Source organism: Pseudomonas sp. SDT291_1_S447, from assembly GCF_054070155.1.
The window spans coordinates 1-57,217 of sequence record NZ_JBSVXS010000029.1 but is presented as its reverse complement, the minus strand read 5'-3'; the positions used below and the strand labels follow the sequence as shown (position 1 = coordinate 57,217).

Below are 57,217 nucleotides of genomic sequence, written 5' to 3'. Positions count from 1 at the left end.
CTCGACGATTACAACCGCCATGCCCGATGTGGCGAAGACCCGTTGTTCGGGCGCGGCACGACCCCCTACAACCGTAAACAGGGTGATCCGGCGAACCTTCCCAACCCCTGCGTTGCCCCAATAGACACCGGCCCGTTCTACGCCGTGAAAGTCCAGCCGGGCTGCTTCGGTACGTTTGCCGGCCTCACGGTCACCCCACACGCGCAAGTGCTGGACGCCCACGAACAGCCCATCGCCGGCCTCTACGCAGCGGGGGGCGATATGGCCAGCATCATGGGCGGCCACTATCCGGCGGGCGGGATCAACCTCGGCCCGGCGCTGACTTTCGGTTACATCGCCGCCCGGCACATTGCCGGCATGACTGCTTTCGAACAGGAGATCGACCATGCAGCACATCGTTAATGCCCAAGGTTTGAACATGCCGAAACTCGGCCTCGGCACCTGGCCGATGCTCGGCGACGAATGCACTCGCGCCGTGGAGCAAGCACTGGAACTGGGTTATCGACACATCGACACGGCAGCGGCCTACAACAACGAAGACGCCGTCGGACAAGCGCTGGCGAACACGCCGACACCGCGCGAGCAGATTCACGTCACCACCAAGGTCTGGTGGGATCAGCTGCAACCCGACGCGATGCGCCACTCCATGGACCGCAGCCTTACTGCTTTGCGCAGCGACTACGTCGATCTGTTCATGATCCACTGGCCGACCACCGACTGGGATTTGCCAAGCACCCTCGCCACGCTGGCCTCGTTCAAGGAGCAGGGCCTGGCGCGCAACATCGGCGTGGCGAATTTTCCACTACCGTTGTTACGCAAAGTCATCGAGGAATATGGGATTGGTCTGTCAGCGATTCAGGTCGAGTACCACGTCCTGCTCGGCCAGAACGCCCTGCTCGACTACGCCCGTCAACACGACATGGCACTGACGGCCTACACCCCACTGGCGCGCAACAAGGTCTCGGACATCCCGCAGATTCAACAGATCGCCAACAAGCACGGTGTGTTGCCGACCCAGGTAGCGTTGAAATGGTTGCTCGATCAGCCGAATGTTGCGGCCATTCCCAAGGCCAGCAGCCGAGCCAATCAACTGGCCAACCTCGCATCTCTGCAGGTCGAACTCGACGATGAAGACCGCGCATTGATTGCCGCACTGCCGAAAAATCAACGCCAGGTCAGCCCGGATTTCGCACCGCAGTGGGATGCGTTTGATCGCTGATTGATAATCCAGCGATAGAAATCCTGCGCGCGATTGAATTTGCCGCGCGCCAGATCGTCAATAACAGGCCCGACCTCGTCAGCACGAGGCCGGGCCTGTTTGCGTGAGGCCAATAGACGGACGACCGGACTGGCGCCACACTCACACAACAGCAACACTCATCACCACCCGATACACACAGAGGATTCCCACATGCTATGGAAAAAAGGCCGACGCAGTGACAACGTCGTCGATGCCCGTGGTGATGATGCCGGCGGTGGCGGCGGCATGCGCTTCGGCGGCGGCAAAGGCCTGAGCCTCGGGGCCATCCTGCTGATCGTCGGTATCGGCTGGATCACCGGCCAGGACCCAATGCAGATCCTCGGTCAGCTCGCCGGGCAATCCACACAACAATCGGCGCCGACCTCGCAAACCCGTCAGGCCCCGCCGGCCAACGATGAACAGGCCGAATTCGTCCGCTCGATCCTCGGCGATACCGAAGACACTTGGGGCACGATTTTCCAGCAGGCCGGGCGGCAATATAAGGACCCGACCCTGGTGCTATTCAGCAATCGGGTCAATTCCGCCTGCGGTCTGGCGACCTCGGCCACTGGCCCGTTCTATTGCCCGGCGGACCAGAAGGTCTATCTGGACATGGCGTTCTTCCAGGAAATGTCGCAACGCTTCAAGGCTGCCGGCGACTTCGCCCAGGCCTACGTGATCGCTCACGAAGTCGGACACCATGTGCAGACGCTGCTTGGCGTCTCGGCGAAAATTCAGACAGCGCGCCAGCAAGGTCGGCAGATGGAAGGCGATGGCGGCTTGCTGGTGCGCCAGGAATTGCAGGCCGACTGCCTCGCTGGCGTCTGGGCCTACAGCGCACAGAAGCGCTTGAATTGGCTGGAACCGGGCGACATCGAAGAAGCCTTGAACGCGGCCAACGCCATCGGTGATGATCGCTTGCAACAACAGGGTCAGGGCCGTGTGGTGCCGGACTCGTTTACCCACGGTACGTCGGCGCAAAGGGTGCGCTGGTTCAAAACCGGATTCGCACAGGGCCAGGTCGGCCAGTGCGACACCTTCGCGGCGAAAAACCTGTAAATGCATAAATGGCTTTTGGCGTTACTGATTGTTGGCAGCACTGCGCAAGCCGCCGGTGTCGATGCGATCAGCCCCGGTCGCTTGCAACTCAAGGCCGGGGAAATGGCGGTGGGTATTGGCCCCGCGCCGGAGAAAATCGAGCGTGTGCTGATCGTCATTCATGGCCGCTTGCGCAACGCGGAAACCTATCGCAAAAGCGCCGAAAGTGCGGCCGAGCTGGCGGGACAAACCACGCACACCTTGGTGATCGCCCCGCAGTTTCTCAATGAAAGCGATGTCGCCCTGTATTCGTTGCCCGCCACCGTCCTGCGCTGGCAGGGCAACGAGTGGATGGGCGGCGGCTTATCCACAGGTCCGAATCTGTTGAGTTCCTATGCGGCGCTCGATGAAATCATCGGACGGATCAGCGACCGGAAACAGTTTCCCGACGTTAAACAGATCGTGATCTTCGGTCATTCCGGTGGTGGCCAGGTGGTGCAGCGTTATGCCCTGCTGGCCAAGGATCAACCGGCGCTGAAGGTCAACGGCATTCGCTTGCGCTATGTCGTGGCCAATCCGTCTTCTTATGCCTATTTCAATGAACAACGGCCGGTGGCGTTCGATCACGCCAAGTGCGCGGGTTTCAACCGCTGGAAGTACGGTCTGGCAGACATGCCGGTGTACGCCGGTGGTCAAACGCCGTTGCAGCTTGAGAGCAGTTACGTCAAACGCGAGGTGATTTATCTGCTCGGGCAGCAGGACATCGACCCGCAGCATCCGGTGCTGGACAAGCGTTGTGAAGCCGAGGCGCAAGGTGCGTATCGCCTGGAGCGTGGCAAGTTGTACTTCGGCTATTTGCTGCGCCGGCATCCGGAAGGGGTGAATCAGCGGTTGGTTGAAGTGCCCGGGGTCGGGCATAACGGCGATGGGATGCTGACCTCGCCGGAGGGGCAGAAGGCATTGTTTGAACAGTAAGTTGTGCGGTGGATGATCTGGCCTCTTCGCGAGCAGGCTCGCTCCTACAGGTGAACGCATTCCAATTGTAGGAGTGAGCCTGCTCGCGATGAGGCCCGCTAAAGCAGCCAAGATTTCAGGCCAGCAGCATCCGCCGCAACTCGACACAATCCTTCGCATGCCAATCGGTCAACTCGGGCCACGGGTTATCCGGCAGATTCACCAACACCGTGCGCGCCCCCGCCGCTCGCCCGCAATCCAGATCAAAGCGGTAATCACCGACCATGACCATCTCGCTGGCCGGCACTTCCCAAGCGTCTGCCAGTTTCAGCAAACCACCCGGATGCGGCTTCGGCGGAGCTTCATCGCGACCCAAAACATCCTCCACCGCAAAACAGTCAGCCAAACCAATCGCTTCCAGCGTCACATGCGCCAACTCCCGCGCATTGCGGGTCAGAATGCCGAGGCGATAACCGCGCGCATGCAGATCACGCACCAGCTCCACCGCGCCGGTGGCCGGGGTCGAACCCAGTGCCAGATCCCTTTCGTGTTCCAGCAACCAGGCGTGTTTTGCCGCTGCTTCATCCGCCGGCAACGCGGCGAGATGAGTGAGGATGTCGTCCTCCGGCGGAATCGCCAGCGCCACGCGAATCGCCGCAAAATCATGCACGGCGACGGTCAGCGTGCCGTCCATGTCGAACACCCAGTGCTTTACCTCTTTCAGGCTCATGCCCAATCCTTGCGATGGCGGATCAGGCCTTCCTGCGTCACCGACGCGACCAGTTGCCCGGCGCGGTTGTACACGCTGCCACGGGAGAAACCACGGGAATTACCGGCCCACGGACTGTCCATCGCGTAGAGCAACCAGTCATCGGCACGCAGATCGTTGTGGAACCACAGCGCGTGATCGAGGCTGGCGACCTGCATGTCTTTCTGCCACACCGACTTGCCGTGGGGCAGCATCGAGGTGGTCAGCAAACCGAAGTCCGAGGCGTATGCCAGCAGGTATTTGTGCAGCGCCGGGATGTCGGCCAATGCGCCGTCGGCACGGAACCACACGTACTTCACCGGATCGGCCGGCTGCGGGTTGTACGGGTCTTTTTCGGTGACCGGGCGCACTTCGATCGGTTTCGGGCACAGCAGTTTTTCGCGCATGTGCTCCGGGATCAGGTGCGCGCGTTGCTGGAACAGCTCCAGCTCCGACGGCAGGTTTTCCGGGCCGACCACCACCGGCATCTGGCTCTGGTGCTCGAAGCCTGCCTCGTCGTATTGAAACGAAGCGCTGCAGGTGAAAATCGGATGGCCCTTCTGGATCGCCGTCACCCGGCGGGTGCTGAAACTGCCGCCATCGCGCACGCGATCAACCGAGTAGACCACCGGCAACTTGGCATCGCCCGGACGCAGGAAATAACCGTGCATCGAATGCACATGACGCGCCTCTTCTACCGTCTGACTGGCCGCCGACAGCGACTGACCGAGCACCTGACCACCGAACAACTGACGGAAACCCAAGTCCTGGCTACGGCCACGGAACAGGTTTTCTTCGATCGGTTCCAGGGTCAGCAAGTCGACCAGATCTTCCAACACTTGGCTCATTCAGACTCTCCTCACACAAAGCACTATGCCGCGCAGTCTTGGCTGCGGCGGCCGATTCAGATTCTGGCGCGGGCCAATGATATGGCGGCCATTGTAAACGTCCGTGTCGGCTTATCCATGCAAGGTTTGCAGCCATTGTTCCCGAGTGATGCGGTACAGCACATGCCGACGCAACGGATGATCGACGGCCAGTTTCGGGTGATCGAAATCATCCTCGGGGGCGTGATGCATGCCGATCGCCTGCATGACCTTCTCCGAAGGCAGATTGGATTGCGCGGTGAAGGAGACGATTTCCTTCAGCGCCAACCGATCAAAGCCACAGCGCAGAGCGGTCCACGCTGCTTCGCTGGCATAGCCCAGGCCCCAATGTTCCTTGGCCAGGCGCCAGCCGATTTCCACCGCGGGGGTGAACGGCGCATCGAAACCGACCACGCCGAGTCCGGTGAAACCGATGAATTCACCGCTGTCCTTGCGCTCCAGCGCCCACAAGCCGAAACCGTGCTCGGCAAAATGCCCGCGCACACGGCCGATCATCGACGCGCTCTCCAGGCGGCTCAACGGTTCCGGAAAATAGCGCATCACCTGAGGATCGGCGCACATCGCGGCAAATGCCGGCAAATCCTCGTCCTGCCACTGACGCATCAGCAAGCGCGCGCTTTCGAGTTCCAGTATCGGCTCCATCGTGCCCCTCCGTTTCCATGCCGCAAGTCTACATCGCTGGTAGGATCCTTCACTCTTTCCTACGTTCCTACACGAAATCGCCATGCCCGTACCGCTGATCTACCACGAAGACTACAGCCCCGAGTTTCCGGCGGATCACCGCTTCCCGATGGACAAGTTTCGCCTGCTGCGCGATCACCTCGTCGACAGCGGTCTGACCCGCGATGCAGACCTGCTCCGCCCGGAGATCTGCCCCAACGACATCCTCGCCCTCGCCCATGACCGTGCGTATATCGAACGCTACATGAGCGGCGAGTTGTCCCGCGAAGACCAGCGGCGTCTTGGCCTGCCATGGAACGAAGCCTTGGCGCGGCGTACGGTGCGGGCGGTCGGCGGTTCGATTCTGGCGGCTGAAAAAGCTCTGGAACACGGTCTGGCCTGTCACTTGGCCGGCGGCACTCATCACGCGCATTACGATTACCCGGCCGGTTTTTGCATCTTCAATGACCTGGCGATCATCAGCCATTACTTGCTGCAGAGCGGCCGGGTCAATCGCGTGCTGATCTTCGATTGCGATGTGCATCAGGGCGATGGCACCGCACGGATCCTGCATGACACGCCGGAGGCGATTACCGTTTCCCTGCACTGCGAGAAGAATTTTCCTGCACGCAAAGCGGAAAGTGACTGGGACATTCCGCTGCCCAAAGGCATGGCCGATGTCGATTATTTGAAGGTGGTCGACGACACGCTCAATTACCTGCTGCCGCTGTATCAACCGGACCTGGTGCTGTATGACGCCGGTGTTGATGTGCACAAGGACGACGCCCTCGGTTATCTGCAACTGACCGACGAAGGCGTCGCCGCCCGCGATGAAAGCGTGATGCGCCATTGCCTGGGCCGCGACATTCCGGTGGTCGGTGTGATTGGCGGCGGTTACAGCAAGGATCGCCACGCCCTCGCTCGCCGCCACGGCATCCTTCATCACAGTGCGCAGCGGGTCTGGCAGTCACACGGTTGTCATTGAGCTGTGCTGCGTTACCCACAATGGCTGTGGAACTGCCTGTGGATAACCTGAGTGAAAGGGACTGCAGGCCATACCGATTATGGCCTGCAGCGCACTGATCATTTTTCAACCAACATTTCAAGCCAACCCGAATCCCTTGTAGGAGTGAGCCTGCTCGCGATAGCGTCAGCACCTTCAACATTAAGTTGGCTGATACACCGCTATCGCGAGCAGGCTCACTCCTACAAAAGATCTCGGCTGTTAGAATGCGCGCCTTATCCCGCCATACCGCAGCGCATGCCATGACCCAGAACTCCGCCTCCTCCCCCGCTCACGTCGCCATCATCGGCGGTGGCCCTGCCGGCCTGATGGCCGCTGAAGTGCTGAGCCAGGCCGGAATCCGCGTCGATCTCTACGACGGCATGCCCTCGGTCGGCCGCAAGTTCCTTCTGGCCGGTGTCGGCGGCATGAACATCACCCACTCCGAAGCCTACCCGGCGTTCCTCTCGCGTTACGCCGAACGCGCGCCGCAAATCGCCCCGCTGCTGCGCGGCTTCGACGCCGATGCGTTGTGTAAATGGATTCACGATCTGGGCATCGAAACCTTCATCGGCAGCTCCGGCCGCGTGTTCCCCACCGACATGAAAGCCGCCCCCCTGCTGCGCGCTTGGCTCAAACGCCTGCGCGACAGTGGCGTAGTTATCCACACCCGCCATCGCTGGCTCGGTTGGGATGAACACGGCGCGCTGCGCATCGACAGCCCGGAAGGTGAAATCACCGTCAAACCCGACGCCAGCCTGCTCGCCCTCGGCGGCGGCAGTTGGGCGCGTCTCGGTTCCGACGGTGCGTGGATGTTGCCACTGGAGCAACGCGGTGTAGGACTGGCGCCGTTGCAGCCGAGTAATTGCGGCTTCGAAGTGCAGGCCTGGAGCGATTTGATGGTCAGTAAATTCGCCGGCGCGCCGCTGAAAAATATCGCCATCGGTTTGAACGACGACATTCCGCGCTTGGGCGAATGCGTGATCACCGCGACCGGCATTGAAGGCAGTCTGATTTATGCGCTGTCGGCGCCGATTCGTGAGGCGATCAATCAGTATGGCGCGGCGGTTATTCACATTGATCTGTTGCCCGGCCGGCCTGTGGATAAATTGCAGACGGCGTTGAGCAAGCCACGCGGCTCGCGCTCGATGGCCAAGCATCTGCACAGTCAGGTCGGGATTGATGGGGTGAAAGCGGCGTTGTTGCGTGAACTGAGCGATGCGGCGACCTTCGCCGATTCGGCGTTATTGGCGCGGGCGATCAAGGCACTGCCGCTGACGTTGGTGAAAACGCGACCATTGGACGAGGCGATCAGCAGTGCCGGGGGCGTGACGTTCGAGGCGATGGATGAGCGCTTGATGCTCAAGGCGTTGCCGGGGGTGTTCTGCGCTGGGGAGATGCTGGATTGGGAAGCGCCGACGGGCGGGTATTTGCTGACGGGGTGCTTTGCCAGCGGGCGGGCGGCGGGGTTGGGAATTGTGCAGTGGCTGAAAAGCTAAACCCTCACCCCAGCCCTCTCCCAGAGGGAGAGGGGGCCGACCGAGGTGTCTGGCGTCCAACATCGACCTGAAACACCGAGTCGATTATAGATTCGGCCAGCCAACCGAAGTGTCTGGCGAAGGCCCTGTCGATTATGGATTCAAACAGAAGAATCAGGTCGGCGTACTTCGCAAGCATCCCCCAATCAGTCCCCTCTCCCTCCGGGAGAGGGGGCCGACCTAGATGTCAGGCGAAAGCTTTTTCGATTATGGATTCACAGCCATAGGATCAGGTCGGCGTACTTCGCGAGCATCCCCCAATCAGTCCCCTCTCCCCCCGTGAGAGGGCTAGGGTGAGGGGCTTTTGACCTTAAGGCTTACGCTTACGCGGCCCAGTGTTGAACACCGGCACCTTACGCACAGGCTTGATCGAAGGCTCCGGCGCCTGCGTCTCGCCGCTGTCGACCCACTTGCCCAGATTGCGCTTGCCACCACCGCCCGACGCTTTCGGCTTCTTCGGTTTTTTCGGCTTCTTGATCACCTGACCACTGGCATCGGTATCCGGCACACGGTGCTCTGGTTCGAAATCCGGCTCGTTCTGACGTTTCAACGTCTGGCGAGTCAGCATTTCAATCGCCGACAACATGTTCACTTCATCCGCGCACACTAGCGAGATTGCCTCACCGGTTGCACCCGCACGACCGGTACGACCAATGCGGTGGATGTAGTCTTCAGCCACGATTGGCAGATCGAAGTTGATCACCAGCGGCAGATCTTCGATGTCCAGACCTCGCGCAGCAACGTCGGTGGCCACGAGAATCTGCACTTCACTGAGCTTGAAACGATCCAGCGCGCGCTGACGGGTCGCCTGTGGCTTGTCGCCGTGGATACCGTCGGCATTCACACCGAGGCCCTGGAGTTTTTCCACCAGCGCATCCACACCGTTGCGGGTCTTGGCGAACACCAGCACCTGCTTCCACTTGTTCTTGCGCATCAGGTGCACGAACAGTTCAGCCTTGCGCTTCTTGTCCACCGTGACGATCCACTGCTTGACGGTGTTGGCGGCGACGTTGCGCGGGCTGACTTCGACGGTCAGCGGATCGTTAAGCATCTGCCCGGCCAGCAGGCGGATGTCATCGGAGAAGGTCGCGGAGAACAGCAGGGTCTGGCGCTTTTTCGGCAGCATGCGGTAAATGTTCGCCAGTTCTTCAGAGAAGCCCAGGTCGAGCATACGATCGGCTTCATCCAGCACCAGAGTCTGCAACTGATCGAGTTTCAGCGCGTTCTGGCGGAACAGGTCGATCAGGCGACCTGGCGTGGCGACCAGCACATCTACGCCGCCGCGCAGCTTCATCATTTGCGGGTTGATGCTGACGCCGCCGTAAACCGCATAAGTGCGCAGCGGCAGGTTTTCGGCGTACTGGCGCACAGACTCATGAACCTGCTCGGCCAGTTCGCGGGTCGGCACCAGAATCAGCGCACGCGCCGAGTTGGCAGCGACTTTCGGCCCTTCCATGGCCAACAACTGCAGCAGTGGCAAAGCGAAACCGGCGGTTTTGCCGGTGCCGGTCTGGGCCGCTGCCATCAGGTCACGACCGGCCAGCACGGCCGGAATGGCTTGCGCCTGAACCGGCGTCGGGGTCTGGTAGCCGAGCGTCTCGAGGGAGCGCAGCAAGGGTTCGATCAGGCCAAGGGTGGCGAAAGTCATGGGAGTACCGTAGGAAAAAATGACGCGGGCATGCAATGGCGCGCAGTTTACCCTAATTCGTACGCTGTTCTTCGCGAACGGCTGTCGGCGCTACGATCGGCGGCTGTGCCGGACGGCGCCACTGCGGCAGTCCGATCAACACCACGGCGCTGATGATCACCAGCATCGCCAGCGCTTCCTCGATCCCGATGGTCTCGCCAACAAACACAATCCCCAGCAACACCGCCACCGCCGGGTTGACGTAGGCATAACTGGTTGCCGCCGCTGGACGCACGTGCTTGAGCAAATACATATAAGAGTTGAAGGCGATGATCGATCCAAAGAAGATCAGATAGGCCAGCGCCAGCCAGCCTTCAACTGGCGGCATTGCTTGCAGACGCTCGCCACTGACGGCGCTGCCGATCAGCAACACCACACCGCCGACCAGCATTTCCACCGCACTGGCCATCGCGCCCTGCGGCAACGGCAAATGTCTGCTCCACACCGAACCGAACGCCCAGGTCGCCGCCGCGAAAATCAGCAGCGCCGCGCCCATCGGACTCGATTGCAGGTTGGAACCCATGTTGAGCATGGCGATGCCAATAATCCCCAACGCCACCCCGGCCCATTCCAGGCGGGTGTTACGCGCACCCCAGAAATAACCACAGAGCAAAGTAAACAGCGGCACCGTCGCCACCGCCAATGCCGCCACCCCCGAAGCCACGCCAGTATGCTCGGCCACACTCACCGCGCCGTTACCGAAACTGAGCAGCAAAATCCCGATGATCCCCGCCGCTTTCCACTGCGCCCAGGTCGGCGCCGGAGCCCCGCGCCAGCGCAGGAACGCGTACATCAACGTACCGGCGATCACGAAGCGCACACCGCCGAGCATCAGCGGCGGCCAGTACTCGACGCCAATGCGGATCACCAGATAGGTCGATCCCCAAATCACGTACAGCGCAAAAAACGCGGCGATCAGCGGCAAGGAAAAACGGCGCAAGGCAGGCATGGGCAACTCGAAAGTCTGGCTCAGGGGATGGATTATTCTAGAAAGGCTGACGAGCAAAAATAAGCTACAAAACCTGTTTATAGCGCCGGTACACTTTGGAAATCACGGAGATCGCTGGAATAAACCACGATTTCGAAAGTCTGGCATTTTCAGGAGTCCGGCCTTGGACAAATACGACCGCATGCTGGTCAGCGCCCTGCTCGAAAATGGCCGCGCGTCCTACGCCGATCTGGCGCGCAAGGTGAACCTCTCCGCCCCCGCCGTCGCCGAGCGCGTGGCCAAGCTTGAGGCATCCGGGGTAATTACCGGATATGAGGCGAAAATCGACCTGTCGAAAATCGGCCTGCCGATCCAGTGCATGATCGAATTGCGCCTGCACCAGAACGGCAGCCAGAAGGTCTACGACGAACTGGTGAAAATCCCGCAACTGACCGAATGCTTCCGAGTGACGGGCGATCCGTGCGTGATGATGAAGGCTGCGGTGGGGTCGATGACGGAACTTGAAGAGTTGATCAATCGGGTGGCGAAGTTTGGCTTCAGCAAGACCTCGATTGTGTTGTCGAGCGCGATCGAAAAGCGTGTGCCGCTTGGCCAGATCGAAGGCAACGGCAAATAGTCCGGATCACCACAAATCCAATGTAGGAGTGAGCCTGCTCGCGATAGTGGAGTATCAGTCGATACAAAGGCTGACTGACACACCGTCATCGCGAGCAGGCTCACTCCTACAGGGGTTGCGTGCTGGGTTGGGGATCAGCGATAGCGCTGCAAGTGTTCACTGACTTTCGCGGCAGGGACTTTCTGCAACTTGCACAGCAGGTCATGCGATAGCTCGCTGACGCCGTGCTTGTGCCGCAACTCATCCGCCAGATGCGCCATCAGGTTGGCCGCCATCTCGGCATCGGCCATTGCCCGGTGAGCCTGGCCCGTGTGCGGCAAACGCGCAAACGTGGTGAGCGTACCGAGCTTGTGATTGGGCGCCGCAGGCATCAAGCGCCGTGCCAGCAACAGCGAACAGGCAAAATTCTGCAACCGCGTACGCTTGATCCGCCCCAGTTCAAAGTCCCAGAACTTCTGGTCGAACGAGGCGTTGTGCGCCACCAGCGGCGTGCAGCCGACAAACTCATTGACCTCGTTCATCACCTGCTCCGCCGAGGGCGCGGTGCGCAGCATGGCGTTGCTGATGCCGGTCAGTTGCTCGATGAACGCGGGGACGCGGACGCCGGCGTTCATCAGGCTCTGGTAACGCTCGACGATGCGGCCGTTTTCCAGCATGACCACGGCGATTTCCGTGGCGCGACAGTTGCTGTTCGGCGACAGGCCGGTGGTTTCAAAGTCGATGACTGCAATGCGTTCCAAACCGGGTGGTACTCCGTCAAATCAATTCTTTAGAAGCAGCGCGCCTTCAATCGGCACGTAACGGCTGGCGGCGCGGATCAGCGAGTTGGCGGTCAGGCCCGGCACACCGTAGGCGACGGCTTGAACGCCGTGCTTGCTGATGATGCGTTCGAGCAGCATGTCGAAATCGCCATCACCGGAGGCCAGCACAATTTCGTCGACATGGTCGGCGGCATCCATGATGTCGAGGGTGATGCCCACGTCCCAGTCGCCCTTGGCCGAGCCGTCGCTGCGCTGGATGTAGGGTTTGAGTTTCACGGTGAAACCGAGGTTGCGCAGGATCTGCTGGAACTGCTGCTGTTTGCTGTCGCCACGGTCGATCGCGTAGGCGTAGGCCTCGACGATCTGCCCGTCCTTGCTGATGTCTGCCCACAGCGCGGCGTAGTTGAAGTGACAACCATAGGCCTGACGCACGGTGTAGTAGAGGTTCTGCACGTCGGCGAACACTGCGATTTTTTTCACCGGAGTTCCTGTGGGCGCGCAAGCGCACGAAGCGGGATCAGGCGCCAGGCCCGAAAAAGGCGCTCAGTATGCCAGTCCGAAGGAGGGTTCCGCGAATAATCGGCCCGGAGCCCTCAGGGGCTCCGGACGAATGGTGAATCAGACGAAGGAATCGTCGTCATCGAAGAACGAGGAGTTGTCGTTGCCGTAGTCGGTGTCGGTGAAGCCGCCCTGGTCGTTGCCAGAGAAGCCGTTATCGGCCACACGCTGGTCATCGCCCCAGCCGCTGCTGCTCTGGTCGGCGACCTGCGCCGGTTCTTCCTTGATCACTTCAACGATTTCTTCCGGCTGCTGGTTGTGATGGAACAGGCTGCTGATGCCCTGCGCCAGCATCACGCCACCGGCCACACCAGCAGCGGTTTTCAAGGCGCCGCCAAGGAAGCTGCTGCCCGCCGCCGGAGCCGCTTGCTGAGCGTAATTAGATGGTGGTGCACCGAAGTTCTGTTGTGGCGCGGGTGCGCCGAAACTCTGCTGCGGGGCCGGTTCACGCCAGCCTCCGGTCGACGCCGGGGCGGCACTCTGGGTCGGCGCCGGACGTGGGCTGCCACCAAAAATGCTCGACAGGAAACCACCGCCGCCGCTCGGCGCGGGTGCGGCACTCTGGGTCTTGGCCGATTGCAGTTCGGCCTGCAACTGCTGGACTTGCCGGGTCAGTTGTTTGTTCTGCTCATCGAGGCTCTTGAGCGCAGCCTCTTGCACCAGAATCGCCTGGGTCATGAAATAACCTGCCGCTGGCTGGCGGGTCAGGTGTTCCTTGATCCGCGCCTCAGCCTGGGCGTCGCGCGGGGCTGCCTCCGTTTCGGCCTGTTGCAGCCGGGAAAACAGTCCATCGATCAGGGTTTGCTCTTCGCTGTTCATGGCGACCTCGTAGATTGCCGGGGATAACATTGCCCTCGTCCACGTTGGCCGAGGTGCTCTCCTGTAATGGAGACGGTGACAAAACGTTTCAATGACCTTTACCGAATGTTTACGTTTGTGTCGCGCCAGCCATCATCGGTTAAAGTGAGCCACTGTTTTCGACCTGCGATACCGACTGATGAATGCCCTCGAAGTACTGCGTGACTCTCTGTATTTTTTCAAACGCCATTTGGGCAGCATCGTGCGGTTGTGCCTGCCGTTGGTGATTTTCGAAGCGTTCCTGCAACAAGTTGTCGATCACGCCAGCGGACCGGAAAACATCTCGGCGATCAGTATCGTCGTCGGTCTGCTGGTGTATCCGCTGTACACCGCGGCGCTGATCCTGTTCCTTGATGCGCGCAGCCGTGGCGAGGCGCCGCGCAACCGTGATCTGCTGGCGATGGCTGCCACTCTGTGGCCACGCTTCGCCCTGCTCACGGCGCTGAACACCTTGCTGATTCTGCTGGGCCTGTCGCTGTATTTCCTGCCGGGCCTGATGTTGATGGTGATGCTCGCATTCGGCGAATACCTGCTGGTGCTGCGCGGCATGGGCCCCTTGCAGGCGATGAAGGAAAGCTTGCGCCTGACCCGTGGGCATTTCTGGCGGATCCTGCTGTGCATTCTCTGTGTGATGACACCGCTGTGGTTGCTCAAAGGCGCGACACTGGCGGTGTACCCCGAGCCGCAGAATCCTGTGATCGCGATACTGATCGACAGCGCCCACAGCTTCCTGCAACTGTTCACCAGTGTGGTGTTGTTCCGCCTGTTCATGCTGATCAGCGAATTGCCTGACAAACGTGACAGAGTGGTCTGACAGCACTGCGCTTGGGCTTCGAGACGGCCGTCAGGTATGCTCGGGGCCACTTTCTGTAACGCTATAAGCCGAGCCATGACCCGTCTACTGCGCTACACCCTGTTACTTGCCGTGCTCGCCCTCGTCCTGATCGGCGCGCTGATGTTCAGCCTGACCTGGCGCCCCGATGCCCGCGAAACCCTGCCGGTCAGTTGCACGGGGACGCCACCGACGCTGGTGCCGGGGCAGGCGCTGAAAGTCATGACCTGGAACGTGCAGTACCTCGCTGGCAAGCGTTACGTGTTCTGGAATGATCTGGCCCAGGGCAACGATGAAGCGCCGACCCTGGAAGACATGGCCTTCAGCCTCGATGAAGTGACGCGGGTGATCCGCGACGAGCAGCCCGATGTGGTGCTGTTGCAGGAACTGGATGACGGCGCCAAGGCAAGTGACTACCAGGATCAACTGAAGTTACTGCAGGAACGCGTTGCCGACCTGTATCCGTGCAGCGCCAGCGCGTTTGACTGGAAAGCCGAATTCGTCCCCGACGCTCATGTTTTCGGCAGTGTCGGGCGACAACTGGCGACCCTGAGCCGCTACCGCATCGAACACGCCGAGCGCCTGCAATTGCCGGTCGCCTCAGCCAACTTCATCAGCCGCCAGTTCCAGCCAAAAGATGCGCTGCTCGCGACCAAACTGCCCCTGAGCGATGGCGGGCAACTGACCGTATTCAATACCCATCTGGAGCGTGCCAGGCAACCCGACGACACTTTGCAGGCGCAAGTGAGCGCCGTGGCCAAAGTGCTCGACAAGTACGAAAGTCAGGGCCTGCCGTGGTTGATCGGTGGCGACTTCAATCTGCTGCCGCTGGGTCAATATCGTCGCTTGCCTGCCGAACAACGCATGCCCTACTCAGCCGACAGCGAACTGCATCTGCTGTGGGACAAGTACCCGATGATTCCGACCAACAACGAGGCCAGCGGCATCGACCGCGCGCAGTGGCTCACCCACTACCCCAACGACCCCGGCCTGAATGGTCCGGATCGCACGGTCGACTATCTGTTCTACAGCCCGAAGATCAAACGGGTCGAGGCGATGGTGCGGCAGGACGATACCTTGCGCATCTCTGATCATTTACCGGTGATCGCCCGCTTCCTGCTCCCCGCCGCCCCATAATCGAGATAATCCCGTGTAGGAGCAGCCTTCGGCAGCTCCTACGGGAGCACGTTTGAGTGGGTTTTCTCTTGATTGCGTGCAAAACAACCGACAGCAAAAACCGGCGACTGAATGCATCTCCCACCCTCAGGATGTCTGGGCAGACCTCTGCTCGATTTCAATGCCGATAAGCGGACGCTTCATGGCCATCGACACCCACGCGCCGACGGCTGCGATGACGCAGGCGGCAAATCCCAGCAGGAAGGACAGAAAGCTGAGTTCTTGCGCGACGGCCAGAAGTCCGAGCACCGCAGCGGTGGCTTCGGCGGCCCCCCACACACAGGTCTGCACAGCCATCGCGACAGAGCTGCGCCCGCGCCATATCTTCACGGCTTGAGCCTGATACAACGGGCCACAAATCATCTCGCCAATCACGATGAACACCACGACCAGAAACAGAACCGCCTGAGCTTGCGAGGAAATGGTCAACAGCAGGCAACCCGCGCCGATCAACAGGTTTGAGACAATCACCCGCGACAAACGCGACACCCGCTGAAAAAGCGCAGTTACGTAAACCTGGCTGAAAATGATGATGCCGCTGGCGACCAGAAACAGGATGCCCACCAGCTCACTGGAAAAGCGTTCGGTCGCGTAGGTAGGAAACACGTAATAAAATTGCGCATAACCCATCATCGTCAAAAAGTTGATGGCCATGAAGGCAACAACCTTGGGCGAAGCCTCGGGCAGTCCGGCCAAGGAGGCATTACCCGCTGGCTGCAATCCCGCTGACCGGGCCACATGAGGAATCAGCGTGGTGGACGCGGTTGCCATCACGCCTAACAATAATGGCAAGGCGACAAACCAGTAACCCGCGCCGGCCAGAATCAACGACGCAACAAAGGGCGCAACGCCAGCGCCAGCGTTGGCAGCGACATTTTCGTAGGACAGAACACGTTCATGCTCGGCCTCACCAAAGTACTGAACGATGTAGGAAATCTGGGAAATCGTAGCAATCGAATTCGCGACTCCGAACACTACCACCAGTGCGATCCACAGCAGTGTGTGGGTGATCCCCAGCGCTGCCGTCAGCAACATGCAGCACGCGGCGACCGCCACACAGAACAACGCAAGGGCAATTTCCCGCCGTCGGTCAACCTTGTCCAGCATCCCTTGAAAGGCCAATGCGCCAATGCGGTTTGAAACAATGGCGAAGCCGACGACGACGCCGGCAGCACTGGTGCTCAAGCCCACGGTCGAGTTTAGCCAGATGGCCATGAACGGGTAGAAACAGCTCCAGGCTGCAGACGAAAGAAACCGCACGAAATAGATCATTGGAATACCGGGCTTCTAGGGCCGCGATCAGTCAGAACGCGCACTTGAGCGATCTCGTCCACGACCACGTCGGCGTAGCCGGTCAGCATGCCAATCCATGCGTAGTCGGACGTACCGATCGGTACGATCAGGCTGCCGACATTGGCGATTGGCGTATGAATGGACGCCAGCGGCGGCATCTCCCAGTCTTGCACGACGGCCTCATGGTCCAGGCAATACCAGTAACTCAAGGTCTGTCGACACTGTTCGACAGGTGAGTAGTGAAGCGTGCCTTCCAGCAACCCCAACGGCAGCAACGCAACCTGTTGCAGCACGGTCGCCGGCGCCAGGTCGTAGGCCAAGGCAATTTGCTCGACGATACTTGCGCCGCCCAGACGTCCCATGTTGGCGTCGATCAGATAAGCCGTGGCTGGGGTGGCGATAAATTCGCAATGAAAGAAACCGTTATCGAATTCCGAGCGCTTGATCAGGTCGCGCACGGCCGTCTCCATTTTCGAACGAACGGAGGAAGCGATTACCCCATTGGCTGGAAACCGGTTGGCAACTTCAGTGAAACCGACACGATCACGTTTGGACACGCCCAGGAACGTCACCTGCCCGTTCTGTGCAAACCCTTCCATGCTGACGAGATCGCCCACGCAATGCGCCTGAACAATCCAGGTGATGTTTTCAGGATGATCGATTCCACTCTGCAGAATCGCTGACCTGATCACTTCAGCCGGATCGGCATCCGCCGCGATAGTCAGCAGCATCGTGGCCACCGCACCTGAACCAACCGAGGGTTTCAGCACCACGTCGTTGCCCACACCCGGCGTCAACCAAGGAATGTCGAGGGTTGCATCGGCCAGCGAAACGCAGGACTCGGCCGGAACATGTTCAGGTACCAAACGCCCGACGAATTCCTTGGACGACAATTTGGCAAATACGGCTGGCGGCGCATTGAAACCAAACTCTTCGGCAATCGCCGATACCACGGGAAACAGTTCATCAAAGAAGGTTGTAATGCTGTGAATCCGACCTGCCAATTCTGCATGAGTCTTCAAGTAGGAAGACAAGGCGTCTGCATCACTGAATCCTGGAATGCAGGTGACGCCCTCGAATACAGATTTGGCCGTGCCGTGAAAACCCGATGGGTCAACGGACAGAATCGGCTCGAAACCCACGCTGCGGATCGCATCGCAAACGTACTTGATGGAAACCTTGTTGATTCCAACGATCAAAATATGGCGCATCTTTCATATCCGTCCGTAAAAATGAAAAAAAGATGCTTATTGAGCATCGACAGTGCGTGGGTGATACATCTTGCCGGGGTTGAGGATGTTCGCTGGGTCCAGTGCCGCTTTGATCGCCCGCATGCAGTCAAGCGCCGCGCCGTGCTGGGCCGACATCCATTTCACTTTGCCCTCGCCGACGCCATGCTCACCGCTCACGGTTCCGCCGAACGACAATGCCCGACTCGACAAACGACTGAGGAAGGCTTGAATCGACACGCTTTCGTCTTCACCTTCCTGAAGCATGATCAACAGGTGAAAGTTGCCGTCGCCGACGTGGCCGATCAACGGCGCATCCAGCCCGGAAGCGGCGATGTCTGCCACGGTAGCGCTGATGCAGGCACTCAGGGATGACAGCGGGACACAGACATCCGTGGCCAGCCCCTTGCGCCCTTTGTAATACGCATGAAATGCCCACCAGGCGTCATGCCGGGCCTTCCACAGGGCCGTGCGCTCTTCGAGCCGATGGGAAATTTTCAGTTGGCCGCCAAACTCATGCGCGCAGTCGATAAAGCCTTTAACGCTACTGGCGACGGTTGAGGTGTCACCGTGGAACTCAAGAAACAGATGGGGATTTTCCGGCAAATTCAACGAAGGAGAGTAAGCGTTGCAGGCGCGAACGGCAGTGACATCCAACAGTTCGATGCGTGCGACGGAGAGGCCTTGGCCGAGTGCACTGGCCACCGTTTGCACCGCATCATCGACGGAGGCAAACGAGCAGACGCCAGCGACAATCGCTTCCGGCACCGGATGCAATCTGACGTCCAGCTCGCTGAACAGTCCAAGGGTTCCTTCCGAACCCACGGCAATCGCCAGCAGATCCAGGCCCATGGCGGATTTGGGCGCTCTTGAGCCGATTTGCGCCACCGTTCCGTCAGCCATTACCCAGCGTGCCGCTTTGACATTGGCAGCCATCGTCCCATAGCGCACGGAGTTGGTCCCTGAGGCGCGTGTCGCAGCCATTCCGCCCATCGAAGCATTGGCACCAGGATCGACTGAAAAAAACAGCCCCGTTTCGCGCAAGTGACTGTTCAATTGTTCGCGGGTGACACCCGGCTGAACCGTGGCGGTCATATCGGTCGTATTGATGCCGACAATTGCGTTCATCTCGGAACAGTCGATACAGACGCCGCCCTGCGGCGCGTTGATTTGCCCCTCGAGGGATGAGCGCGCTCCCGCGGCAATGACTGCCACGCCGTATTCGTGGCAGAGCGACACAACCTCAACGATTTCCTGCTCGTTTCGAACCGTGACGACGGCATCGGGCGGGCTCAACTGGACGCCGGGAGGCGCCTGGCAGAATTGTTGCCGGATGCTGTGTTCAAGCCGTACACGCTCGCCAAACAACTGACACAGTTTTTCAATTACCTGCGTATTCATTACTCTCGTCCCTGTTTTAACTGATCACTGTCCGATTTGTTTTTATCGGTCGCATTGCGGCGCCATCCCGCGCACTCCTTTGAGCAGTCGACTGACGCAGTTCATCCCACAGGGAGGACGGTGAATACCGTCCTCTCCATAATTACTCTTTATCTTCTTTCGCGGTTCGGGCAGCACGCCCGTCGTATTCGGGACGGCCCGAAACAATCAGGCCGAAGAAGTAAGGCTGAGCACCTGAATCCTCAAGTTGAGTACCTGATTTGTTATGCACTTCAATCAAGGAAAACAGATCGACGAGACGATCCTGAATCTGCTCTATTTCCGCGTCTTTCAGGGTCACCATCGAGCTGTATTTGAAAGAACCTGAAACATCAAAGTATTCACTTTTTTCAGGTTTGAGCAGTGATCGTTCCACCTCATGGCGCAGGAACATATCCTTCAACTTCAATGCGTCAACAGACCTTGGCATCCTCAGCGTGGGCGCATGACGGACAAACGGCTCTTGGGGGGCGTCGCGCTCCTTGGAGACAAGATTCAGAAAAGCTTCGGTCCGTTGATCATAAGCAAGACCAAGTTGCTGGCAAACCAGCTGCATTTCCGCAACCCCAGCGCTGTCCACCATATAGAGGTAGGTCATCAATGGCAGCAGTTCGAAGTTCTCTTCGAATGCCCTGATCACCTCTTCGGTAATAATGAACTCCCGCTCGTAGCGGCTCAGGCTCAATGCCCGACGCAATATCTTCGAATCATGCTCTCTGAGTTCGATTCTCGACGAAAGATCGGTGACCTCGACACCTTTGCCAAATAACATTTCATGCACATCGCCCGGCAACAGATCTCTGAAGTAGTGCCAGTAATAATCAAAGCTGGCTTTACTGTCGACATCGATACCCAAGTGATCATGCAGCTCTACGGCGGCATCGATGCTCAGGTATTTTCTTCCTGCCTCTACGTCGCGGTAGTAATTAGCCGAGAAAGGAATATTGACATCTTCGAGAAACGTCGAAATCTTCAGATGCCCGGCATCGATCCGCAGCTGCATCAAAAACGCACCAAACGCTCGTTTATTCTCCAAGCGCTTGAGCCTCTGCCGACAGCGTGATATTCACCCGGGTCGTGTTTTTCTTGATTTTCATACTGGAAGTTACCAAGCCTATTTCCTGCGTATTACGCACATGAACTCCCCCACAGGGAATTGACCAGTTTTCGCATTGCCACCAACGAAATCCATGTCCCTTGCTCGTATCCGCTTCCGTACGAATCTCATGACTTGCAGAGCAAAACGCGTTCAGGGCAGCGGTTGCCTGCCTCAAACTGTTTTCATCGAACTCTTCGATAAACTCGTATTGATTTTCCCCCCCGGCGTCACTCAACGGCGAACGTGCAGGGTGTGGAATCGAGCGCCCCAGCGTTTCTTCAAGCATGCAGTGGATCAAATGCATGGCTGAATGAATCCGCATCTGATGATATCGCAATGACCAATCAAGGGATGCAGTCGCCTTCTGGCCAACTGCGTGGGCGCTCAACAAGGCAAACGCTTCATCGTTGATATTCAGGTAATGCCGGATCTGATCGTCGCGCTTCTTCGTCGCGACGATTTCGAGTTCCGGCAAAGCGAAGCCTGCCTCCGTGACCGGAATGCTCAACACTCCTCGATCCCCGAGCTGACCGCCTCCTTGCGGGTAAAAGACCGTCTGGCCAAGGAGCGCAAAAGGCAGGCCCATGTCGTCGCGCTCAAGCAGATCGACTCGACAATCCAGCTGCTTCAGATACGGGTTTTCGTGAAACAAAGGCAGTGTTTCGCTCATTCTTACCTCGAGTCAGGTCTCTTTCATGGGTGTTGCAAACTGATGCGAAGCGCTTGGGATTTCCGAGCCGCCCCAATTCTGTCGAGAACTGTCGGTGTGCAGCTGTTTTCGAAGCACATCACACAATCCAGTCATTTGCATGTCGTTGCCAATCGAGATCCTGAGGCAGTGATCAAGGCCATAATCGGTCAACGGCGCAGTCAGGAAACCTTCACTTGCCAGGCAGGCATGCAACGCCTGGCACTCCTGCGTGTTTTCGAACTCGACAAATACAAAGTTGACGTACTGGCTTCTAGCCGCAATGCCACAGGCATTGAACAGACGGACGATCTTTTGCCCCCACGCGACGCAATGTGCCGCCGTTTTTTCCAGATGCTCGGTGTCCCACAGCGCGTACTCTCCAGCGCGGGCGGAAAACGCGCTGACGTTGTAGGGCGCACGACGCGCTTGCAGCACTGCAATCAGATCAGCACTGGCATAGGCCCATCCCAGCCGTAAACCCGCGAGCCCATAGGCCTTGGAAAACGTTCGCAGGCATATTGCGTTGTTGCGAATATTGACGACCTGCACACCTGGCGAGTTTTCCCGGTCCGGGGCGAACTCTGCGTACGCTTCGTCGATGATGACCGTCGTACTTTCCGGGATGGTGGCAACCAGCCTCAGCAGCTCAGCCGGCGGCAGATAGTCCCCCAGCGGATTGGATGGGTTCACCAGCACCACGACGTCCGGTTTTTGTTGCAGAGCCGTACTCAGCGCAGTTTCGTAACCTTCGCCCGCAACCGGAACCATCTCACTGTAGTCAGCGCCCAGTAGTTCGGCCCTGATTCTGTACATTTTGAAACTGTGCTGCTGAGCCACGAGGCGGCTGCCAGGTTTCAACAGACTGCGCAGTGCAATATCGATCAGTTCGTCAGACCCCGCCCCTGGCATCACTCGCGCAGGATCAACATTCCATCGCTCGCCAATAGCCGTGCGAAGCGACTTGTACGTCACCTCCGGGTACTCGCTCAGAAGCGCAGGCATCGATGTGCACAGATGCAGCGCCAGTGCCGATGCACCCAGCGGATTTTCGTTGGCATGCAAGCGAGCATCAGGCATCTCGGCGGGCACCGTAGCCTGCCCGGCCAAGACAGGGTTATCACTCGGCGAACTCATCGGCCATGCCCCCCGAGAACCTGCGCTACGAGACTTTCCAGATACCCGGTCAGCGCGATATCACGATCGAGATAAGGGATCAGCTCGCGCACCTGTGCATGCCACGCACGTCCGCGCGGACTCAGCTTGGCGCTACCGCGAATGTCTGCTGCCTGAGCTGCACAGATCAGTTCGAAGGCGATGACATAGCGCGTGTTCTGCAGCACTTCAGCCACACGACGCGCGGCAATAAGGCCGAAGGAAACCACGTCCTGAAAGTCAGCCGTGGTGGTCAGCGTCTGGATCGAAACCGGTGTGGCCAGCGAACGGTTTTCTGCAGTCAGGGAAGCCGACATGAATTGGCCGCCCATGAGGCCAAAACGCAGACCGCCATTTTCTGCACAGAGGAAAGACGGCAGACCGTTGCTGTTGGCTTTCGTCAGGAAACGATCTATTCGACGGTCGGCAAGGTTACACATCGTGATCATCGAAATCGTCAGATAATCCATGGCCGAAGCGATGTACTGCCCATGGAAATGGCCATTGTGGAACACCTCGCCATTCTCCGGCGTGACCAGCGGATTATCATTGGACGAGTTCAGTTCATTGGCCACTATCCGCTCGACAAATTCGATGGTTTCCAGTACCGGCCCCAGAATCTGCGGTGTGCAGCGAATCGAGTAGGCATCCTCGATGGGCATGGCTTCCTGGCGAACTGCGTCGGTGCGCAATGCACTCAGCTGCGATGAGAGCTCAATGTCATCGACCGCCAGTTCCGAACCTTGCAGATCGTCCCAGATGGTCTCGGCGATTTTCTGCTGGCCCAGATGCGGTTTCAACTTGTGGACGTCAGGGTGAAATGGACGTACTCGGGCCTGCAGTGACTCGAAAGAGAACGCCGAGATCGAGATGTATTGCTCAAGAAGCTGACGCGCCTCGACCACGTTCATCGCCGCGACAGCGACCATGCAGGACGTGCCATTGATCAGCGCCAGTCCTTCCTTGTAGCTCAAGTGCAACGGTTTCAGCTGCAACTGTTCAAGCGCCTGCGCCGCCGGAACGCGCACGCCATGGAGGTAAGCGTAGCCGTCACCGGTCAACATCCGCGCAACAGCCGCCAACGGTCCCAGATCACCGCTGGTGCCCAGGGAACCTTTGCTGGGAATCTCAGGAATCAGCCCGGCGTTGTAAATGGCAATGTATCGATCAAAGTTCTCCAGCGAGATCGCCGAGTTACCACGGGACAAAGAAACAATTCGTGCGAACATCGTGGCGCGGGCGACGCTGTCGGGGAAGCGCTCACCAACGTTCGTCGATACACCTTGAATAAGGTTGGATTGCAGCTCATGGGCTTTCTCGAGCGGCACAAGGTGATCCACGAACCCGCCCATGCCGGTGTTGACGCCGTAAATGACCGCCCCTTGCGCAACCAGATTTTCCAGCGCCTCTCTCGAGGCCTGGACGCGCTGTCGCGTGGCTTGCGAAGCGACCACGGTTTTCCCCGGTTGGGCAAACGCGATCAGGTCCTTGAGGCATACGTCGACTCCGGGAGTCAGTACAAACGTGCTATCGGAGGCGAAATTCCTTTCCTGAATTGTCATTTTTTCATCCTTGAACGGCGTATGACTGGTCACCGGCCCAATTGCCGATGATCACGTTAATGGTTCGGTTACCCGAGAATGCACGTCGTCCGTGCGCATACTGCAAATTATCGAGCAGAAGGATGTCGCCCTCGCCCAAATCGATATCCTGTTCCAGCCCGCGCACGGCGTGGAAAAGCGCCAGGGTCAGATCTTCCGGGAGCGGTTCACCGTCACCGAAGCACATGGCCTCCAGCAGTAGCGGGTTTTCGCGTTGCGCCGTCATCAATTCACGGGCGTCCTGCTCCCGACCGTCGATAAGCGCCCACTCGATCATGGCTGCCGCCCCCCAGAAATGCGCTTGATTGCTCCAGATATTTGCGCTGGTCAGGGGATGTGCACGCATCGGGGAAATACAGTCCTGCCAGAGGATCAGGTCCACGCCATTCCACTCGAAGTCCCATCCCCGGGCGCGGCAATGCATCTCGGCTTCAGCCTGACGGTGGGTCGAGAAAGTTTCCTGCCAACTCTTTTTCACGCCGGGCTTGAGACCGACCCGGTCTTCACTGGGTAACGTTCTACGTAATTTCAGGCCGCGCTCCGTCAGTCGTTGCAACATTGCCGGATCCACCAGACGTTCGAGTTTGCGCATGTCACCGATGACAGACTCGCCGCCCTTTCCAGCAGGCTCAACGCATACGAATGCGATGATCTCGGGAGGGCTTTTTACGTAGGCCATTTCCTGGTGAAGGATGACGGACCAGTCTGGCGGTGTGCGGGTCGCTTCCATCACCTTGCCCTGAATAGTCGAGCGCGGTGAGCTTCCACCCACGTAATCACGGGTTTCAAAGCCAAGTGCAGCAATGGCTGCCTCAAACACGCCGGGATCCCTGCACTGCCTGGCGGAGCGAATGAGCACCGCGCCGTCATCGAGCAACCGCGCACGAATGTCATCCGCGGCCTGCGAAAAAAAGTGCTTCGGATCAGCGTGTCCGCTGGTGACGAAATCAAATGGTGCTGTTGAATTGCTGCCCTTCACCTTCTCACTCCTTACGTCCCTGTAATCGTCGCATGTCCTTCCGCGGTGCATTAGATATCACCCCCTATTTACAAATTCAACAGATAGAAATATGTTTCTTCCGATAGATTTAATGCGCTCTTTCCCGCAACCACGCTGGTTCAAGGCCGCGGAAAAAAGCCAACCGATTGATATTCATGAGAAATAATTTCAAGGACGAGATGCACGAATGATCACGCAAAAAGCAGTCCTTCAGCGCGCGCAGCGGCTTCATCACCGCGGCGCAATCAACCGCGAAAGCCTTCCGGCAAGTTTTCTCAGCAAAATTCAGGCGAGCCCATTCCAATGAGCGGACCCGAAGCGCGCTCAGGCGTACTGAAACGCGGCCTGAAAAATCGACATATCCAATTGATCGCGCTGGGTGGCGCTGTGGGAACCGGGCTGTTTCTGGGTTCGGCGGGCGCACTCAAATCTGCTGGTCCGTCAATGATCCTCGGTTACGCGATTTGCGGTTTCGTCGCTTTCCTGATCATGAGGCAGTTGGGCGAAATGATCGTTGAAGAACCCGTCGCAGGCTCGTTCAGCCACTTCGCCCATAAGTATTGGGGCGGATTCGCCGGATTTCTGTCGGGATGGAATTGCTGGATGTTGTACACCCTGGTGGGCATGTCCGAACTGACTGCCGTCGGCAAATATGTTCATTACTGGTGGCCCGATATTCCGACCTGGGTGTCGGCCGCAGTCTTTTTTGTACTGATCAATGCCCTCAACCTGATCAACGTGAAAATATTCGGTGAGGCCGAATTCTGGTTCGCCATCATCAAGGTCCTGGCAGTGATCGGCATGATCGCCATGGGCAGCTATCTGCTGGTCAGCGGCCAAGGTGGCCCGCAAGCGAAGGTCAGCAACCTGTGGGAACACGGCGGATTTTTCCCACATGGACTCGGCGGACTGGCGATGTCCATGGCGGTCATCATGCTGTCCTTCGGTGGTCTGGAAATGCTCGGTTTCACCGCGGCCGAAGCCGATAAACCGCAGACCGTGATTCCCAAAGCGATCAACCAGGTGATTTATCGCATTCTGATTTTCTACGTCGGCGTACTTGTCGTGCTGCTGTCGCTGATGCCGTGGGACAGTCTGGTCATCTCACTCAATGCAGCTGGAGACACCTACAGCGCCAGTCCTTTCGTTATGGTGTCGTCGATGCTCGACAGCGCCACCGCGGCGCACATTCTCAATTTTGTAGTGCTGACCGCTGCGCTGTCGGTCTATAACAGCGGTACTTATTGCAACAGCCGCCTATTACTGTGCCTGGCCGAGCAAGGTGATGCTCCGCAAAGCCTGACCAGGATCGATCGGCGCGGCGTCCCCGTACGCTCGATTCTTGCGTCTGCCGCTGTGACCCTGTTTGCCGTGCTGATGAACTACGTAATCCCGCAATATGCGTTGGAGCTGCTGCTGTCACTGGTGGTTGCGACGCTGGTGATCAATTGGGTGATGATCAGCCTTTCCCACTTCAAGTTTCGCCAACATCTGAACAGGGCCGGGCGCAAGCCATTATTCAAAGCACTCTGGTACCCCTACGGTAACTATGTGTGCCTTGCATTCCTGGCCTTCATCCTCGGCGTCATGCTGCTCGACCCCGTCATTCGCATCGCGGTGTACGCGATTCCCCTGTGGATCGGATTGATGTGGTTTTGTCATGGCATCAAGCATCGACGCACTGCTGCGCAGGGCCTCTACGGGGAAACCTGAACCACTGAGCGCCCCCACCGATCAAGTCGCGCCGGTAGCTCTACTTGCGCGGCTTGATCCGCGCAGTCGCCTCGGCCACCAACGGATCATCCGGCCAATAATGCTTCGGATAGCGCCCCTTCAAATCCTTCTTCACCTCGGCATAGGTGCTGCGCCAGAAATTGGCCAGATCCTGCGTCACCTGCACCGGCCGCCGCGCAGGCGATAGCAGATGCAATTTTACCACCTGCCGCCCGCCGGCAATCCGCGGCGTATCCGCCAGCCCGAACAATTCCTGCAAACGCACCGCGAGAATAGGTGGAAACTCGCTGTAATCCAGACGAATCGACGACCCCGACGGCACGCTCAAATGATGCGGCGCCAGCTCATCGAGCTTTTGCGGCAACGGCCAGAGCAGCAGATTACGGACGATGCTCGACAGATCCAGGCTGGCAAAATGGCTGAGCCGTGAGACCTTGCCCAGATAGGGCATCAGCCAACCTTCGAGGGTGTTCAGCAACGTCGCGTCGCTTACATCCGGCCACTGACTGTCATCCTGATGGTTCAACTCCAACTGCCGCAACAACGCCACCCGCGCCTGCCACTGACGCAGTTCCGGCGTCCATGGCAGCAGCTCCAGACCTTTGCGCCGCACCAGATTGACCAGCGCCTGACTGCGCGCATTTTCATCGAGGCCGGTCAGCGGTTCACGGCTGAGAATCAGCTCGCCGACCTTGCGCTGCCGCTCGGCGCGAAGCACGCCTTCGCGCTCGTCCCAGTCCAGTTGATCGACGTTGCGCACCTGTTCGGCCAGCACCGAATCGAACAGCGCCGGATCGAAATCCGCTGCCAGATAAATCCGTTCTTCGCGCTGGCCCTGACGGCTGCCAAGATCAGCGATGACGATCCACGGCTCTTTCATCAGGCTGTCAGCTTCGGCGAACAGCGCCGCACGACCGTTGGCCAGACGATATTCAGCGCCACCGGCTCGCCGCTGTTGCGCGACGCGATCCGGATAAGCCAGCGCCAGCAAGGCACCGAGCCAGCGCGGATGATCGGGATCGCTGACCGGCTCGCTGGCCTTGCCACGCAGATAACCACGATATTGCCGCGCCAATTGCTTAGCGCGCTGCACCCCGCCCTGCGCACCACGGGCGGCACGTTCCTCGCCGGACAGCAGCACCAAGCGACTATGCAAATCCGCGCCGGCGCCACGCAAGATATCGCGCTCGCCGAGCAACGCGGCGACGTCACAGGCCATGTCCGCCAGACCCAACGCCTGACCCCGCAGCAACAAATGACCGATGCGCGGATGCGCCGGCAATTCAGCCATGGCCTGACCGTGCGTGGTCAGAGATTCGCCTTCCAGCGCGCCAAGTCGCTGTAACAGATCCTGCGCCTGTGCATAAGCCGCCGCCGGTGGAAGATCCAGCCAGACCAGTTCCCCCGGCGTCACGCCCCAACGCCCCAGTTGCAGCGCGAGGCTGGCGAGATCCGCCGAAAGAATTTCCGCACTGCCATAAGCCGCCAGCTGTTCGTGCTGATCCTGCGACCACAAGCGATAGCAAACGCCCGGCTCGAGTCGCCCTGCCCGGCCCGCACGCTGGGTGGCGCTGGCCTTGGAAATCCGCTGAGTATCGAGGCGCGTCATGCCGCTGCCCGGATCGAAACGCGGCACCCGCGCCAGCCCGGCATCAATGACTACGCGCACGCCATTGATGGTCAGACTGGTCTCGGCGATGTTGGTCGCCAGCACCACTTTGCGCTGACCGGCCGGGGCCGGATCAATCGCCGCACGTTGTGCGTTGAGGTCGAGTTCACCGTGCAACGGACACAGCAACACATCGCCGCGCTCACCAATGGCGTCGGCCAATTGTTGATGCACACGACGGATTTCCGCCTGCCCCGGCAGAAACACCAACAGGCTGCCGGTTTCATCGTGCAGCGCTTCGAGCACGGTTTGCGTGACACGTTGGTCGATATATTCGCCGGGCTGAAACGGCCGGCCCCAGCGCATCGTCACCGGATACATGCGGCCTTCGCTGCGCAGGATCGGCGCATCATCGAGCAACCCGGCCAGACGCTCGCCTTCCAGCGTGGCCGACATCAACAAAATCTTCAGCGGCTGTTCAGCTCGGAACAGCTCGCGACCGTTCAAACTGAGCGCCAGCGCCAGATCGGCATCGAGGCTGCGTTCGTGGAATTCGTCGAAGATCAGCAAGCCCACGCCTTCCAGCGCCGGGTCATCCTGCAAGCGACGAGTGAGAATGCCTTCGGTGACCACTTCGATGCGTGTGTTGGGGCCGACCTTGCTGTCGAGACGAATGCGGTAACCAACGGTTTCACCGACCTTCTCGCCCAGCTCGCTGGCCAGACGTTCCGCCGCTGCGCGCGCGGCCAGACGGCGCGGTTCAAGCATCAGAATGGTCTGCCCGGCCAGCCACGCTTCATTGAGCAAAGCCAAGGGCACGCGGGTGGTTTTACCGGCGCCGGGCGGTGCTTCGAGCACGACTTCGTGGCGCGTCGCCAAGGCTTCACGCAGGGCGGGTAAAACGTCATCGATTGGCAAAGAATTCATGCTGGCTCCCAAACAGAGGGCCGAGTATAACGGCGAACTGCTGGGCGTTCGTCAGGGTCTTAATTCCAGACGACTACGCTTCGTTATCAGATGACTCAGGAGATTTTCCCATGCGCTTACCTTTTCGCCTGATCGGCGGTGTACTGGTCGCCACCCTGCTCACGCAAATCACCGCGTGCGGTTCGATTTTCTACCCGGACCGGCGCGGTCAGATCGACGGCAAGATCGACCCGGCGATTGCCGTGCTCGACGCCGTGGGCTTGCTGTTCTACGTCATTCCCGGCCTGATCGCGTTTGCCGTCGACTTTGCCACCGGTGCGATCTACTTTGAACCGGGCCACACCGCGCAGATCGACCCGGCCAAACTCAAGCAAGCCATCGGCCCGGACGGTCAGGTCGATAATCACAAGTTGCAGGCTATTCTCGAAAGCGAGTTGGGCCGAGACTTTCCTCTCGACGATCCGCGCCTGATTCAACACAAGGGCAGCACTCAACAATTGGCGATGTTCGGCCTGCAACCCGCCGCTTAATAAGGAAGTTAAATGACCTCCAGCCCCGAACACGCCCGCCTGCTACGGCTGGCGACCCGCGCCTCGGTGGCGGTCGCGTGCACACTGATCATCGCCAAAGCCATCGCCTGGTGGCTGAGCGGTTCGGTGAGCATGCTCGCCGGCCTCACCGACTCGGCGCTGGATGGCGTCACTTCGCTGCTCAATCTGCTGGCGGTGCATTACGCGCTGCGCCCGGCCGATGACGATCACCGTTATGGCCACGGCAAAGCGGAATCGCTGGCGGGGATGGCGCAGGCGCTGTTCATTGGCGGCAGTGCGGTGTTGATTGCGTTTCAGGCCTACGAACGCATCCAGCACCCGGAACCGCTTGGCGCGCCGTGGATCAGCATTGGCGTGATCATTTTCTCATTGCTGCTGACGGTGGCCTTGCTGGTGCTGCAGCATCGAGTGATCAAGCAGACCGGCTCCAACGCCGTGCGTGCCGACTCACTGCATTACCGATCCGATCTGTTACTCAACGGCAGTATTCTGGTGGCGCTGATGTTGGCCGGGTTCGGCTGGCATCAACTGGATGCCTGGTTCGGACTCGGCATTGCGGCCTATATCCTGTGGAGTGCAATCCAGATCGCCCGGGAAAGTTTTTCGGTGTTGATGGATGAGGAACTGCCAACCGACGTCAGCCAGCACATGCTCGAACTGGCGTGCAGTGTGCCCGGCGTGTTGGGCGCGCATGACTTGCGCACGCGGATTTCCGGCAACCACTGGTTTGTGCAGTTGCACCTGGAGTTGCCGGGGGAATTGACCTTGTCAGTGGCGCACGGCATCAGTGATCAAGCCGCCGATGCCATTCACAAGGCCTACCCGCGAGCCGAAGTGCTGGTGCACGCCGATCCGATAAAAGCAGCGACAAGCCGCGAGCCGCAAGCTTCAAGCTTGTAGCTGGAAACTTGCAGCTCGCCGCTGCTCTTACTGGACCTGATAGCCGCGACTGCTCAGGCAATTGCCCTGAGCCTGGCGATACGCCTGAACCACTTCAGGCGCTGGCTGATAGGTCGCGGTGCGCGGATCAAAACCGCTTTGCTGCACGGCGTACTGATAGCACTGGTAACCGTCTTGCTGCGCCTGCTCCGGCGACTGGCCGTTGGCCGGGTACGCTTCAACGTCATAGCCTTGAGACTGCGGTTGCGGCTGCTGCTGAACCGGCGGTTCGACCACGATGTAATCCTGCGTCGCTTCCTGATACGCGTAGTAGGAACCAGCGGCGAGGAACAGCAGCGAACCACCGATCCACACTTCTCGGGCGTAATCCGGCAAATACTGGATGCGGATCCCGCGCGGCGGTTGCACAACGATGTAGCGCGGGCCTTGCGGGCGATACCAGTAACCGCCGGAAAAGAAGTAATCCTGCCCGCGATACGGCACGCGGTAATCGCGATCCGGGAAGCGGTCGATCACGTGCCCCGGCCGATATTGCGGGCCAGGCCCCCAACCGTTGCCGTGACCGTCTGGACGCCCAGGCCAGCGATTGTCGTTGGGCCGATTGTTGGTCTGCCAATGCTGGTTGTTGTAGCCGTTCTGCGGGCGCTCGTCGCGGTAGTAACCCTGACGCGGTTCCTGGGTCTGGCGCACGGCGTCGGGCCGTGGCTGGATCGGCAGGCTGTTGGCCGGCAGTTGCGGCGGCGGTGGTGGCTGCCGCACCGGATTGGGGTTGTAGGCCGGGCGATTCTGGTCGCGGTTCTGCCACTGGCCATTGTTGTTGCCGTTGTGCTCGAACTGGCGGCTGTTGTCGCCACGAATGATCTCGTTGTTCTGCGGACGCGGTTGATTCTGTTGCGGCTGATTCTGCGATGGATTGTTCTGCGGACGCGGCTGATTGTTGCCGCCACGGCCCTGATTGTTGCCCTGATGATCCTGGCCGTGGCCTCCGCCATCCGGGCCGCGATTCTGTGGCTCATCGGCAAGCGCTTGCACACTGACACTCACACACAGCAAACCAACACCGGCCAGACGCCAGATGCGCGAATTCATGCTTTTTCTCACTGCGGGGCCTGCAAATGTAAGAGGACTTGTCACTAAGACCGGGAATACACACGCCCGGTTCTGCAACAGGTTATCAGTCGCGCAACTTATTTATTGAGCGCCCGACATGAAATCGCAGGCAAGAAAAAAGGGAGACCCGTCGGCCTCCCTTCTAGAGAACTTCGTCCTGGCTCGACGCTTTTGACGTCGGCTCACCTCACGCCGTCTTCTGGACAGTGTGCAGCTCGGGGGCCGGCACAACCCCGGTGGGGGTGGCGGCCGCGGCAGGCCGGATAGGGCGGGCCGCGTGGACTGTGTTACCGAGCAGTGATTCTGGTGATAAGAATAGGCCTGAGGCGGCGACAGAGGATTGCGAAGATTGCTGAAATAAACACCACTTGCGCAATTTTTAACCCTGGATAGATAATCCGCCGCAATAGTTACAACCAAGGACAGATTGATGAGCAAACTCGACCGTTACGACCTGAGCATTTTGGCGGAATTGCAGCGCGACGCCCGCATCTCCAACCAGGAATTGGCCGAGCGCATCGGTCTGTCACCCTCCCCTTGCTCACGCCGGGTCAAGCAACTGGAAGACGACGGGTATATTTCGCGCCAGGTGGCATTGCTCGATCGCAAAATGCTTGGGTTGAGCCTGACGGCTTATGTGCTGATCGGCATGGACCGGCATACACCGGAGCGTTTCGAGAACTTCGAGGCAGCGATTCGCACGTTGCCGCAGGTGTTGGAGTGCAGTCTGGTGACGGGCGTGGATGCCGATTACCAGTTGAAAGTGGTGGTGCCGGATATGGATCACTATCAGAAATTGTTGCTGGGGCATTTGACGCGGATTGAAGGGGTGACCAGTGTTCGCTCGAGTTTTGTTCTGAATCAGGTGTTGAGCAGCACCGAACTGCCGCTGACTCATTTGCGTAGCTGATCAAGGGCACCCTCACCCCAGCCCTCTCCCCCAGGAGAGGGAGCCGACCGAGGTGTCTGCTGTCATACATCGACCTGAAAGATTGAGTCGATTATGGATTCACAACAGAACGTTCAGGTCGGCGTATTTTGCGAGCATTCCCCGGTCAGTCCCCTCTCCCTCTGGGAGAGGGCTAGGGTGAGGGCAAAGGCTTCGGATCAGACCCAGATCAATGCCACCCCACACACCTTGGCGTATACTCGCCGCGCCCTTTTAGCCCCATGCGCGCCGGAGAAACCCAATGGATCCAGCATTATTAGAAGAGTGGATGATGACCGGCCTGGTCAGCATCCTGATCATTTTCATGGGTTTCATCGTCTGGGATCTGGCGAAGAAGTCCAAGGCCGGGCGCTTTGGCTCGTTCATTCTGTTCTTCGTGCTGGGCCTGGGCGTGGCCGCGTTCATCATCAAGAGTGTGGTGATCGGCCTGATCGAATCCGGCGCTTTATAAGCGCGCCGGCACTTCCTTCCACTGGCCCTGATCAAGCCCTTCGATCGTCCAGTCACCAATCCTGACCCGCACCAGGCGCAACGTCGGCAACCCGACCGCCGCGGTCATGCGCCGTACCTGACGATTACGCCCTTCGCGAATCACCAATTCCAGCCATGAAGTCGGAATGGTCGCGCGAAAGCGTACCGGCGGATTGCGCGGCCACAACTGCGGCTCATCCAGTTGCCGCGCTTCGGCAGGCAAGGTCATACCGTCGTTCAATTCGACGCCGTCACGCAAACGCTGCAGCTGTTCGGCTGTCGGCACGCCCTCAACCTGTACCCAGTACGTCTTCGCCAGTTTGTGTTTCGGGTCGGCGATGCGCGCCTGCAACTGCCCGTCGTTGGTCAGCAGCAACAAGCCTTCACTGTCGCGATCAAGGCGTCCGGCCGGGTAGATACCGGGCACATTAATGTAATCCTTGAGCGTCGCCCGCCCTTCACCGTCGCTGAATTGCGTGAGCACATCGAACGGTTTGTTGAACAGGATCAGTTTCGGCTCGGCCGGTGGTGCCTTGGCAACACGGCGCGGGGAAGAAGACTGAGGCTTCACGCCAGGACGGCGGGAAGGTGGACGTGGAGGACGGGACATGGCGAAAAGAACATCTAACGGTCAGGGCTGCCAATGCTAGTAGCCTGACCGTTAAATGACCATCAACAAATCAGCGGAACGGCGGTTCGTCGAAGCTGCGCAGTTTGCGCGAGTGCAGCGAGTTGAGTTCGGTGCGCAGCAGATCCACCGCTTCGATGCCGATCTTCAAGTGCTGGCTGACCGCGCGTTCATAGAAGGCGTTGGCCGAACCCGGCAGCTTGATTTCGCTGTGCAGAGGTTTATCCGAGACGCACAGCAACGTACCGTACGGCACCCGCAAGCGATAACCCTGCGCGGCAATCGTGCCGCTTTCCATGTCTACCGCGACGGCGCGGGACAGGTTGATCAACGGCCGTTCCTGCGCCCAACGCAATTCCCAGTTACGGTCGTCGTAGGTCAGAACGGTGCCGGTACGCAGGCGTTTTTTCAGGTCATCGCCCTTCTCGCCGGTGACATTCGCCGCTGCCTGTTGCAACGCCATTTGCACTTCGGCCAGCGCCGGGATCGGAATGTTCGGTGGCACCACACGGTCGAGAATGCCATCGCGACGCATGTAAGCGTGGGCCAGCACATAGTCACCAATGGTCTGCGACTGACGCAGGCCACCGCAGTGACCGATCATCAGCCAGCAATGCGGACGTAGCACCGCCAAGTGGTCGGTGATGTTCTTGGCATTGGACGGGCCGACGCCGATGTTGACTAGCGTGACGCCGTGGCCATCGCTGGCGATCAGGTGATAGGCCGGCATCTGGTAACGGTGCCAGACCACACCGGCAGCAATCGCCGACGCCTCGCCGTGATCCATGCCTTTCTCGATGATCACGTTACCCGGCAACACCATGCGCACGAAACGCGGGTCACTGCGCAGTTGCTCCAGACCATGAACGATGAACTGGTCGACGTAGCGGTGATAGTTGGTCAGCAGAATCCACGGCTGCACATGGCGCCAGTCGCTGCCGGTGTAGTGCACCAGACGCCGCAGCGAGAAGTCCACACGCGCGGCGTCGAACAGCGCCAGCGGCAGCGGATCGGTGTTTTCCCAATCGTACAGGCCGTCGGCGATGCCATCGGTGGCGGCGGACAGATCGGTACTCGGGAACACCCGCGCCAGCACGGCAGCGGTGACGCCGGAACCGGCCAGTTCATCGCCCTGCTCGACCACATACGGATACGGAATGTTCTGCTGACTGACGCCGACTTCCACGGTCACGGTGAAGTCGTGCATCAACGGCACAAGCTGCTCGAGCAGGTATTTGCGAAACGCCGCCGGGTGGGTAACGGTGACGCTGTAAGTGCCTGGCAGTTGCACCTTGGCGTAAGCGCGGGTGGTCTGCGGGACTTCGCCCTGGCAGTGATAGGTCAGACGCAGTTCGGGATAACGAAACAGAGCACGCTGCGCAGCGTCGGGTTCGACGCGATCCTTGAGGTAACGCTTGAGCGCCGAGTTCAGCGCAGTGGTGGCCCGCTCATGCAGCTCGGCCAGACGATCCACGGCTTGTTCGGCGGTTTGAACGACAATAAACGCTTCGGTCACGATCAGCTTCCTGTGTTCTGACTTGCAGAGCTTCATCTTGCCTGCATCGTGGCGTCACGGGAACAGTGGCATGTTGGCAACCGCACAATATGTCAGGCATACCCGATCCCTGTAGGAGTGAGCCTGCTCGCGATAGCAGTCTACCTGTCGACATTTGCATTGACTGATACACCGCTATCGCGAGCAGGCTCACTCCTACAAGGGATTTGTGGTGGGTCAGAGAATCTGTGGCGTTGAGCGGGCGACGATGGCTTCGACGTCCAGCCCACGCGGCAAGGCGCCGTAGGCGCGGCCACCACCGCTCAGGCGGCTGGCAATAAAGGCATCGCTGACAGCTGAGTTCCCGGCCTCCAACAGGAGCTTGGCCTGCAAACCAAGCGCGATGTCTTCAGTCAGTTGCCGCGCCCGATACTGAATGTCGCTGGTATCCTTGAACTGCGCCTGCAATTGCTGAATATGCGCAGCCAAACGCTTGTCACCATGACCGTCACCGAGTTCGCTGAACAACACATCCAGCACACCCGGCTCTTTCGATAACGCGCGCAGCACATCCAGACACTGCACGTTCCCCGAGCCTTCCCACGTCGAGTTCACCGGCGCCTCGCGGTACAGACGCGGCAGAATACTGTCCTCGACATACCCGGCACCGCCCATGCATTCCGCTGCTTCGTTGATCATCCCCGGCGCACGTTTGCAGATCCAATATTTGCCCACCGCTGTCACCAGCCGCGCGAATTGCGCTTCATGGCGATCATCCAGATGATCCAGCGCCTTGCCCATGCGCAAACTCAGGGCCAGCGCGGCTTCGCTTTCCAGGGCCAGATCGGCCAGCACGTTTTGCATCAATGGCTGCTCGCTGAGCAGTTTGCCGCCGACCTTGCGGTGCGCGCAGTGATGACTGGCCTGGGTCAGCGCCTGACGCATCAGCGAACTGGAACCGACCATGCAATCGAAGCGAGTCATCGCCACCATTTCGATAATGGTCGGCACACCGCGCCCTTCTTCCCCGACCATCCACGCCAGCGCGCCACGAAACTCCACTTCACTGGAAGCGTTGGACTGGTTGCCGAGTTTGTTTTTCAGGCGCTGGATATAGAACTGATTACGCGTGTCGTCCGGGCGATGGCGTGGCAGCAGGAAGCAGCTCAAACCCTTGTCGGTCTGTGCCAGCGTGAGGAACGCATCGCACATCGGCGCCGAGCAGAACCACTTGTGCCCGACCAGTTCATAGGCCTGCCCCGGACCACTGGCGCCGACCGGGTAAGCCTTGGTGGTGTTGGCGCGCACGTCGGTGCCGCCCTGTTTCTCGGTCATGGCCATGCCGATGGTCACGCCGGCCTTGTGCGTCATGCCGACGTTGCGCGGATCGTATTCGCTGGCGAGGACTTTCGGCAGCCATTGCTCAGCGATGTTCGGCTGCAAGCGCAGGGCCGGCACGCTGGCAAAGGTCATGGTCAACGGGCAACCGCTGCCGGCCTCGGCTTGGCTGTGCAAATAAGTCATCGAGGCGCGGGCGACATGGGCGCCGTCCTGTGGATGCGCCCACGGCAATGACGTCAGTCCGTGTTCGATCGCCGTGCGCATCAGCTCGTGATAAGCCGGGTGAAACTCCACCAGATCGATGCGATGGCCATAACGGTCATGGCTGGCGAACGTTGGTTTGTTCTGGTTGGCGAGGAACCCGGCTTCCATCAACGGACCACCGGCGAGCGCGCCGTAAGCATCGATCCGCGACTCCGCCCAACCAGCACCAAAACGTCGCGACCATTCCTGCAACGGCAGGTCGATGCGGTACAGATTGGTGCCGTCCAGCGACGGTGGCTGGTTGGTGACTTCGTGGGTTTCGGCGAACTGATGCAGGTTCATGACGGGGCTCCTTTGGGCAACCAAGGAACTCAGTTAAGCACCGCACCGCGACGGGTCAAAGTGTCATACCAGCCGAATTTGCGGCGCTTTTACCCTGTCAGCAGCACAGTACCCGACGCTCCAGAGCCGCCTGCAAATCTTCGAATTTGACCGGTTTGTTCAAGTAATCGACCGGCGCCCCCGTGGCGCAAAGCTCTCGGTCAGCGGTCAACGCCAACATGAACACCGGCAAATTCGTGCAGCCCGGCAAGGCGTGAATCTGGCAGCACAACGATGCGCCATCGTGAGCGGGTAGCAGACAATCGATCAGCACTGCGTCGAAGGTCTCTCGTTGCAAGCAATCCAATGCCGCCGCGCCGTTGTCGGCGGTACGCACGCGAAAACCGAGCTTGAGCAACATGCCGCGCATCACCAGTTGATTGACACTGTTGTCGTCCACCAGCAGCACCGTGCAATCCTGTGGTGCACGCACGCAATCGCGCGAAGGCGCGCAGATCGGCGCAGTTTCGACCACTGGCAGTTCAAACTCGACGTCCAGTTGGAAGCGACTGCCACGCCCGGGCTCCGAGCGATGTGTGAGCTTGCCACCGAGCAACTCGACCAACTGTCGGCAAATCGCCAGACCAACGCCCAGGCCGCCGTATTCGCGGGTCATCGAACCGTCGAGCTGGAAGAAGCGCTGGTACATCGTCGCTTCGCCCAGATCGGTAAAACCGATACCGGTGTCGATCACTGCAAACGACAGCGCCAGACGATTATCCGTCGACGGCTTACCAGTGACGCGCAATGCCAAACCACCGATGCGAGTGAACTTGATCGCGTTATCCAGCAGACACTCCAGGCATTGCGCGAGTTTGGCGCTGTCGCCGTGCAGGCGATCCGGCAGGGTCGGCAGCACCTCGACTTTGAAGTCCAGCGACTTGCTCGACGCATTGCCCTCGAACTGCACCCGCAACGCCTCGACCACACCACGCAGGCTGAAACTGCCCGGCGCGGCCTTGAGTTTTCCGGCCTGCAACTCGGTGAGGGTGAGAATGCCGTTGACCATGCGCATCATGTCGCGGGCAGATCCTGCGGCGGTTTGCTGATATTGCTCCAGCTCCGGATCCAGCTCGACGGTCTGCATCAGTTCCAGCGAACCGATCACACCGTTCATCGGCGTGCGCAGTTCGTGGGTCAGGGTCGCGAGGAATTCGTCTTTGAGCTTGTTGCTGTGCGCCAGTTGCTGGTTGAGCACTTCGAGCTTCTGCCCGGCGTCGTACAGCGTCTGCGCCTGTTGCTCGCGCATCGCGTTGATACGGTCCGCCAGTGCCAGCGACAGCAGCGCCACCTCGATCGCCGAGCCGATCTGGCTGGCATACATCGTCAGGAACACGTTCGGCAGCAAGCCGAGCACCATCAGCGTGTTAACGATGCCGCCGAGCAGGAACGCCGACCAGGCGATGATGAAATAACGCGCCACGCGCAAGCCGCGCCACCAGGCCAGAATCCCGGCGGCGAAAATCACCACAGTGAAGGTCAGCGCCAGTATCGTCGCCAAGCGCAGCGACAGCGCGTAACTGGTCATCAGCGACAAACCAACCACCAGCGCGCCGAACGCGATCAGTGCAATCAGCAAGCGATCAAGCCAGCGGCTATGGTTTTTGGTCTGCAGGAAACTGCGGGCGAACTGACTGCCGAACAGCCCCGCACAGCCGATGAAAAATGGCGTGGCTGCGTTGGCCCACCAAGGATTATCCGGCCAGAAATACTCGACGGCAGCGCCATTCACCGACAACTGATAAAGGCCGAACGAGGCAATGTAGAAGATGTAATAGAGGTAACTGGTGTCGCGCACGCTGAGGTAGATGAACAGGTTGTAAACCACCATCCCCAGCAGCACGCCGTAAATGATGCCCAGCACATACAGGCGCACCGGTTGGTCTTCGAGATACGCGGTGCTCGACCACAACGTCACCGGTGCCTGGATCGAGCCTTCGCTCGCCAGTCGCAAGTACACGGTTTGCTGTTGGTCCGGTTTGAATGAAAGGTCGAACAAATAATTGTTCTGGCGGATCTCGCGGCTAGCGAACGGCAAGGCGTCGCCGGTTTGCCGGACGAGGCGGTAGTCGCCATTGGCATCGGGCATGTACAGGTCGAGATGGTCGAGCGGTGGATAAGCCAGTTCCAGCAGCCAGGTACGCTGGGCAGCGGGATTGCTCGGGCGGTAATGCAGGTCGATCTTCAGCCAGAACGCTGAGCGCGAATAACCGGCATTGAGCGTGTCTTTATCTTGGGCTTTGAAATTGCCGGCGGCAGCCTGCGCGCGAACATCGGCAATGCTCGCCTGACCACTCGGGTCTTCGAACACTTGCAGCGACCGGCCCAGAGGAAGGCTCTGGGTGAATTCGTCGAATTCGACGGCGCTCGCCATAAGGGGCAAGCAGAACAGCAACATCAGCAAATAGCGCATTGAAGCCCCAGCGTGGCTCGTCCGGTTGTGTCAGGAAGCCCCCCATTCCCTTTGAGTAGACGTAAAACCGGTATTACCTGTTATTGGTTTGGATCCAGACTAGCATAGCCGTTGATGGCCATTGAGCACCATCGAAACTTTTCCTACAAAGGCTCTAGAACGGGCGTTCCAGAGCAAAGCATCGAGATAGAGCTGTTGGGTTGGTCAGGTTGTGACAGTACGGTCGGATTCTCTTGCCAGGTTATCGGCCAGGCACAAAGGCACTGAACCCGAAAATCAGCTTTGGTGGTAAGCTCGCGCACCATGAATATCTACAGCTCCCGCCCCGTTGTCCTCTGTCTCTCCGGCCACGACCCCAGTGGTGGCGCCGGCTTGCAGGCAGATATCGAAGCCCTGCTCGCGCAGGGTTGCCATGCGGCTCCGGCCGTCACCGCCCTGACCGTGCAAGACACCGTCAACGTCACTGACTTCCGCGTCCTCGACCGTGAGTGGGTGTTGGCCCAGGCCAATGCCGTGCTCAACGACTCCGAAGTCGCTGCTGTCAAACTGGGCATGCTCGGTTCGCTGGAAATGGTCGACACCGTTGTCGAACTGCTCTCGGCGCACCCGCATTTGCCGGTGGTCTGCGACCCGGTGCTGCGCGCCGGTGGCGGCGGTCGCCTGGGCAAGGACGAGGTCGGCTACGCGATGCGCGAACGTCTGCTGCCGCTGTCGATCATTGCCACCCCTAACCTTCCTGAAGCGCGCATCCTCGCCGAACTGCCCGAAGGCACCGCGGACGAGTGCGCTGAAAAACTCCTGCCGTTCGTCAAAAACCTGCTGATCACCGGCGGCCACGGCGACGAAACTGAAATCCATAACCGCGTGTACAGCCGCGACGGCCTGCGTGAAACGTTTATCTGCCAGCGTCTGCCGGGCAGCTATCACGGCTCCGGCTGCACCTTGGCCAGCGCGCTGGCCGGTCGACTGGCGCAAGGCGAACACCTGGCCAGCGCCGTGCGCAGTGCACTCGATTACACCTGGCGCACCCTGCGCGATGCCGAACAACTGGGCAAAGGCCAGTTCGTCCCGCGTCGCCTGCCGCTGGATTTCTGCTCGTAACGTCGTGAGGTCTGCCCGATGAAACTACGTGGCCTGTATGCCATTACCGACAGCGAGCTGCTGGCCGGCAAGTTTCTGTCTTATGTAGAGGCGGCGCTGGAAGGCGGCGTCACCCTGCTGCAATACCGCGACAAGAGCAGCGACGAGGCCCGCCGTTTGCGCGAGGCCGAAGCGCTGCGTGATCTGTGCGAGCGCTACAAGACGCAGTTGATCATCAACGATGATGCCGAACTGGCCGCGCGGCTTAACGTCGGCGTGCACCTTGGTCAGACCGACGGCCCACTGTCGCCGACCCGCGCCCTGCTCGGTTCAAAAGCGATCATCGGTTCGACCTGTCACGCGCAAATCGCGCTGGCCGAGCAAGCCGCCAAAGAAGGCGCGAGTTACGTCGCCTTCGGCCGCTTCTTCAACTCCAACACCAAGCCCGGCGCGCCGACCTGCAGCCTCGATCTGCTCGACCAAGCCAAGCGCACGCTGCACCTGCCGATCTGCGCGATTGGCGGCATCACCCTCGACAACGCTGCACCGCTGGTGGCCCATGGCGTCGACCTGCTCGCCGTGGTCCACGGTCTGTTTGGTGCCGAAAGCAGCGCCGAAGTGACCCGCCGCGCCCGCGCGTTCAATGATTTACTGAAAGTCTGATTTGAGAGCCCGATCATGTCTCGTTCCGAAACCCTGTTTGCCAATGCCCAGAAACACATCCCCGGTGGCGTGAACTCGCCCGTTCGTGCGTTCAAGAGCGTTGGCGGTACGCCGTTGTTCTTCAAGCACGCTGAAGGCGCCTACGTCACTGACGAAGACGACAAGCGTTATGTCGATTACGTCGGCTCGTGGGGCCCGATGATCCTCGGCCACAGCCACCCGGACGTGCTCGACGCGGTGCGCAATCAGCTGCAACACGGCTTGTCCTACGGCGCGCCGACCGCGATGGAAACCGAGATGGCCGACCTGGTCTGCTCGCTGGTGCCATCGATGGACATGGTGCGCATGGTCAGCTCTGGCACCGAAGCAACCATGAGCGCGATCCGTCTGGCCCGTGGTTACACCGGCCGCGACAGCATCATCAAGTTCGAAGGCTGCTACCACGGTCACTCCGACAGCCTGCTGGTCAAGGCCGGTTCCGGCGCACTGACCCAAGGCGTGCCAAGTTCGGCCGGCGTGCCGGCGGCATTCGCCAAACACACTCTGACCCTGCCCTTCAACGACATCGACGCTGTGGAAAAGATGCTCGCTGAAGTGGGTGAGGACGTGGCGTGCATTATTGTTGAGCCGGTGGCCGGCAACATGAACTGCGTGCCGCCAGCGCCAGGTTTCCTCGAAGGTCTGCGTTCGCTGTGCGACAAGCATGGCGTGGTGCTGATTTTCGACGAAGTGATGACCGGTTTCCGCGTTGCCCTCGGCGGTGCTCAGGCGTACTACGGGGTCAATCCTGACCTGACCACCTTCGGCAAGATCATCGGCGGCGGCATGCCGGTTGGCTGCTTCGGCGGCAAGCGCGAAATCATGGAGCGCATCGCGCCGCTGGGTCCGGTGTATCAGGCCGGCACGTTGTCGGGTAACCCGCTGGCCATGGCCGCTGGCTTGACCACTTTGCGTTTGATCAGTCGTCCAGGCTTTCACGCCGAGCTGACCGACTACACCACGCGTCTGCTCGACGGCCTGCAACAACGCGCCGATGCCGCCGGCATTCCATTCGTGACCACCCAGGCTGGCGGCATGTTCGGTCTGTACTTCAGCGGCGCCGATGACATCGTCACCTTTGAAGACGTGATGGCCAGCGACGCTGCGTTGTTCGGTCGCTTCTTCCACCTGATGCTGGAAGGTGGCGTGTATCTGGCACCGAGCGCCTTCGAAGCCGGTTTCACCTCGATCGCCCACGGCGAAGCCGAGTTGAAACTGACACTGGACGCTGCCGAGCGCGCCTTCGCTGCACTGAAGTAATCGCCGTACCGCTGACGTTGGCTATCGCCAGCGTCAGCATTCACCTACACCCACGCTGTTTTTCCGATGCTCCTGCTAAAAATCTCCCCTAAAGTGGGCGATATATTCCCCGCGCAGCAGAAAAACGAGTAAAGACTTTGTAAGGTTGGCCCTGCTTATTTCATAATGCGCGCTTATTGGATCCCTCGATGGGTCCGCGTGCCCTTCAGAGGTAAGTCGATTCCCATGAACCGCACCGGCCGCACCCTTGCCTTGGGCTGCCTGTTGCTCCTTCAGCCCCTGCTCGCGCATGCACAAGCAGGCGGCAACTCGTTGTTGATCCCGGCGATGGGTCGTTGCACCCTCAATACTCAGCCGCAAGACGTCACGCAGGCCTTGGCCGCGTGCCAGAAAGCGGCGGACGAAGGGGATGCGCAAGCGCAATACGAGTTGGGTGAGTTCTACTACGACGGCAAGAATGCGCCGCGCGACCTCAATCAAGCCCTGAGCTATTTCGAAAAAGCCTCGTTGCAAGGCCACGCTCAGGCGCAATTCAAACTGGGCACCATGTTCTTCCACGGTGAAGGCGTGCAAGCCAACAACATTCAGGCGTATATCGTGCTGAAGATGGCGGCGGTCAACGGCGCTGAAGACGCGCTGGACACGGCCGACGAAGTCTCCGAAAAAATGTCCCGCGAAGATCTCGAAACCGCCACCCAGGTGCTCGGGCAAATTTTCCGTAAATACCTGATGGAACTGCAGAGCGCCGATGGGCGTACGCCGTTCTCGCCTCTTCCCTGATCAGCGATAGTTCCCACGCTCTGCGTGGGAATTCATCCAGTGACGCTCCGCGTCACCGACGCAGAGCGTCGAGGGCGGCATTCCCACGCAGAGCGTGGGAACTATCAGCATCCAGAATCTGCTGTTACTTCTCAGGCATCGGCATCGGAAACGGCATCACATTGCCGACCGCGCCGCGGGCTTCGCTGATTTTCGGGGTACCCAGACGCTCCACCTCGTCGATGCGCACAATCGAGTGCATCGGCACAAAGCTGCGCACCACGCCTTCGAACTGCGCCTTGAGCTTTTCTTCGCTCGGGTCGACGACCACTTGCGTCCGCTCGCCAAAGACGAACTCTTCCACTTCCAGAAAGCCCCACAGATCACTTTGATAGATCTGCTTGGCGTACATTTCGAACACCTGGCCCTGGTTGAGGAAAATCACCTTATAGATTGGAGCTTCGCGTTTGGTCATGGCGGGGGGATAACATCGGGGATAAAAATGAGGGCGCAAACTATAGCATAGCCACCGGACGCGCAGCGGTAGGAACCTGAGGGCTTGTTCCCTATAATGCGCGGTTCTTTGAATCACGTGATGACCCTAATCCATGGCCAAGAAGCTTTACATCGAAACCCACGGTTGCCAGATGAACGAGTACGACAGCTCGCGCATGGTCGATCTGCTGGGTGAACATCAGGCCCTGGAAGTCACCGCTCGCGCGGAAGACGCCGACGTGATTCTGCTCAACACCTGCTCGATCCGCGAGCGCGCCCAGGATCGCGTGTATTCGCAGCTCGGCCGCTGGCGCGAACTGAAACTGGCCAACCCGGAGATGGTAATCGCCGTTGGCGGTTGCGTGGCCAGCCAGGAAGGCGCGGCGATCCGTGATCGCGCGCCGTACGTCGACGTGGTCTTTGGCCCGCAGACCCTGCACCGCCTGCCGGAAATGATCGACGCCGCGCGCATCACCAAATTGCCGCAAGTCGACGTGTCGTTCCCGGAAATCGAAAAATTCGACCACTTGCCCGAGCCGCGCATCGATGGCCCGAGCGCTTATGTGTCGGTGATGGAAGGTTGCAGCAAGTACTGCACGTTCTGCGTGGTGCCTTACACCCGTGGCGAAGAAGTCAGCCGGCCGTTCGACGACGTCATCGCCGAAGTCATTCACCTCGCCGAAAACGGCGTACGTGAAGTGACGCTGCTCGGGCAGAACGTCAACGGCTATCGCGGTACGACCCACGACGGTCGTCTCGCCGATCTGGCCGAGCTGATCCGCGTAGTCGCCGCTATCGACGGCATCGACCGCATCCGCTACACCACTTCGCACCCGTTGGAGTTCTCCGACAGCCTGATTCAGGCCCACGCCGACGTGCCGGAACTGGTCAAGCACCTGCATTTGCCGGTGCAATCGGGCTCGGACCGGATTCTCGCTGCGATGAAGCGCAACCACACCGCGCTGGAGTACAAATCCAAGCTGCGCAAACTGCGCGCGGCGGTACCGGGGATCTGCATCAGTTCGGACTTCATCGTCGGTTTCCCCGGCGAGACCGAGAAAGACTTCGAACAGACCATGAAGCTGATTGCCGACGTCGGTTTCGACTTCTCTTATTCCTTCGTCTATAGCCAGCGCCCCGGCACCCCGGCTGCCGATCTGGCCGACGACACCCCGGAAGAGCTGAAGAAGGAACGCCTGAACGCACTGCAGCATCGTTTGAATCAGCAAGGCTTCGAGATCAGCCGACAAATGGTCGGTTCGGTCCAGCGCATTCTGGTGACGGATTATTCGAAGAAAGACCCGGGCGAGCTGCAAGGGCGCACCGAGAATAATCGTATCGTCAACTTCCGCTGCGACAATCCAACCCTGATCGGTCAGTTCGCCGACGTGCACATCGATGCGGCGCAGCCGCACTCGCTGCGCGGCTCGCTGATCCAATAAATGCAAAAGATCGCAGCCTTCGGCAGCTCCTACAGGGGAATGTAATCCATGTAGGAGCTGCCGAAGGCTGCGATCTTGACGGTCTCGACGCCGAGAATATTTAAGAGCTTTCGCACCCACGCCTCTGGCGTTATCCTTGATTTCATCTTAATTGCCCCAGGGCGGCTAAATACGACCTTGAACGCACCCATAGAACCACATCGTTTTATCCTCGAGCCCTTTGAGGCTCGCCGCTTCGCCAATCTGTGCGGGCAATTCGACGAGCATTTGCGCTTGATCGAACAGCGCCTGACCATCGAGATCCGCAACCGCGGAAACCAGTTCGAGCTGATCGGCGACCCCAAACACACCACGTCTGCGGAAAATCTGATTCGTCGCCTGTACCGGGAAACCAAAGGTTCAGAGCTGTCGCCAGATACGGTGCACCTGTTCCTGCAGGAATCGGCCGTGGTCGAGCTGGACAACCACGCCCCCGCCGAAGCTTCCGTTGCCCTGCGCACCAAGAAAGGCATGATTCGCCCGCGCGGCTTGAATCAGTTGCGTTACGTCAAGGAAGTCCTCGGCAACGACATCAACTTCGGCATCGGTCCGGCCGGTACCGGCAAGACCTATCTGGCCGTGGCTTGCGCTGTCGATGCCCTGGAACGCGAGCAGATTCGTCGCATCCTGCTGGTGCGTCCGGCGGTTGAAGCGGGTGAAAAACTCGGCTTCCTGCCCGGCGACCTGTCGCAGAAGATCGACCCGTATTTGCGCCCGCTCTACGACGCGCTTTACGAGATGCTCGGCTTCGAATACGTGGCCAAACTGATCGAACGTCAGGTGATCGAAGTTGCGCCGCTGGCCTACATGCGCGGCCGTACGCTGAACAACAGCTTCATCATCCTCGACGAAAGTCAGAACACCACCGTCGAACAGATGAAGATGTTCCTCACCCGGATCGGTTTCGGCTCTACAGCAGTCATCACCGGTGACATCACCCAGGTCGACCTGCCGAAAGGCACCAAGTCGGGTCTGCACCATGTGATCGAAGTGCTCAAAGACGTACCGGGTATCAGCTTCACCCACTTCCAGCCTAAAGACGTCGTGCGCCATCCTTTGGTCCAGCGGATCGTCGAAGCCTACGAGCGCTTCGAAAACCGTGACGAAGTACCCAAGGACACCTCGCGAAATGCTTGAGCTAGACCTGCAAATCGCAACTGACGCGAACGCGCCGAGTGAAGCCGACTTCCGTCTGTGGTGCGAACTGGCCCTGCGCCAACGCACCGCCGACTCGGAAATGACCATTCGTCTGGTCGACGAGGAAGAAGGCCGCGAGCTCAATCACACCTGGCGCCACAAGGATTACGCGACCAACGTCCTGTCATTCCCGGCTGAAGTGCCTGACGAGTTTCTCGACATCCCGCTGCTGGGCGATCTGGTGATCTGCGTGGCGGTGGTTGAGCGCGAAGCTGCCGAACAAGGCAAGGAACTAAAGGCCCACTGGGCACATCTGGTCATTCACGGCTGCTTGCATCTACTGGGTTACGACCATATAGATGACGAAGAAGCCGAGGAAATGGAAGCACTGGAACGCGAGTTGCTTGCTGAACTGGGCTATCCCGATCCGTACGCGGACGACGAACCCGAAACATCCCCTATCGTTACAACAAAGGATTCAGAGTAATCGCTATGAGCGAAGATCGATCGAGCAACGGGCAGAAGTCATGGCTGGGTAAACTGACCCAGGCTTTTGCCCACGAGCCGAAGAACCGTCAGGAGCTCCTCGAGCTGCTGCGTGATGCACATCAGAACAAACTGCTGGACAGCGAAGCGCTGGCCATCGTCGAAGGCGCCATTCAGGTGGCTGACCTGCAAGTACGCGACATCATGGTGCCGCGCTCGCAGATGATCAGCATCAAGGCGACCCAGACACCGCGTGAATTCCTCCCGGCCGTGGTCGACTCGGCCCACTCGCGCTATCCGGTCATTGGTGAAAGCCATGATGACGTGATGGGCGTGCTGCTGGCCAAGGACCTGCTGCCGTTGATCCTCAAGGAAAACGGCGACAGCTTCAACATCAAGGACCTGCTACGCCCGGCCACCTTCGTGCCGGAGTCCAAGCGTCTGAACGTGTTGCTGCGTGAATTCCGCGCCAACCACAATCACATGGCCATCGTCATCGACGAATACGGCGGTGTGGCCGGTCTGGTGACCATCGAAGACGTGCTGGAGCAGATCGTCGGCGACATCGAAGACGAGCACGACGTCGAAGAAGACAGCTACATCAAGCCGCTGCCCAGTGGCGACTTCCTGATCAAGGCGCTGACGCCGATCGAGAACTTCAACGAGTTCTTCGACAGCGAATTCTCTGATGACGAGTTCGACACCGTCGGTGGTCTGGTGATGAGCGCGTTCGGGCACTTGCCAAAACGCAACGAAATCACTGAAATCGGCGCCTATCGTTTCCGCATCCTGAACGCCGACAGCCGTCGGATTCACTTGCTGCGACTGACCCCTATCGCCCGGTAATACCTCTAAGGATTGAAATGCGCTGGACAACCCGCCCCGGCTGGCCCGGTAACCTGCTGGCCGTGGCGGCCGGTGCAATCACTACCTTCGCTCTGGCGCCGTTCAACATCTGGCCGCTGGCTTTGCTGGCGGTCGGCCTGTTTTATGCCGGCTTGCGCGAGCTGAGCCCGCGTCAGGCGCTGGGCCGTGGCTGGTGTTTCGGTTTCGGCCTGTTCGGCGCCGGCACCAGTTGGATCTATTACAGCATTCACCACTTCGGTGGCGCTTCGGTGCTGCTGGCCGGGTTCCTGATGCTGCTGTTTACCGCCGCGATTGCCTGGTTCTTCGCCCTGCCGGCCTGGATTTGGGCGCGCTGGTTGCGCCGCAATGAAGCGCCGCTGGCCGATGCTTTGGCGTTTGCCGCGCTGTGGGTCGCTCAGGAAATGTTTCGCGGCTGGTTTCTCACCGGTTTCCCGTGGCTGTACTCAGGTTACAGCCAACTCGATGGCCCGCTGGCCGGGCTCGCGCCGGTCGGCGGCATGTGGCTGGTGTCGTTCACTCTGGCGCTGACCGCAGCGCTGATCTACAACGCTCCCCGGTTGCTGCAGACCGGACGCAAAGGCTTTGTGGTGGCGGGTTTGGTACTGCTGATCGGGCCGTGGGCCGCGGGCATTGCGCTCAAGGGCCACGCCTGGACCAGTCCGTCGGGCGCGCCACTGAGCGTTGCTGCAATTCAGGGCAACGTCGCGCAAAGCATGAAATGGGATCCGGCCGAACTCAACGCGCAGCTGGCCCTGTACCGCGATCTGAGTTTTCGCTCAAAACCAGTGGATCTGCTGATCTGGCCGGAAACCGCCGTGCCGGTATTGAAAGAGTCCGCCGAGGGCTACCTGAGCATGATGGGCAGCTTCGCCGCCGAGCGTAAATCAGCGCTGATCACCGGCGTGCCGATTCGCGAAATGGTCCGTCATGAAAGACGCTTCTTCAACGGTATCACCGTGGTGGGCGAAGGCGACGGTACTTACCTCAAGCAAAAACTGGTGCCATTCGGTGAATACGTACCACTGCAGGACATCCTGCGTGGCTTGATCGCATTCTTCGACCTGCCGATGTCCGACTTTGCCCGCGGCCCAGCCGATCAGGCGCTGTTGCAGGCCAAGGGTTATCAGGTTGCGCCGTTCATCTGCTATGAAGTGGTGTACCCGGACTTCGCCGCAGGCCTGTCGGCACGCAGCGATCTGTTGCTGACGATCAGCAACGACACCTGGTTCGGCACCTCGATCGGACCGCTGCAACATTTGCAAATGGCGCAGATGCGTGCGCTGGAAGCGGGCCGCTGGATGATTCGCGCGACCAACAACGGTGTGACCGGGTTGATCAACCCGTTCGGGCAGATCACCGAGCAGATTCCGCAGTTCGAACAGGGCATTCTGTACGGCGAAGTGGTGCCGATGCACAACCTGACGCCGTATCTGCAATGGCGTTCGTGGCCGCTGATCATCCTGTGCGTGTTGTTGTTTGGCTGGGCACTGATGGCCAGCCGGATGTCGAAAACCCTTTAAAGCAAAAGATCGCAGCCTGCGGAAGCTCCTACAGGGAAAACGCAAATCCCAATGTAGGAGCTGCCGCAGGCTGCGATCTTTTGATCTTCAGCGGTAAAACAACGAATACCCCACCTGCCCCACCGCCTCATTCAACAGTTGCCCGCTCTGCCAGATCGACTTGAACTCCGGCAGCCAGCCACCAAACGGCCTCGCGTTATCCGTGCCCAGGAAACCAACCGGCGCCGGCACCACTTCAAACCCCGCCTGTTGAAAACTCCACACCGAGCGCGGCATGTGCCAGGCCTGGGTCACCACAACCACGCGCTTGATCCCCTGCGGCAACAAGATATCAGCCGTGAACCTGGCGTTTTCCCACGTCGTACGGCTTTCACCCTCCTGCCAACGCACCGCTACGCCGAAATCGTCGCGCAGTGAATCGGCCATCAGCTTTGCCTCGGTCGGCGGCGTTCCATAATGTAGCCCGCCTGTGGTCAGAATCGGTAACCCCGACGCCTTGGCCAACCGTGCGGCATATCGCTGACGCTCAAGCCCGACGCCAGTCGGTTGATCCTCGCCCCAGGCCAGATCGCCACGTTCACGCCCGGAACCCAGCACCACAATGGCATCAGCCCGTTGCGCGAGCGTTGCCCACTCTTCCCGGGCCAGCGCAGGCTCACGCTCCAGCGCCTTGGCACCCCATTGCACCACCACCGGCAAGCTCATCAGCCAGAATCCGCCAAAGCCAATGGCAAAACACAACCCGGCCAATCGCGGCCGCGAACGGCGCAGCCACCACGCGACCAGCAACAGCAGCAAAAGAATGCCGGGCGGCAAAAGAAGTTGTTTGATGAAATAACGAATGGGCATCGGGCATCTCCAAAGATGCCCGAAGCCTAAGAGTGTTAATAATGCGTTACAACCGATAGGTGGGATCCTGTTGAAAAAGATCCGGTTCTTGACCTGCCATGCGCTTACTTGGCCTGCAAAGCCCGTACCTTGACGGTATCTCTGCCGGGCGCCTTGTCCTTGAGCCAGATGACCTTGGCCGAATGTGCTGCATCGAGCTGCTTCACTGCCTGCGACAAGCATCCATGCGTTTCACGTTCACTACGATCCAGATAGGCCTTGACCAGTTTGAACTCGGCGGGGCTCAAGCCACGCAATTCCAGTTCCAGGGGGCGCTCGTCGCGCAGCCGGTCAGCGGTTTTGGCAGCATCCAGGGCCATGCCCAGACGGTTCATCAACCGCTCGTACAACTCAGGTTTCGTGACGTTTTTCTGCCGTTGCTCCACCATCCCTCACCTCATTGAAGATAAGACTCACTCCCCAGTTAGAGCTTAGCTTCGCTGCACAAACCGGCTGCACGCCGCGACCAACGGCCCTCGTCATGAATTCGCCGCACCAAACAGCTGTAATCAGGGTTTCCCTAGGCCAAGCGCGGTCATGTATGCTACGGCGCTTCCTGTAATTCCACTTCCAGCTCGTCCGGGCCATCCCGAATGCCGCGTTGAAGAGGATTAGGCCACCCCTATCCAGTACAAAAGTAGCCATGCACGAACAATATCAGCCCCGTGAAATCGAAGCCGCCGCCCAGTCGTTCTGGGACGAGCAAAAGTCCTTTGAAGTCAGTGAACAGCCAGGCAAGGAGACTTACTACTGCCTGTCGATGTTCCCTTACCCCAGCGGCAAGCTACACATGGGGCACGTGCGCAACTACACCATCGGCGACGTGATCTCCCGTTATCAGCGCATGCAAGGCAAGAATGTTCTGCAACCGATGGGGTGGGACGCTTTCGGCATGCCGGCGGAAAACGCCGCGATGAAAAACAACGTCGCTCCGGCCAAGTGGACCTACGAAAACATCGCCTACATGAAAACCCAGCTGCGCAGCCTGGGTCTGGCGGTCGACTGGTCGCGCGAAGTCACCACCTGCAAGCCTGATTACTACCGCTGGGAACAATGGCTGTTCACTCGCCTGTTCGAAAAAGGTGTGATCTACCGCAAAAACGGCACCGTGAACTGGGACCCGATCGACCAGACCGTTCTGGCCAACGAACAGGTGATCGACGGTCGCGGCTGGCGTTCCGGCGCGCTGATCGAAAAGCGCGAAATCCCGATGTACTACTTCAAGATCACCGCTTATGCGGATGAACTGCTGGAGAGCCTCGACGAGCTGACCGGCTGGCCTGAACAGGTCAAGACCATGCAGCGCAACTGGATCGGCAAATCCCGCGGCATGGAAGTACAGTTCCCGTACAACGTCGACTCGATCGGCGAAGCCGGCACTCTGAAAGTCTTCACCACCCGTCCGGACACCCTGATGGGCGCGACTTATGTCGCCGTGGCTGCCGAGCATCCACTGGCCACCCTGGCCGCAAAAAACAATACCGAGCTGCAAGCGTTCATCGCTGAATGCAAGGGCGGCAGCGTCGCTGAAGCCGACGTCGCTACCCAAGAGAAAAAAGGCCTGCCGACCGGCCTGTTCGTCGAGCACCCGCTGACCGGTGAAAAACTCCCGGTATGGGTCGCCAACTATGTGCTGATGCACTACGGCGATGGCGCTGTGATGGCGGTACCGGCGCACGACGAGCGCGATTTCGAATTCGCCCACAAGTACAACCTGCCGGTCAAATCGGTGGTGCGTACCAGCTCCGGCGATACCAATCCGGCCCCGTGGCAAGACGCCTACGGCGAGCACGGCACGCTGATCAACTCCGGCGAGTTCGACGGTCTCGACTTCGCGGGCGCGTTCGACGCCATGGAAGTCGCCCTGATCAAGAAAGAACTGGGCGCCTCGCGCACCCAGTTCCGCCTGCGCGACTGGGGCATCAGCCGTCAGCGCTACTGGGGCTGCCCGATCCCGATCATCCATTGCGATACTTGCGGTGACGTGCCGGTGCCGGAAGATCAATTGCCTGTCGTCCTGCCGGAAGACGTGGTGCCGGACGGCGCCGGTTCGCCGCTGGCGCGCATGCCTGAGTTTTACGAGTGCGCTTGCCCGAAATGCGGCCAGCCTGCCAAGCGTGAAACCGACACCATGGACACTTTCGTCGAGTCGTCGTGGTATTACGCCCGTTACGCCTCGCCGCACTTTGAAGGTGGCCTGGTCGAGAAGTCCGCGGCTGACCACTGGCTGCCGGTGGATCAGTACATCGGCGGTATCGAACACGCGATTCTTCACCTGCTCTATGCGCGCTTCTTCCACAAGCTGATGCGCGACGAAGGCCTGGTGAGCTCCAACGAGCCATTCAAGAACCTGCTGACCCAAGGCATGGTAATCGCCGAGACTTACTACCGTCGCGAAGCCAATGGTGCTTACACCTGGTTCAACCCGGCGGATGTAGAACTTGAGCGTGACAGCAAAGCCAAGGTCATCAGCGCCAAGCTGAAATCCGACGGCCTGCCGGTGGAAATCGGTGGCACCGAGAAGATGGCCAAGTCGAAGAACAATGGCGTTGACCCACAGTCGATGATCGATCAGTTCGGCGCCGATACTTGCCGCCTGTTCATGATGTTTGCCTCGCCGCCAGACATGAGCGCCGAATGGTCGGACTCCGGCGTTGAAGGCTCGCACCGTTTCCTCAAGCGCGTCTGGCGTCTGGCGCAAGCCCATGTTAGCCAGGGTCTGCCGGGCAAACTGGATATTGCCAGCCTGAACGACGAGCAGAAAGCCGTTCGCCGTTCGATCCACGTGGCCATCAAGCAAGCCAGCCACGACGTCGGCCAGAACCACAAATTCAACACCGCCATCGCCCAAGTGATGACGCTGATGAACGTACTGGAAAAAGTCGCACAAGGCACCGAACAGGATCGCGCGCTGATTCATGAAGGCCTGGAAGCCGTGACCTTGCTGCTCGCGCCAATCACGCCGCACATCAGCCACGAGCTGTGGAATCAACTGGGTCACAGCGATCCGGTGATCGACGCTGGCTGGCCTGTGGTCGACGAATCCGCGCTTGTACAAGACAGCCTGACCCTGGTCATCCAGGTCAACGGCAAACTGCGCGGGCAGATCGAGATGCCGGCGACCGCAACGCGTGAAGAAGTCGAAGCGGCTGCTCGCATCAACGAGAACGTGCTGCGCTTTGTCGACGGCCTGACTATTCGTAAAGTGATCGTTGTGCCGGGGAAACTGGTCAACATCGTCGCCAGCTAATTGGATCGGGCGTCAGGTTCGCCTGGCGCCAAGTAAAACCTTTCGGGCCGTACAGTCGGCCCACGTGGTTTCAAGGGGAGCAACACAATGATCAAACGCAATCTGCTGGTGATGGGCCTCGCCGTCCTTCTGAGCGCCTGTGGTTTCCAGCTGCGCGGTACTGGCACTACCGAACTCACCATCAAGGAGCTCGACCTGAGCGCTCGTAACGCCTACGGCGAGACGGTCACTCAACTGCGTCAGGTGCTTGAGTCCAGCGGCGTCAAGGTTTACAGCGGTGCACCGTACAAGCTGTTCCTGGCTGACGAGCAGGAAAACCAGCGCATCCTCAGCTACGCCGGTGCAGGTCGTACGGGCGAGTATCAGGTCACTACCGTCCTGAGCTACGACATCCGTGGCGACAAAAACCTTTCGCTGCTGAGCGACAAGCTTGAAGTGCAGAAAGTGTTTATCCACGACGGTAACAACCTCGTCGGCTCCGACCAGGAAGCCAGCGACGCCCGTCGCGATATCCGTCGCGAGCTGGTTCAGCGCATGATGCTGCGCCTGCAACAGCTGACCCCAGGTCAACTGGAGCAACTGCAGCAAGCTGCCAACAACCGCGCCAAGGCTGAAGCTGACGCGCTCGAAGCGGCGCAAAAGGCTGAAGCGGAAACACCGCGCCAGTCGCCGCTCGAAATCCCGCAGCAGTAAGACGTTCGGGGCGCTCACGCGCCCCGTTCGACCTTTCTTATGAAGCTCGCTCCCGCCCAACTCGGCAAACATCTGCAAGGCGCCCTTGCGCCGGTCTACATCATCAGTGGCGATGACCCGCTGCTGTGCCAGGAAGCCGCCGACGCCATCCGCAGTGCTGCGCGTCAGCAAGGTTTCGACGAGCGCCAGGTGTTCGCTGCCGATGCCAGTTTCGATTGGGGTACGTTGTTGCAGGCCGGCGCCAGCATGTCGCTGTTCGCACAAAAACGCCTTTTGGAACTGCGCCTGCCTTCGGGCAAACCGGGTGACAAAGGTGCCGCGGCGCTTATCGAATACTGCTCGCGTCCCGCCGAAGACACGGTACTGCTGATCAGCCTGCCCAAGCTCGATGGCAGTGCGCAGAAGACCAAGTGGGGCAAGGCCCTGGTTGAAGGCCAGCAAACCCAGTTCATCCAGATCTGGCCGGTCGATGCCAATCAACTGCCGAGCTGGATACGTCAGCGTCTGTCGCAGGCCGGGTTATCGGCCAGCCAGGACGCCGTCGAATTGATTGCCGCACGCGTCGAGGGCAACCTGCTCGCCGCCGCGCAGGAAATCGAAAAGCTCAAACTGATGGCCGAAGGTGGGCAGATCACCGTCGAAACCGTGCAGGCTGCTGTCGCGGACAGTGCGCGCTTCGATGTGTTTGGCCTGACCGATGCCGTGCTCAACGGCGAACCGGCTCACGCCTTGCGCATGCTCGAAGGGCTGCGCGGCGAAGGTGTCGAACCGCCGGTGATTCTCTGGGCACTGGCGCGAGAGCTGCGGTTGCTGGCCAACATCTCGTTGCAATACAGCCAGGGCACGCCGTTGGACAAGTGTTTCAGCCAAGCAAAACCGCCAGTCTGGGACAAGCGCAAACCACTGATGAGCAAAGCCCTGCAACGCTACTCGGCGCAACGCTGGGCGCAGTTGTTGCTCGAAGCACAGCGGATCGATGCGCAGATCAAGGGCCAAGCCGCCGGTTCGCCGTGGATGAGCCTGAGTCGTCTGGCTCTATTGATGGCTGGCCAGCGTCTTTCACTGCCTGCCGAATAAGATCAAAAGATCGCAGCCTTCGGCAGCTCCTACACCAATCCCTGTAGGAGCTGCGGCACGCTGCGATCTTTTGATCTTGTTTCCTACAATGCACGCCTGCATTTGCACTATAGACAGACGCCCGACATCGGCAGATTATTTGCCGCGCAAAACCCACTCACTCGAGAGAACCCTCATGAGCAAAAAGCCATCGAAACATGGCCCGAACAAGGCCAAATCCATCGTCGCCCAGCCCCTGTTCCGCAGTCGCCAGGAACGACCAACCAAGGGTAAAGGCAGCTACCGCCGCGAAGCCTTCCAGTCTGACAGCTGGGAGGCTTCTTACTTTCTGGCTGCTTGAAGCGCAGTACCCCCCGGTCATGTTAAGGTCTGCACCTGATTCGTATCCCCTGGACCTGTGCATGCCCTTTAGTCTTTCCCATCGTTGGCCTGTCCGCCAATTGATCGCTGCCTCCAGTTTCATTCTGCTTGTCGCTTGTGCGGAAAAACCGACCGCCGCCGATGCGCAACCCCTTCAAGCCGCCCCTGTTGCCACGGCCCCAGCGATCATCCCGCCGGTAGTGCCGTCCGCCAACCCTCTCGATCTTCAGCCGACTCAGACCTTTGCCGAATGGCAGGCAGGTTTCCGCAAGGACGCGCTGGCCGCCGGGATTCGTCCAGAGCTGTTTGATCGCGCCTTTGCCAATGTCAGTTTCGACGCCAGCGTGATTCGTGCCGACCGCAGTCAGCCGGAATTCTCCCGCCCGGTGTGGGAATACCTCGACGGCGCGCTGTCGCCGCTGCGCGTGCGCAAGGGACAGGCGCTGATCAGCCAGTACGCCGATATTCTACAAAGCATCGAGCAGCGTTATGGCGTCGACCGTCAGGCGCTGGTGTCTGTGTGGGGCATGGAAAGCAACTTTGGCCAGTTCCAGGGCAGCAAGTCGGTGATCAACTCGCTGGCTACCCTCGCTTACGAAGGGCGCCGTCCGGGCTTTGCTCATGCGCAATTGATCGCGGCTTTGCAGATCCTGCAGCAGGGCGATATCACGCCGGAGAAAATGCTTGGCTCGTGGGCCGGCGCCATGGGCCAGACCCAATTCATTCCGACCACCTACAACACTCACGCCGTGGACTTCGACGGTGACGGTCGCCGCGATATCTGGGGCAGCCCTGCCGATGCACTGGCCTCGACCGCGCATTACCTGCAAAGCTCCGGTTGGCAACGTGGTCAACCGTGGGGTTTTGAAGTGCAATTGCCGAGCAGTTTCAATTACACGCTGGCTGATGGTGCTATTCGCAAGAGCGTTGCCGAATGGCGTCAGTTGGGCGTGATCCTGCCAAACGGCGCTCAAGTCCCAGCCGGCTCGGAGCAACTTTCCGCTGCCCTGCTGCTGCCGGCCGGTTATCGCGGCCCGGCGTTCCTGATCCTCGACAACTTCCGGGCGATCCTCAAGTACAACAACTCTTCGTCGTATGCCTTGGCGGTGAGCCTGTTGTCCGAGCGTTTCAACGGTGGTGGCTTGATCAACGGCAGCTGGCCGAAAGATGATCTGCCGCTGAGCCGTACCGAGCGTATGGAATTGCAAACCCTGCTGAGCGCGCGCAATTACGATGCCGGCACAGCGGACGGGATCATCGGCGCCAATACGCGCAAAGCGATTCGCAGTGCCCAGCAGTCGCTTGGCTGGCCGGCGGACGGGTATCCGACGCACAAGTTGCTGGAAAGCCTGCGTAGCCAGTAGTGGTTAGGTTGTATGGCTGATGGCGCCTTCGCGAGCAAGCTCGCTCCCACATTTTGGAATGCGTTCCCCTGTGGG

53 protein-coding genes (1 of these 53 cut by a window edge) are annotated in these 57,217 nt (G+C 59.6%); 28 read left to right on the top strand and 25 right to left on the bottom strand.

Going from position 1 to position 57,217, the window contains the following annotated elements; genetic code table 11:
* The 4 genes from ACW9IR_RS12575 to ACW9IR_RS12560 form a co-directional block, all read left to right on the top strand.
* Nucleotides 1-402, top strand: the 3' portion of a protein-coding gene (locus ACW9IR_RS12575) for an FAD-dependent oxidoreductase (RefSeq protein WP_457463464.1). It extends 1,338 nt beyond the left edge of the window; the window shows 402 of its 1,740 coding nt (coding positions 1,339-1,740); its start codon lies off the left edge, out of view; its stop codon occupies nt 400-402.
* On the top strand, nt 386-1,219 hold the full coding sequence (locus tag ACW9IR_RS12570) for an aldo/keto reductase (RefSeq protein WP_457463462.1): 834 nt from the start codon (nt 386-388) through the stop codon (nt 1,217-1,219). Before ACW9IR_RS12575 ends, ACW9IR_RS12570 begins: the two co-directional genes overlap by 17 nt.
* Before the next feature lie 192 nt (nt 1,220-1,411).
* Complete coding sequence (gene ypfJ / locus ACW9IR_RS12565; RefSeq protein ID WP_150706854.1) at nt 1,412-2,299, top strand: KPN_02809 family neutral zinc metallopeptidase; 888 nt, start codon at nt 1,412-1,414, stop codon at nt 2,297-2,299.
* Entirely contained in the window at nt 2,300-3,253 is a 954-nt protein-coding gene (locus ACW9IR_RS12560; RefSeq protein WP_457463459.1) for an alpha/beta hydrolase, read from the top strand.
* 115 nt (nt 3,254-3,368) lie between these two features.
* Here ACW9IR_RS12560 and ACW9IR_RS12555 read toward each other — a convergent pair whose 3' ends face one another.
* From ACW9IR_RS12555 to ACW9IR_RS12545, 3 genes are all read right to left on the bottom strand, one after another.
* Nucleotides 3,369-3,962, bottom strand: coding sequence for an HAD family hydrolase (locus tag ACW9IR_RS12555; protein ID WP_110720294.1), 594 nt, complete (start codon nt 3,960-3,962; stop codon nt 3,369-3,371).
* Entirely contained in the window at nt 3,959-4,828 is an 870-nt protein-coding gene (tesB, locus tag ACW9IR_RS12550; RefSeq protein ID WP_102899922.1) for an acyl-CoA thioesterase II, read from the bottom strand. The genes ACW9IR_RS12555 and tesB overlap by 4 nt, the downstream gene beginning before the upstream one ends.
* Nucleotides 4,829-4,939: 111 nt before the next feature.
* Nucleotides 4,940-5,509, bottom strand: a complete 570-nt coding sequence (locus ACW9IR_RS12545; protein ID WP_095121648.1) for a GNAT family N-acetyltransferase — start codon at nt 5,507-5,509, stop codon at nt 4,940-4,942.
* Nucleotides 5,510-5,591: 82 nt separating this feature from the next.
* Here ACW9IR_RS12545 and ACW9IR_RS12540 point away from each other — a divergent pair, with 82 nt between their 5' ends.
* Entirely contained in the window at nt 5,592-6,512 is a 921-nt protein-coding gene (locus ACW9IR_RS12540; protein WP_457463457.1) for a histone deacetylase family protein, read from the top strand.
* A 281-nt stretch (nt 6,513-6,793) separates the two neighbouring features.
* Entirely contained in the window at nt 6,794-8,029 is a 1,236-nt protein-coding gene (locus tag ACW9IR_RS12535; RefSeq protein WP_102899920.1) for a TIGR03862 family flavoprotein, read from the top strand.
* A gap of 349 nt (nt 8,030-8,378) precedes the next feature.
* On the opposite strand, the gene ACW9IR_RS12530 is transcribed toward ACW9IR_RS12535, so the two are convergent.
* Together ACW9IR_RS12530 and yedA are read right to left on the bottom strand one after the other, a co-directional pair.
* The gene (locus ACW9IR_RS12530) at nt 8,379-9,716 is read right to left on the bottom strand and encodes a DEAD/DEAH box helicase (RefSeq protein ID WP_016986155.1); all 1,338 of its coding nucleotides are present in this window, start codon (nt 9,714-9,716) and stop codon (nt 8,379-8,381) included.
* A 52-nt stretch (nt 9,717-9,768) separates the two neighbouring features.
* Nucleotides 9,769-10,704: a drug/metabolite exporter YedA gene (yedA, locus tag ACW9IR_RS12525; protein ID WP_150694675.1), complete on the bottom strand. Its 936-nt coding sequence runs from the start codon at nt 10,702-10,704 to the stop codon at nt 9,769-9,771.
* 163 nt (nt 10,705-10,867) lie between these two features.
* Between yedA and ACW9IR_RS12520 the strand changes: the two genes are divergently transcribed.
* Nucleotides 10,868-11,320, top strand: a complete 453-nt coding sequence (locus ACW9IR_RS12520) for an Lrp/AsnC family transcriptional regulator (RefSeq protein WP_102899918.1) — start codon at nt 10,868-10,870, stop codon at nt 11,318-11,320.
* 134 nt (nt 11,321-11,454) lie between these two features.
* Here ACW9IR_RS12520 and ACW9IR_RS12515 read toward each other — a convergent pair whose 3' ends face one another.
* The 3 genes from ACW9IR_RS12515 to ACW9IR_RS12505 form a co-directional block, all read right to left on the bottom strand.
* The gene (locus ACW9IR_RS12515; RefSeq protein ID WP_077574644.1) at nt 11,455-12,060 is read right to left on the bottom strand and encodes a 3'-5' exonuclease; all 606 of its coding nucleotides are present in this window, start codon (nt 12,058-12,060) and stop codon (nt 11,455-11,457) included.
* 21 nt (nt 12,061-12,081) lie between these two features.
* The gene (locus tag ACW9IR_RS12510; protein WP_007949802.1) at nt 12,082-12,561 is read right to left on the bottom strand and encodes a LabA-like NYN domain-containing protein; all 480 of its coding nucleotides are present in this window, start codon (nt 12,559-12,561) and stop codon (nt 12,082-12,084) included.
* A gap of 138 nt (nt 12,562-12,699) precedes the next feature.
* Nucleotides 12,700-13,458 carry a DUF2076 domain-containing protein gene (locus ACW9IR_RS12505; RefSeq protein WP_457463453.1) on the bottom strand — a complete coding sequence of 253 codons (759 nt, stop codon included), beginning with the start codon at nt 13,456-13,458 and terminating at the stop codon, nt 12,700-12,702.
* A gap of 178 nt (nt 13,459-13,636) precedes the next feature.
* On the opposite strand from ACW9IR_RS12505, the gene ACW9IR_RS12500 reads away from it, so the two are divergent.
* Both ACW9IR_RS12500 and ACW9IR_RS12495 read left to right on the top strand, forming a co-directional pair.
* Nucleotides 13,637-14,311, top strand: a complete 675-nt coding sequence (locus ACW9IR_RS12500; RefSeq protein ID WP_077574645.1) for a YciC family protein — start codon at nt 13,637-13,639, stop codon at nt 14,309-14,311.
* Between the two features lie 75 nt (nt 14,312-14,386).
* On the top strand, nt 14,387-15,466 hold the full coding sequence (locus ACW9IR_RS12495) for an endonuclease/exonuclease/phosphatase family protein (protein ID WP_457463450.1): 1,080 nt from the start codon (nt 14,387-14,389) through the stop codon (nt 15,464-15,466).
* Nucleotides 15,467-15,592: 126 nt separating this feature from the next.
* On the opposite strand, the gene ACW9IR_RS12490 is transcribed toward ACW9IR_RS12495, so the two are convergent.
* The 8 genes from ACW9IR_RS12490 to ACW9IR_RS12455 all read right to left on the bottom strand — a co-directional run bounded on the left by ACW9IR_RS12490 (nt 15,593) and on the right by ACW9IR_RS12455 (nt 24,989).
* Nucleotides 15,593-16,777 carry an MFS transporter gene (locus ACW9IR_RS12490; RefSeq protein WP_095121632.1) on the bottom strand — a complete coding sequence of 395 codons (1,185 nt, stop codon included), beginning with the start codon at nt 16,775-16,777 and terminating at the stop codon, nt 15,593-15,595.
* Complete coding sequence (locus tag ACW9IR_RS12485; protein ID WP_457463448.1) at nt 16,774-18,009, bottom strand: ATP-grasp domain-containing protein; 1,236 nt, start codon at nt 18,007-18,009, stop codon at nt 16,774-16,776. Before ACW9IR_RS12485 ends, ACW9IR_RS12490 begins: the two co-directional genes overlap by 4 nt.
* Before the next feature lie 36 nt (nt 18,010-18,045).
* Complete coding sequence (locus tag ACW9IR_RS12480) at nt 18,046-19,428, bottom strand: FAD-binding oxidoreductase (RefSeq protein WP_457463446.1); 1,383 nt, start codon at nt 19,426-19,428, stop codon at nt 18,046-18,048.
* A 142-nt stretch (nt 19,429-19,570) separates the two neighbouring features.
* On the bottom strand, nt 19,571-20,470 hold the full coding sequence (locus tag ACW9IR_RS12475; protein WP_457463444.1) for a hypothetical protein: 900 nt from the start codon (nt 20,468-20,470) through the stop codon (nt 19,571-19,573).
* Between the two features lie 22 nt (nt 20,471-20,492).
* Complete coding sequence (locus ACW9IR_RS12470; protein WP_457463442.1) at nt 20,493-21,236, bottom strand: alanyl-tRNA editing protein; 744 nt, start codon at nt 21,234-21,236, stop codon at nt 20,493-20,495.
* A 12-nt stretch (nt 21,237-21,248) separates the two neighbouring features.
* Nucleotides 21,249-22,391, bottom strand: a complete 1,143-nt coding sequence (locus tag ACW9IR_RS12465) for a pyridoxal phosphate-dependent aminotransferase (RefSeq protein ID WP_457463440.1) — start codon at nt 22,389-22,391, stop codon at nt 21,249-21,251.
* On the bottom strand, nt 22,388-23,971 hold the full coding sequence (locus ACW9IR_RS12460) for a phenylalanine aminomutase (D-beta-phenylalanine forming) (RefSeq protein WP_102899912.1): 1,584 nt from the start codon (nt 23,969-23,971) through the stop codon (nt 22,388-22,390). Before ACW9IR_RS12460 ends, ACW9IR_RS12465 begins: the two co-directional genes overlap by 4 nt.
* 4 nt (nt 23,972-23,975) lie before the next feature.
* Nucleotides 23,976-24,989 carry a TauD/TfdA family dioxygenase gene (locus ACW9IR_RS12455; RefSeq protein WP_457463437.1) on the bottom strand — a complete coding sequence of 338 codons (1,014 nt, stop codon included), beginning with the start codon at nt 24,987-24,989 and terminating at the stop codon, nt 23,976-23,978.
* Between the two features lie 324 nt (nt 24,990-25,313).
* Between ACW9IR_RS12455 and ACW9IR_RS12450 the strand changes: the two genes are divergently transcribed.
* Nucleotides 25,314-26,723 carry an amino acid permease gene (locus ACW9IR_RS12450; protein ID WP_102899910.1) on the top strand — a complete coding sequence of 470 codons (1,410 nt, stop codon included), beginning with the start codon at nt 25,314-25,316 and terminating at the stop codon, nt 26,721-26,723.
* Between the two features lie 40 nt (nt 26,724-26,763).
* Here the strand turns inward: ACW9IR_RS12450 and hrpB are convergent, their stop codons facing one another.
* Nucleotides 26,764-29,280, bottom strand: coding sequence for an ATP-dependent helicase HrpB (gene hrpB / locus ACW9IR_RS12445; RefSeq protein WP_457463435.1), 2,517 nt, complete (start codon nt 29,278-29,280; stop codon nt 26,764-26,766).
* A gap of 110 nt (nt 29,281-29,390) precedes the next feature.
* Between hrpB and ACW9IR_RS12440 the strand changes: the two genes are divergently transcribed.
* Nucleotides 29,391-29,810: a hypothetical protein gene (locus ACW9IR_RS12440; protein ID WP_007909665.1), complete on the top strand. Its 420-nt coding sequence runs from the start codon at nt 29,391-29,393 to the stop codon at nt 29,808-29,810.
* A gap of 12 nt (nt 29,811-29,822) precedes the next feature.
* A complete protein-coding gene (locus tag ACW9IR_RS12435; protein ID WP_102899908.1) occupies nt 29,823-30,731 on the top strand; it encodes a cation diffusion facilitator family transporter in 909 nt (302 codons plus the stop codon).
* A 27-nt stretch (nt 30,732-30,758) separates the two neighbouring features.
* On the opposite strand, the gene ACW9IR_RS12430 is transcribed toward ACW9IR_RS12435, so the two are convergent.
* Complete coding sequence (locus ACW9IR_RS12430; RefSeq protein ID WP_102899907.1) at nt 30,759-31,820, bottom strand: DUF6515 family protein; 1,062 nt, start codon at nt 31,818-31,820, stop codon at nt 30,759-30,761.
* Nucleotides 31,821-32,271: 451 nt separating this feature from the next.
* Here ACW9IR_RS12430 and ACW9IR_RS12425 point away from each other — a divergent pair, with 451 nt between their 5' ends.
* Entirely contained in the window at nt 32,272-32,751 is a 480-nt protein-coding gene (locus tag ACW9IR_RS12425; protein ID WP_457463432.1) for an Lrp/AsnC family transcriptional regulator, read from the top strand.
* A 280-nt stretch (nt 32,752-33,031) separates the two neighbouring features.
* Nucleotides 33,032-33,241, top strand: a complete 210-nt coding sequence (locus ACW9IR_RS12420) for a DUF2788 domain-containing protein (protein ID WP_007909655.1) — start codon at nt 33,032-33,034, stop codon at nt 33,239-33,241.
* Here ACW9IR_RS12420 and ACW9IR_RS12415 read toward each other — a convergent pair.
* The 4 genes from ACW9IR_RS12415 to ACW9IR_RS12400 all read right to left on the bottom strand — a co-directional run bounded on the left by ACW9IR_RS12415 (nt 33,236) and on the right by ACW9IR_RS12400 (nt 39,723).
* Complete coding sequence (locus ACW9IR_RS12415) at nt 33,236-33,871, bottom strand: pseudouridine synthase (RefSeq protein WP_457463429.1); 636 nt, start codon at nt 33,869-33,871, stop codon at nt 33,236-33,238. The two genes, ACW9IR_RS12420 and ACW9IR_RS12415, sit on opposite strands and share 6 nt — an antisense overlap.
* A 70-nt stretch (nt 33,872-33,941) precedes the next feature.
* The gene (gene amn, locus ACW9IR_RS12410; RefSeq protein ID WP_161986511.1) at nt 33,942-35,441 is read right to left on the bottom strand and encodes an AMP nucleosidase; all 1,500 of its coding nucleotides are present in this window, start codon (nt 35,439-35,441) and stop codon (nt 33,942-33,944) included.
* Between the two features lie 180 nt (nt 35,442-35,621).
* A complete protein-coding gene (locus ACW9IR_RS12405) occupies nt 35,622-37,271 on the bottom strand; it encodes an acyl-CoA dehydrogenase family protein (RefSeq protein WP_457463426.1) in 1,650 nt (549 codons plus the stop codon).
* 97 nt (nt 37,272-37,368) lie between these two features.
* Complete coding sequence (locus ACW9IR_RS12400; RefSeq protein ID WP_457463424.1) at nt 37,369-39,723, bottom strand: hybrid sensor histidine kinase/response regulator; 2,355 nt, start codon at nt 39,721-39,723, stop codon at nt 37,369-37,371.
* 303 nt (nt 39,724-40,026) lie between these two features.
* Here ACW9IR_RS12400 and ACW9IR_RS12395 point away from each other — a divergent pair, with 303 nt between their 5' ends.
* The 4 genes from ACW9IR_RS12395 (at nt 40,027) to ACW9IR_RS12380 (ending at nt 43,545) form a co-directional block, all read left to right on the top strand.
* Nucleotides 40,027-40,824, top strand: a complete 798-nt coding sequence (locus tag ACW9IR_RS12395) for a hydroxymethylpyrimidine/phosphomethylpyrimidine kinase (protein WP_007909650.1) — start codon at nt 40,027-40,029, stop codon at nt 40,822-40,824.
* An 18-nt stretch (nt 40,825-40,842) separates the two neighbouring features.
* Nucleotides 40,843-41,466, top strand: a complete 624-nt coding sequence (gene thiE / locus ACW9IR_RS12390) for a thiamine phosphate synthase (protein ID WP_457463422.1) — start codon at nt 40,843-40,845, stop codon at nt 41,464-41,466.
* Nucleotides 41,467-41,481: 15 nt separating this feature from the next.
* Nucleotides 41,482-42,765 (top strand): glutamate-1-semialdehyde 2,1-aminomutase, encoded by a 1,284-nt coding sequence (gene hemL / locus ACW9IR_RS12385; RefSeq protein ID WP_038361864.1) that lies wholly within the window; start codon nt 41,482-41,484, stop codon nt 42,763-42,765.
* Nucleotides 42,766-42,990: 225 nt separating this feature from the next.
* Nucleotides 42,991-43,545, top strand: coding sequence for a tetratricopeptide repeat protein (locus ACW9IR_RS12380; RefSeq protein ID WP_003228518.1), 555 nt, complete (start codon nt 42,991-42,993; stop codon nt 43,543-43,545).
* A gap of 124 nt (nt 43,546-43,669) precedes the next feature.
* On the opposite strand, the gene ACW9IR_RS12375 is transcribed toward ACW9IR_RS12380, so the two are convergent.
* Nucleotides 43,670-43,999, bottom strand: coding sequence for a DUF1820 family protein (locus tag ACW9IR_RS12375; RefSeq protein ID WP_003185742.1), 330 nt, complete (start codon nt 43,997-43,999; stop codon nt 43,670-43,672).
* A gap of 133 nt (nt 44,000-44,132) precedes the next feature.
* Between ACW9IR_RS12375 and miaB the strand changes: the two genes are divergently transcribed.
* The 5 genes from miaB (at nt 44,133) to lnt (ending at nt 49,510) form a co-directional block, all read left to right on the top strand.
* On the top strand, nt 44,133-45,461 hold the full coding sequence (gene miaB / locus ACW9IR_RS12370) for a tRNA (N6-isopentenyl adenosine(37)-C2)-methylthiotransferase MiaB (RefSeq protein WP_095122051.1): 1,329 nt from the start codon (nt 44,133-44,135) through the stop codon (nt 45,459-45,461).
* Between the two features lie 177 nt (nt 45,462-45,638).
* Nucleotides 45,639-46,637, top strand: a complete 999-nt coding sequence (locus ACW9IR_RS12365) for a PhoH family protein (protein WP_150706835.1) — start codon at nt 45,639-45,641, stop codon at nt 46,635-46,637.
* Entirely contained in the window at nt 46,630-47,124 is a 495-nt protein-coding gene (ybeY, locus tag ACW9IR_RS12360) for an rRNA maturation RNase YbeY (protein ID WP_095122053.1), read from the top strand. Before ACW9IR_RS12365 ends, ybeY begins: the two co-directional genes overlap by 8 nt.
* 5 nt (nt 47,125-47,129) lie before the next feature.
* Nucleotides 47,130-47,969: an HlyC/CorC family transporter gene (locus ACW9IR_RS12355; protein ID WP_007909641.1), complete on the top strand. Its 840-nt coding sequence runs from the start codon at nt 47,130-47,132 to the stop codon at nt 47,967-47,969.
* Nucleotides 47,970-47,986: 17 nt separating this feature from the next.
* Nucleotides 47,987-49,510 (top strand): apolipoprotein N-acyltransferase, encoded by a 1,524-nt coding sequence (gene lnt / locus ACW9IR_RS12350; protein WP_457463418.1) that lies wholly within the window; start codon nt 47,987-47,989, stop codon nt 49,508-49,510.
* 87 nt (nt 49,511-49,597) lie between these two features.
* Here lnt and ACW9IR_RS12345 read toward each other — a convergent pair whose 3' ends face one another.
* A complete protein-coding gene (locus ACW9IR_RS12345; protein WP_457463416.1) occupies nt 49,598-50,359 on the bottom strand; it encodes a YdcF family protein in 762 nt (253 codons plus the stop codon).
* A gap of 104 nt (nt 50,360-50,463) precedes the next feature.
* Nucleotides 50,464-50,787 carry a hypothetical protein gene (locus ACW9IR_RS12340; RefSeq protein ID WP_016986130.1) on the bottom strand — a complete coding sequence of 108 codons (324 nt, stop codon included), beginning with the start codon at nt 50,785-50,787 and terminating at the stop codon, nt 50,464-50,466.
* A gap of 254 nt (nt 50,788-51,041) precedes the next feature.
* Here ACW9IR_RS12340 and leuS point away from each other — a divergent pair, with 254 nt between their 5' ends.
* The 5 genes from leuS (at nt 51,042) to ACW9IR_RS12315 (ending at nt 57,142) form a co-directional block, all read left to right on the top strand.
* A complete protein-coding gene (leuS, locus tag ACW9IR_RS12335) occupies nt 51,042-53,648 on the top strand; it encodes a leucine--tRNA ligase (protein WP_102899897.1) in 2,607 nt (868 codons plus the stop codon).
* 87 nt (nt 53,649-53,735) lie between these two features.
* A complete protein-coding gene (locus ACW9IR_RS12330) occupies nt 53,736-54,341 on the top strand; it encodes an LPS-assembly lipoprotein LptE (protein WP_150706829.1) in 606 nt (201 codons plus the stop codon).
* Between the two features lie 39 nt (nt 54,342-54,380).
* Nucleotides 54,381-55,418, top strand: a complete 1,038-nt coding sequence (holA, locus tag ACW9IR_RS12325) for a DNA polymerase III subunit delta (RefSeq protein WP_102899895.1) — start codon at nt 54,381-54,383, stop codon at nt 55,416-55,418.
* A 175-nt stretch (nt 55,419-55,593) separates the two neighbouring features.
* Nucleotides 55,594-55,758 carry an alternative ribosome rescue factor ArfA gene (arfA, locus tag ACW9IR_RS12320; protein WP_016986126.1) on the top strand — a complete coding sequence of 55 codons (165 nt, stop codon included), beginning with the start codon at nt 55,594-55,596 and terminating at the stop codon, nt 55,756-55,758.
* 61 nt (nt 55,759-55,819) lie between these two features.
* The gene (locus tag ACW9IR_RS12315) at nt 55,820-57,142 is read left to right on the top strand and encodes a lytic murein transglycosylase (protein ID WP_457463412.1); all 1,323 of its coding nucleotides are present in this window, start codon (nt 55,820-55,822) and stop codon (nt 57,140-57,142) included.
* Nucleotides 57,143-57,217: the final 75 nt, after the last annotated feature.

Coding starts and splice junctions, on each gene's coding strand:
- ACW9IR_RS12570 (WP_457463462.1), top strand. CDS start 386: ATGCAGCACATCGTTAATGCCCAAGGTTTGAACATGCCGAAACTCGGC.
- ypfJ (WP_150706854.1), top strand. CDS start 1,412: ATGCTATGGAAAAAAGGCCGACGCAGTGACAACGTCGTCGATGCCCGT.
- ACW9IR_RS12560 (WP_457463459.1), top strand. CDS start 2,300: ATGCATAAATGGCTTTTGGCGTTACTGATTGTTGGCAGCACTGCGCAA.
- ACW9IR_RS12555 (WP_110720294.1), bottom strand. CDS start 3,962: ATGAGCCTGAAAGAGGTAAAGCACTGGGTGTTCGACATGGACGGCACG.
- tesB (WP_102899922.1), bottom strand. CDS start 4,828: ATGAGCCAAGTGTTGGAAGATCTGGTCGACTTGCTGACCCTGGAACCG.
- ACW9IR_RS12545 (WP_095121648.1), bottom strand. CDS start 5,509: ATGGAGCCGATACTGGAACTCGAAAGCGCGCGCTTGCTGATGCGTCAG.
- ACW9IR_RS12540 (WP_457463457.1), top strand. CDS start 5,592: ATGCCCGTACCGCTGATCTACCACGAAGACTACAGCCCCGAGTTTCCG.
- ACW9IR_RS12535 (WP_102899920.1), top strand. CDS start 6,794: ATGACCCAGAACTCCGCCTCCTCCCCCGCTCACGTCGCCATCATCGGC.
- ACW9IR_RS12530 (WP_016986155.1), bottom strand. CDS start 9,716: ATGACTTTCGCCACCCTTGGCCTGATCGAACCCTTGCTGCGCTCCCTC.
- yedA (WP_150694675.1), bottom strand. CDS start 10,704: ATGCCTGCCTTGCGCCGTTTTTCCTTGCCGCTGATCGCCGCGTTTTTT.
- ACW9IR_RS12505 (WP_457463453.1), bottom strand. CDS start 13,458: ATGAACAGCGAAGAGCAAACCCTGATCGATGGACTGTTTTCCCGGCTG.
- ACW9IR_RS12500 (WP_077574645.1), top strand. CDS start 13,637: ATGAATGCCCTCGAAGTACTGCGTGACTCTCTGTATTTTTTCAAACGC.
- ACW9IR_RS12495 (WP_457463450.1), top strand. CDS start 14,387: ATGACCCGTCTACTGCGCTACACCCTGTTACTTGCCGTGCTCGCCCTC.
- ACW9IR_RS12490 (WP_095121632.1), bottom strand. CDS start 16,777: ATGATCTATTTCGTGCGGTTTCTTTCGTCTGCAGCCTGGAGCTGTTTC.
- ACW9IR_RS12485 (WP_457463448.1), bottom strand. CDS start 18,009: ATGCGCCATATTTTGATCGTTGGAATCAACAAGGTTTCCATCAAGTAC.
- ACW9IR_RS12480 (WP_457463446.1), bottom strand. CDS start 19,428: ATGAATACGCAGGTAATTGAAAAACTGTGTCAGTTGTTTGGCGAGCGT.
- ACW9IR_RS12475 (WP_457463444.1), bottom strand. CDS start 20,470: ATGCAGCTGCGGATCGATGCCGGGCATCTGAAGATTTCGACGTTTCTC.
- ACW9IR_RS12470 (WP_457463442.1), bottom strand. CDS start 21,236: ATGAGCGAAACACTGCCTTTGTTTCACGAAAACCCGTATCTGAAGCAG.
- ACW9IR_RS12465 (WP_457463440.1), bottom strand. CDS start 22,391: ATGAGTTCGCCGAGTGATAACCCTGTCTTGGCCGGGCAGGCTACGGTG.
- ACW9IR_RS12460 (WP_102899912.1), bottom strand. CDS start 23,971: ATGACAATTCAGGAAAGGAATTTCGCCTCCGATAGCACGTTTGTACTG.
- ACW9IR_RS12450 (WP_102899910.1), top strand. CDS start 25,314: ATGAGCGGACCCGAAGCGCGCTCAGGCGTACTGAAACGCGGCCTGAAA.
- hrpB (WP_457463435.1), bottom strand. CDS start 29,280: ATGAATTCTTTGCCAATCGATGACGTTTTACCCGCCCTGCGTGAAGCC.
- ACW9IR_RS12440 (WP_007909665.1), top strand. CDS start 29,391: ATGCGCTTACCTTTTCGCCTGATCGGCGGTGTACTGGTCGCCACCCTG.
- ACW9IR_RS12435 (WP_102899908.1), top strand. CDS start 29,823: ATGACCTCCAGCCCCGAACACGCCCGCCTGCTACGGCTGGCGACCCGC.
- ACW9IR_RS12430 (WP_102899907.1), bottom strand. CDS start 31,820: ATGAATTCGCGCATCTGGCGTCTGGCCGGTGTTGGTTTGCTGTGTGTG.
- ACW9IR_RS12425 (WP_457463432.1), top strand. CDS start 32,272: ATGAGCAAACTCGACCGTTACGACCTGAGCATTTTGGCGGAATTGCAG.
- ACW9IR_RS12420 (WP_007909655.1), top strand. CDS start 33,032: ATGGATCCAGCATTATTAGAAGAGTGGATGATGACCGGCCTGGTCAGC.
- ACW9IR_RS12415 (WP_457463429.1), bottom strand. CDS start 33,871: ATGTCCCGTCCTCCACGTCCACCTTCCCGCCGTCCTGGCGTGAAGCCT.
- amn (WP_161986511.1), bottom strand. CDS start 35,441: ATGAAGCTCTGCAAGTCAGAACACAGGAAGCTGATCGTGACCGAAGCG.
- ACW9IR_RS12405 (WP_457463426.1), bottom strand. CDS start 37,271: ATGAACCTGCATCAGTTCGCCGAAACCCACGAAGTCACCAACCAGCCA.
- ACW9IR_RS12400 (WP_457463424.1), bottom strand. CDS start 39,723: ATGCGCTATTTGCTGATGTTGCTGTTCTGCTTGCCCCTTATGGCGAGC.
- ACW9IR_RS12395 (WP_007909650.1), top strand. CDS start 40,027: ATGAATATCTACAGCTCCCGCCCCGTTGTCCTCTGTCTCTCCGGCCAC.
- thiE (WP_457463422.1), top strand. CDS start 40,843: ATGAAACTACGTGGCCTGTATGCCATTACCGACAGCGAGCTGCTGGCC.
- hemL (WP_038361864.1), top strand. CDS start 41,482: ATGTCTCGTTCCGAAACCCTGTTTGCCAATGCCCAGAAACACATCCCC.
- ACW9IR_RS12380 (WP_003228518.1), top strand. CDS start 42,991: ATGAACCGCACCGGCCGCACCCTTGCCTTGGGCTGCCTGTTGCTCCTT.
- ACW9IR_RS12375 (WP_003185742.1), bottom strand. CDS start 43,999: ATGACCAAACGCGAAGCTCCAATCTATAAGGTGATTTTCCTCAACCAG.
- miaB (WP_095122051.1), top strand. CDS start 44,133: ATGGCCAAGAAGCTTTACATCGAAACCCACGGTTGCCAGATGAACGAG.
- ybeY (WP_095122053.1), top strand. CDS start 46,630: ATGCTTGAGCTAGACCTGCAAATCGCAACTGACGCGAACGCGCCGAGT.
- ACW9IR_RS12355 (WP_007909641.1), top strand. CDS start 47,130: ATGAGCGAAGATCGATCGAGCAACGGGCAGAAGTCATGGCTGGGTAAA.
- lnt (WP_457463418.1), top strand. CDS start 47,987: ATGCGCTGGACAACCCGCCCCGGCTGGCCCGGTAACCTGCTGGCCGTG.
- ACW9IR_RS12345 (WP_457463416.1), bottom strand. CDS start 50,359: ATGCCCATTCGTTATTTCATCAAACAACTTCTTTTGCCGCCCGGCATT.
- ACW9IR_RS12340 (WP_016986130.1), bottom strand. CDS start 50,787: ATGGTGGAGCAACGGCAGAAAAACGTCACGAAACCTGAGTTGTACGAG.
- leuS (WP_102899897.1), top strand. CDS start 51,042: ATGCACGAACAATATCAGCCCCGTGAAATCGAAGCCGCCGCCCAGTCG.
- ACW9IR_RS12330 (WP_150706829.1), top strand. CDS start 53,736: ATGATCAAACGCAATCTGCTGGTGATGGGCCTCGCCGTCCTTCTGAGC.
- holA (WP_102899895.1), top strand. CDS start 54,381: ATGAAGCTCGCTCCCGCCCAACTCGGCAAACATCTGCAAGGCGCCCTT.
- arfA (WP_016986126.1), top strand. CDS start 55,594: ATGAGCAAAAAGCCATCGAAACATGGCCCGAACAAGGCCAAATCCATC.
- ACW9IR_RS12315 (WP_457463412.1), top strand. CDS start 55,820: ATGCCCTTTAGTCTTTCCCATCGTTGGCCTGTCCGCCAATTGATCGCT.